Source organism: Mucilaginibacter sp. (genome assembly GCF_028288225.1).
In the GTDB taxonomy this organism is placed as follows: Bacteria; Bacteroidota; Bacteroidia; order Sphingobacteriales; family Sphingobacteriaceae; genus Mucilaginibacter.
The window spans coordinates 1-57,671 of record NZ_JAQBOC010000020.1 but is presented as its reverse complement, the minus strand read 5'-3'; the positions used below and the strand labels follow the sequence as shown (position 1 = coordinate 57,671).

52 protein-coding genes (1 of these 52 running past the window's edge) are annotated in these 57,671 nt (G+C 39.5%); 23 read left to right on the top strand and 29 right to left on the bottom strand.

The features are described 5' to 3' along the window. From JWQ54_RS06460 to JWQ54_RS06435, 6 genes are all read right to left on the bottom strand, one after another. A protein-coding gene (locus JWQ54_RS06460; protein ID WP_299581844.1) for a tetratricopeptide repeat protein crosses the window boundary here: on the bottom strand, nt 1-528 show its 5' portion. Its footprint begins 225 nt before the window's first position; the window shows 528 of its 753 coding nt (coding positions 1-528); the start codon lies at nt 526-528; the stop codon falls past the left edge of the window. Further along, nucleotides 525-1,565, bottom strand: a complete 1,041-nt coding sequence (locus JWQ54_RS06455) for a VWA domain-containing protein (protein WP_299581840.1) — start codon at nt 1,563-1,565, stop codon at nt 525-527. The genes JWQ54_RS06460 and JWQ54_RS06455 overlap by 4 nt, the downstream gene beginning before the upstream one ends. A 1-nt stretch (nt 1,566) precedes the next feature. Then, nucleotides 1,567-2,571: a VWA domain-containing protein gene (locus JWQ54_RS06450; RefSeq protein ID WP_299581837.1), complete on the bottom strand. Its 1,005-nt coding sequence runs from the start codon at nt 2,569-2,571 to the stop codon at nt 1,567-1,569. Beyond that, nucleotides 2,558-3,532 (bottom strand): BatD family protein, encoded by a 975-nt coding sequence (locus JWQ54_RS06445; RefSeq protein ID WP_299581834.1) that lies wholly within the window; start codon nt 3,530-3,532, stop codon nt 2,558-2,560. Before JWQ54_RS06445 ends, JWQ54_RS06450 begins: the two co-directional genes overlap by 14 nt. Further along, complete coding sequence (locus JWQ54_RS06440; protein WP_299581831.1) at nt 3,532-4,413, bottom strand: DUF58 domain-containing protein; 882 nt, start codon at nt 4,411-4,413, stop codon at nt 3,532-3,534. The genes JWQ54_RS06445 and JWQ54_RS06440 overlap by 1 nt, the downstream gene beginning before the upstream one ends. Nucleotides 4,414-4,569: 156 nt before the next feature. Continuing rightward, nucleotides 4,570-5,493, bottom strand: coding sequence for an AAA family ATPase (locus JWQ54_RS06435; RefSeq protein ID WP_367187089.1), 924 nt, complete (start codon nt 5,491-5,493; stop codon nt 4,570-4,572). Between the two features lie 1,196 nt (nt 5,494-6,689). On the opposite strand from JWQ54_RS06435, the gene JWQ54_RS06430 reads away from it, so the two are divergent. Together JWQ54_RS06430 and JWQ54_RS06425 are read left to right on the top strand one after the other, a co-directional pair. Beyond that, nucleotides 6,690-7,964: a TIM barrel protein gene (locus JWQ54_RS06430; protein ID WP_299581826.1), complete on the top strand. Its 1,275-nt coding sequence runs from the start codon at nt 6,690-6,692 to the stop codon at nt 7,962-7,964. Nucleotides 7,965-7,976: 12 nt separating this feature from the next. Continuing rightward, nucleotides 7,977-9,362 (top strand): FGGY family carbohydrate kinase, encoded by a 1,386-nt coding sequence (locus tag JWQ54_RS06425; RefSeq protein WP_299581823.1) that lies wholly within the window; start codon nt 7,977-7,979, stop codon nt 9,360-9,362. 153 nt (nt 9,363-9,515) lie between these two features. Here the strand turns inward: JWQ54_RS06425 and JWQ54_RS06420 are convergent, their stop codons facing one another. Genes JWQ54_RS06420 through JWQ54_RS06410 form a run of 3 tightly spaced genes read right to left on the bottom strand, consistent with a single transcriptional unit; the run spans nt 9,516 to nt 13,834 of the window. Continuing rightward, nucleotides 9,516-10,442: a ChbG/HpnK family deacetylase gene (locus tag JWQ54_RS06420; RefSeq protein ID WP_299581820.1), complete on the bottom strand. Its 927-nt coding sequence runs from the start codon at nt 10,440-10,442 to the stop codon at nt 9,516-9,518. Between the two features lie 38 nt (nt 10,443-10,480). Beyond that, complete coding sequence (gene ppk1, locus JWQ54_RS06415; RefSeq protein WP_299581817.1) at nt 10,481-12,523, bottom strand: polyphosphate kinase 1; 2,043 nt, start codon at nt 12,521-12,523, stop codon at nt 10,481-10,483. Next, nucleotides 12,524-13,834 carry a Pycsar system effector family protein gene (locus tag JWQ54_RS06410; protein ID WP_299581814.1) on the bottom strand — a complete coding sequence of 437 codons (1,311 nt, stop codon included), beginning with the start codon at nt 13,832-13,834 and terminating at the stop codon, nt 12,524-12,526. It lies immediately after the preceding gene. A gap of 240 nt (nt 13,835-14,074) precedes the next feature. Between JWQ54_RS06410 and JWQ54_RS06405 the strand changes: the two genes are divergently transcribed. Both JWQ54_RS06405 and JWQ54_RS06400 read left to right on the top strand, forming a co-directional pair. Then, nucleotides 14,075-14,566: a phosphatase PAP2 family protein gene (locus JWQ54_RS06405; protein WP_299581811.1), complete on the top strand. Its 492-nt coding sequence runs from the start codon at nt 14,075-14,077 to the stop codon at nt 14,564-14,566. 138 nt (nt 14,567-14,704) lie between these two features. Further along, the gene (locus JWQ54_RS06400; RefSeq protein WP_299581808.1) at nt 14,705-17,089 is read left to right on the top strand and encodes a GAF domain-containing protein; all 2,385 of its coding nucleotides are present in this window, start codon (nt 14,705-14,707) and stop codon (nt 17,087-17,089) included. A gap of 199 nt (nt 17,090-17,288) precedes the next feature. On the opposite strand, the gene JWQ54_RS06395 is transcribed toward JWQ54_RS06400, so the two are convergent. Both JWQ54_RS06395 and JWQ54_RS06390 read right to left on the bottom strand, forming a co-directional pair. Then, nucleotides 17,289-19,892 carry a BamA/TamA family outer membrane protein gene (locus JWQ54_RS06395; RefSeq protein WP_299581805.1) on the bottom strand — a complete coding sequence of 868 codons (2,604 nt, stop codon included), beginning with the start codon at nt 19,890-19,892 and terminating at the stop codon, nt 17,289-17,291. A 457-nt stretch (nt 19,893-20,349) separates the two neighbouring features. Next, entirely contained in the window at nt 20,350-22,176 is a 1,827-nt protein-coding gene (locus JWQ54_RS06390; protein ID WP_299581802.1) for a M61 family metallopeptidase, read from the bottom strand. A 262-nt stretch (nt 22,177-22,438) separates the two neighbouring features. Between JWQ54_RS06390 and JWQ54_RS06385 the strand changes: the two genes are divergently transcribed. The 5 genes from JWQ54_RS06385 (at nt 22,439) to JWQ54_RS06365 (ending at nt 27,855) form a co-directional block, all read left to right on the top strand. Then, a complete protein-coding gene (locus tag JWQ54_RS06385; RefSeq protein WP_299581799.1) occupies nt 22,439-24,031 on the top strand; it encodes a flavin monoamine oxidase family protein in 1,593 nt (530 codons plus the stop codon). A gap of 34 nt (nt 24,032-24,065) precedes the next feature. Next, the gene (locus JWQ54_RS06380) at nt 24,066-25,238 is read left to right on the top strand and encodes a histidinol-phosphate transaminase (RefSeq protein WP_299581796.1); all 1,173 of its coding nucleotides are present in this window, start codon (nt 24,066-24,068) and stop codon (nt 25,236-25,238) included. Nucleotides 25,239-25,311: 73 nt separating this feature from the next. Then, complete coding sequence (locus JWQ54_RS06375) at nt 25,312-26,310, top strand: Hint domain-containing protein (RefSeq protein ID WP_299581793.1); 999 nt, start codon at nt 25,312-25,314, stop codon at nt 26,308-26,310. 238 nt (nt 26,311-26,548) lie between these two features. Then, nucleotides 26,549-27,274 carry an SdiA-regulated domain-containing protein gene (locus tag JWQ54_RS06370; RefSeq protein ID WP_299581790.1) on the top strand — a complete coding sequence of 242 codons (726 nt, stop codon included), beginning with the start codon at nt 26,549-26,551 and terminating at the stop codon, nt 27,272-27,274. 62 nt (nt 27,275-27,336) lie between these two features. Beyond that, nucleotides 27,337-27,855 carry a hypothetical protein gene (locus tag JWQ54_RS06365; protein ID WP_299581787.1) on the top strand — a complete coding sequence of 173 codons (519 nt, stop codon included), beginning with the start codon at nt 27,337-27,339 and terminating at the stop codon, nt 27,853-27,855. Between the two features lie 66 nt (nt 27,856-27,921). On the opposite strand, the gene JWQ54_RS06360 is transcribed toward JWQ54_RS06365, so the two are convergent. Both JWQ54_RS06360 and JWQ54_RS06355 read right to left on the bottom strand, forming a co-directional pair. Further along, the gene (locus JWQ54_RS06360) at nt 27,922-28,173 is read right to left on the bottom strand and encodes a hypothetical protein (RefSeq protein WP_299581784.1); all 252 of its coding nucleotides are present in this window, start codon (nt 28,171-28,173) and stop codon (nt 27,922-27,924) included. Nucleotides 28,174-28,262: 89 nt separating this feature from the next. After that, nucleotides 28,263-29,174: an alpha/beta hydrolase gene (locus tag JWQ54_RS06355; protein WP_299581781.1), complete on the bottom strand. Its 912-nt coding sequence runs from the start codon at nt 29,172-29,174 to the stop codon at nt 28,263-28,265. A 104-nt stretch (nt 29,175-29,278) separates the two neighbouring features. Here JWQ54_RS06355 and JWQ54_RS06350 point away from each other — a divergent pair, with 104 nt between their 5' ends. The 9 genes from JWQ54_RS06350 (at nt 29,279) to JWQ54_RS06310 (ending at nt 38,213) form a co-directional block, all read left to right on the top strand. Further along, nucleotides 29,279-30,571, top strand: a complete 1,293-nt coding sequence (locus tag JWQ54_RS06350) for a phenylacetate--CoA ligase family protein (RefSeq protein WP_299581778.1) — start codon at nt 29,279-29,281, stop codon at nt 30,569-30,571. A gap of 281 nt (nt 30,572-30,852) precedes the next feature. Next, on the top strand, nt 30,853-32,403 hold the full coding sequence (gene hutH / locus JWQ54_RS06345) for a histidine ammonia-lyase (RefSeq protein ID WP_299581775.1): 1,551 nt from the start codon (nt 30,853-30,855) through the stop codon (nt 32,401-32,403). Beyond that, complete coding sequence (fabG, locus tag JWQ54_RS06340; RefSeq protein WP_299581772.1) at nt 32,400-33,125, top strand: 3-oxoacyl-ACP reductase FabG; 726 nt, start codon at nt 32,400-32,402, stop codon at nt 33,123-33,125. The genes hutH and fabG overlap by 4 nt, the downstream gene beginning before the upstream one ends. Nucleotides 33,126-33,128: 3 nt before the next feature. Beyond that, entirely contained in the window at nt 33,129-33,551 is a 423-nt protein-coding gene (locus JWQ54_RS06335) for a 3-hydroxyacyl-ACP dehydratase (RefSeq protein ID WP_299581769.1), read from the top strand. Nucleotides 33,552-33,563: 12 nt separating this feature from the next. Next, complete coding sequence (locus JWQ54_RS06330; RefSeq protein WP_299581766.1) at nt 33,564-34,706, top strand: beta-ketoacyl synthase N-terminal-like domain-containing protein; 1,143 nt, start codon at nt 33,564-33,566, stop codon at nt 34,704-34,706. 161 nt (nt 34,707-34,867) lie between these two features. Then, nucleotides 34,868-35,491, top strand: a complete 624-nt coding sequence (locus JWQ54_RS06325; protein ID WP_299581763.1) for a hypothetical protein — start codon at nt 34,868-34,870, stop codon at nt 35,489-35,491. 63 nt (nt 35,492-35,554) lie between these two features. Then, a complete protein-coding gene (locus JWQ54_RS06320; RefSeq protein WP_299581761.1) occupies nt 35,555-36,754 on the top strand; it encodes a beta-ketoacyl-[acyl-carrier-protein] synthase family protein in 1,200 nt (399 codons plus the stop codon). A 1-nt stretch (nt 36,755) separates the two neighbouring features. Next, the gene (locus tag JWQ54_RS06315; protein WP_299581758.1) at nt 36,756-37,820 is read left to right on the top strand and encodes a beta-ketoacyl synthase chain length factor; all 1,065 of its coding nucleotides are present in this window, start codon (nt 36,756-36,758) and stop codon (nt 37,818-37,820) included. Nucleotides 37,821-37,829: 9 nt separating this feature from the next. Next, nucleotides 37,830-38,213, top strand: a complete 384-nt coding sequence (locus JWQ54_RS06310) for a hypothetical protein (protein WP_299581755.1) — start codon at nt 37,830-37,832, stop codon at nt 38,211-38,213. Nucleotides 38,214-38,244: 31 nt separating this feature from the next. On the opposite strand, the gene JWQ54_RS06305 is transcribed toward JWQ54_RS06310, so the two are convergent. Genes JWQ54_RS06305 through JWQ54_RS06265 form a run of 9 tightly spaced genes read right to left on the bottom strand, consistent with a single transcriptional unit; the run spans nt 38,245 to nt 44,819 of the window. Further along, nucleotides 38,245-38,463 carry a hypothetical protein gene (locus tag JWQ54_RS06305; protein ID WP_299581752.1) on the bottom strand — a complete coding sequence of 73 codons (219 nt, stop codon included), beginning with the start codon at nt 38,461-38,463 and terminating at the stop codon, nt 38,245-38,247. A gap of 1 nt (nt 38,464) precedes the next feature. After that, nucleotides 38,465-38,728 (bottom strand): phosphopantetheine-binding protein, encoded by a 264-nt coding sequence (locus JWQ54_RS06300; RefSeq protein WP_299581749.1) that lies wholly within the window; start codon nt 38,726-38,728, stop codon nt 38,465-38,467. Nucleotides 38,729-38,736: 8 nt separating this feature from the next. Beyond that, nucleotides 38,737-40,020 carry an ABC transporter permease gene (locus tag JWQ54_RS06295; protein ID WP_299581746.1) on the bottom strand — a complete coding sequence of 428 codons (1,284 nt, stop codon included), beginning with the start codon at nt 40,018-40,020 and terminating at the stop codon, nt 38,737-38,739. Further along, nucleotides 40,010-40,771, bottom strand: a complete 762-nt coding sequence (locus JWQ54_RS06290) for an ABC transporter ATP-binding protein (protein ID WP_299581743.1) — start codon at nt 40,769-40,771, stop codon at nt 40,010-40,012. The genes JWQ54_RS06295 and JWQ54_RS06290 overlap by 11 nt, the downstream gene beginning before the upstream one ends. Further along, nucleotides 40,762-41,775, bottom strand: coding sequence for a BtrH N-terminal domain-containing protein (locus JWQ54_RS06285; RefSeq protein ID WP_299581740.1), 1,014 nt, complete (start codon nt 41,773-41,775; stop codon nt 40,762-40,764). The genes JWQ54_RS06290 and JWQ54_RS06285 overlap by 10 nt, the downstream gene beginning before the upstream one ends. Then, nucleotides 41,765-42,172 (bottom strand): hypothetical protein, encoded by a 408-nt coding sequence (locus JWQ54_RS06280; RefSeq protein ID WP_299581737.1) that lies wholly within the window; start codon nt 42,170-42,172, stop codon nt 41,765-41,767. Before JWQ54_RS06280 ends, JWQ54_RS06285 begins: the two co-directional genes overlap by 11 nt. A 54-nt stretch (nt 42,173-42,226) precedes the next feature. Continuing rightward, entirely contained in the window at nt 42,227-43,375 is a 1,149-nt protein-coding gene (locus JWQ54_RS06275; protein ID WP_299581734.1) for a beta-ketoacyl-ACP synthase III, read from the bottom strand. A 10-nt stretch (nt 43,376-43,385) separates the two neighbouring features. Beyond that, entirely contained in the window at nt 43,386-44,288 is a 903-nt protein-coding gene (locus JWQ54_RS06270; RefSeq protein ID WP_299581731.1) for a hypothetical protein, read from the bottom strand. Between the two features lie 36 nt (nt 44,289-44,324). Next, on the bottom strand, nt 44,325-44,819 hold the full coding sequence (locus tag JWQ54_RS06265; RefSeq protein ID WP_299581728.1) for a hypothetical protein: 495 nt from the start codon (nt 44,817-44,819) through the stop codon (nt 44,325-44,327). 256 nt (nt 44,820-45,075) lie between these two features. Here JWQ54_RS06265 and JWQ54_RS06260 point away from each other — a divergent pair, with 256 nt between their 5' ends. From JWQ54_RS06260 to JWQ54_RS06240, 5 genes are read left to right on the top strand one after another with little or no spacing between them, the layout of a single operon-like run. Beyond that, nucleotides 45,076-45,891, top strand: a complete 816-nt coding sequence (locus tag JWQ54_RS06260) for an SDR family oxidoreductase (RefSeq protein ID WP_299581725.1) — start codon at nt 45,076-45,078, stop codon at nt 45,889-45,891. Nucleotides 45,892-45,909: 18 nt separating this feature from the next. Next, nucleotides 45,910-46,371, top strand: coding sequence for a hydroxymyristoyl-ACP dehydratase (locus JWQ54_RS06255; protein ID WP_299581722.1), 462 nt, complete (start codon nt 45,910-45,912; stop codon nt 46,369-46,371). Further along, nucleotides 46,368-47,639, top strand: coding sequence for a beta-ketoacyl synthase (locus JWQ54_RS06250; RefSeq protein ID WP_299581719.1), 1,272 nt, complete (start codon nt 46,368-46,370; stop codon nt 47,637-47,639). The genes JWQ54_RS06255 and JWQ54_RS06250 overlap by 4 nt, the downstream gene beginning before the upstream one ends. 1 nt (nt 47,640) lies before the next feature. Then, nucleotides 47,641-47,898 (top strand): acyl carrier protein, encoded by a 258-nt coding sequence (locus JWQ54_RS06245; RefSeq protein ID WP_299581716.1) that lies wholly within the window; start codon nt 47,641-47,643, stop codon nt 47,896-47,898. Next, nucleotides 47,895-48,566: a 4'-phosphopantetheinyl transferase superfamily protein gene (locus JWQ54_RS06240; RefSeq protein ID WP_299581713.1), complete on the top strand. Its 672-nt coding sequence runs from the start codon at nt 47,895-47,897 to the stop codon at nt 48,564-48,566. The genes JWQ54_RS06245 and JWQ54_RS06240 overlap by 4 nt, the downstream gene beginning before the upstream one ends. Nucleotides 48,567-48,590: 24 nt before the next feature. Here JWQ54_RS06240 and JWQ54_RS06235 read toward each other — a convergent pair whose 3' ends face one another. The 7 genes from JWQ54_RS06235 to JWQ54_RS29150 form a co-directional block, all read right to left on the bottom strand. After that, on the bottom strand, nt 48,591-50,942 hold the full coding sequence (locus tag JWQ54_RS06235) for a PAS domain S-box protein (protein ID WP_299581710.1): 2,352 nt from the start codon (nt 50,940-50,942) through the stop codon (nt 48,591-48,593). Nucleotides 50,943-50,972: 30 nt separating this feature from the next. Continuing rightward, the gene (locus JWQ54_RS06230) at nt 50,973-51,419 is read right to left on the bottom strand and encodes a response regulator (protein WP_299581707.1); all 447 of its coding nucleotides are present in this window, start codon (nt 51,417-51,419) and stop codon (nt 50,973-50,975) included. Beyond that, entirely contained in the window at nt 51,409-53,382 is a 1,974-nt protein-coding gene (locus JWQ54_RS06225; protein ID WP_299581704.1) for a PAS domain-containing sensor histidine kinase, read from the bottom strand. The genes JWQ54_RS06230 and JWQ54_RS06225 overlap by 11 nt, the downstream gene beginning before the upstream one ends. A gap of 275 nt (nt 53,383-53,657) precedes the next feature. Next, entirely contained in the window at nt 53,658-54,878 is a 1,221-nt protein-coding gene (locus JWQ54_RS06220; protein ID WP_299581701.1) for a DUF1015 family protein, read from the bottom strand. 33 nt (nt 54,879-54,911) lie between these two features. Further along, nucleotides 54,912-55,955 carry a class 1 fructose-bisphosphatase gene (gene fbp / locus JWQ54_RS06215; RefSeq protein WP_299581699.1) on the bottom strand — a complete coding sequence of 348 codons (1,044 nt, stop codon included), beginning with the start codon at nt 55,953-55,955 and terminating at the stop codon, nt 54,912-54,914. 607 nt (nt 55,956-56,562) lie between these two features. Continuing rightward, a complete protein-coding gene (locus JWQ54_RS06210) occupies nt 56,563-57,477 on the bottom strand; it encodes a PorP/SprF family type IX secretion system membrane protein (protein WP_299581696.1) in 915 nt (304 codons plus the stop codon). 34 nt (nt 57,478-57,511) lie between these two features. Next, nucleotides 57,512-57,671 (bottom strand): gliding motility-associated C-terminal domain-containing protein (locus JWQ54_RS29150; RefSeq protein ID WP_367187088.1); only part of this gene is annotated, 160 nt, incomplete at its 5' end.

Genomic DNA, 57,671 nt, shown 5'->3' with positions numbered 1-57,671 from the left:
CTTGTTCTTATCGTCCTGATTTTTTTTGTCCTGGTTCTTTTTATCTTGATTCTTGTTGTCTTTATTCTTATTATCTTTATTCTGCTTGTCTTTCTTTTGCTGTTCTTTTAGCTTTTCCTGTGCATAGGCAAGATTATAACGGGTTTCATCATCTTTAGGATTATTTATCAGCGCCTTTTTATAGGCATCTATACTTTCTTCCAGCTTTTCATTTTCCAATAGTGAGTTACCTAAATTATGATAGGCTTTGGCGGCAACAGCTTTGTTATTTGATTCCCCGGCAAGCTGATTAAATTGTTCTCCGGCTTCAGCAAATTTCTTTTGTTTAAATAATGCATCGCCAAGGTTAAAGTTACCTTCCACGTTCTTACTCTTTTTCTCAACAGATTTACGGTAATTAGCCTCGGCTTCTGTATATTTTTTTTGCTGATAAAGCTCATTACCCTTATGTACGTAACTTTTCTCCTGTTGCGCAAAAAGCCACGAACCCTGCAGTAAAAATAATATGATGATAATTAGCTGCTTCATGTTTTTTTCACTTCAAATAATTTCAAATTGCTCAACCGTTGGCTTTTTCTATTGGAGATAAAGAACTCAACCACTAGCAATAAAAATGCAAACCCAAGGGAAAACTGGAACCTGTCTTCAAAATCCTTAAAATTCTTGCTGTCAACGGTTTTCCGCTGGATCTTTTCAATCTGATCCATTACTATTCCCAACCCGCTGTTGGCATTGGTTGCCCTTACATAGGCGCCGTTGCCTGCCGCAGCAATTTCTTTACACATATCTTCATTCAGCTTGCTTACAACAGTTTTGCCGGCACTATCTGTATGGAAGCCGGTTTGTTTACCGTTTTGATAAATAGGGATTGGAGCACCTTCAGGTGAGCCTACACCAATAACGTGCACGGTAACATCCTTATCTGTAGCATTTTTGGCAGCAGCAACTGCATCATCCTCGTGGTTTTCGCCATCGGTTATAATGATCATGGCCTTGCCTGTTCCGTTTTTAAAATCGAAAGATTTCATTCCAAGATCAATAGCCGAACCAATAGCAGTACCCTGCGTAGGCACCATATTGGTGTTTATGGTATTTAAAAACAACTTGGCCGCAGAGTAATCTGTGGTGACCGGTAACTGCACATAAGCCTCGCCTGCAAAAACAATAATCCCAATGCGGTCGCTGTGCAGGTTATCAATCAACTGGGCTATGGCGCGCTTGGCATTTTCAAGGCGGTTAGGCGCCAGGTCCTGCGAGAGCATGCTGTTTGATACATCCAGCAAGATCATCAAATCGGCTCCTTTACGTTTTTCCTCTTCCATTTTTGAGCCTATCTGCGGATCGGCAGCGCCTATCAGCAAAAAAGCAAATGCTACAGCAAACAAAATAAACTTTAGCCATGGCCTTGAAAATGACACATCAGGAATCATCATGTTTACAACATTCCTGTCCCCTAATGATTTTACAGCCTTGCTTTTCCACCGGCTTACAACAATAAAAAGCAGGATGAAAACCGGGATCAGTAACAGTCCCCATAAAAAATCTATATGTGCAAAACGTAGCATATTATGTTATAGCCCCCTTAAATACTGTATTCTTTAATCCAAACTCAAGCAATAAAAGCAATAAAGCAATCAGTGCAAAAGGCAAAAACATTTCTGTTTTTTTATTATACTGGGTAACATCTATTTTAGCCTTCTCCAGTTTATCTATCTGTTCATAAATACTTTTCAGCGTTTCGTTATTGGTAGCCCTAAAATACTTGCCGCCTGTAATATTGGCGATTTTTGTCAGGGTGCCTTCATCAACATCAACCGGCATGCGCTGGTATTGTACGCCCATAGGTGTTTGAACAGGGTAGGGCGCAAAACCTTTGGTGCCCAAACCCACCGTGTAAACCCTTACATTAAACTGTTTGGCAATCTCGGCAGCAGTAACCGGCGGTATCGATCCGGCATTGTTTGATCCATCGGTAAGTAAGATGATCACTTTACTTTTTGCTTCGCTTTCCTTAAGCCGGTTAACGGCTGTGGCAAGACCCATTCCTATAGCGGTCCCATCATCAATCATTCCGTTCTTTATATCCTTAAAAAGATTTATCAATACATTGTGATCAATTGTCAGCGGGCATTGCGTAAAGCTTTCACCGCTGAATATTACCAACCCTATCCGGTCATTAGGGCGGTTCTTTATAAAATCTATGGCAATGTTCTTACCGGCTTCCATCCTGTTGGGCTGAAAGTCTTCGGCAAGCATACTTCCTGAAATATCCGAAGCAATCATTATATCAATCCCTTCAGTAGTGCTGTTTTGCCAGCTTAAGGATGATTGCGGCCGGGCAAGTGCAATAATCAAAGCGGCCAAAGCCAAAACCCTTAAAACAATCCCCAGATGACGCAATTTCGGAATGATACTTTTTGAAGGCACCGAAAAGCCCCTTACTGCCGATACGCTTAAATAGCCATACAATTTCCGCTCACGCCAAACATACCATCCAATTATTACCGGGATAAGAATTAACAACCAGAAAAACCCCGGGTGCGCAAATTCAATTCCTTTAAACACGCTCACTTCCTCCCTCTGTATTTATCAATATTTCCACTGCCTCCTGCGTTTTTAATACAAAAGCCAATGCATTTTCCATGCTCAGCTCGTTATCAACAGGTAATGGCTTTTCTTTTGCAAACTTTACCAAATCTGCCAAAATCAAAACCTGGCTTAGCTTAACCCGGTACTCATTGGCAATATCCATATATTTTAAAGATGCAAAAATTTCATCTGTAGTTCTTTCCTGCGTTTTTATCACATACCGTTTTTCAAGGTATTCGCGGAGGATATCGCTCAACTCACTATGGTATTGTTTAACGGCATCCTGCTGCCATAGCTTTTTATCGCGCAGTTGCTGCAGTTTACCCAAAGCAATAATATGCGCCGGTACATCTGGTTTCACTTCTTTTACTACTTTTTCAACTTTTGGCCGCTTTTTCAAATACCATAATACACCGCCGATAGTAGCAATAATAGCTAAGCCAAGTACAACCCATCCCCAATGATCTTTTAACCAATCCCAAAACGTATAGGATACTGCAAGCGGCTGTTTAATATCATAAATAGCTTTGGTAGTATCAACCGGTACGGTTTGCACCATCAGGGTAAGCTCATTGGTTTTTAAAACACCGGCAGCAGAGCCTATCGAATAAGGCGGGATAGTATAAGTGCCCTGGTCAAATGAAGTGATTGTATAGCTTTGGGTTACCGTTGCCAGGCTATGGTTGTTTTGGTCAATAACAGTATCAAGCTTGCTGCTAACTATCTGTACTTTGCCAATTAGGGTATCGGCCAGCTTTGGAAAATTGACCTTTTCTTTTACAGGCTGATGAACTATCAAACGCAGAGTGGTTTGATCGCCTATGCGGATAGTCGGCTGATCAAGCTTAGCTTCAACACTTACGTTTTGCGCACCGGCATTTAAAACAAAACCACATGAAAGCAATATTAAAACCAGGAAATTATAAAAACAGTTCTTCATCATTACCTTTTCTTCTCCCGCTTTTTAAACAATGTCATTAAAGGTTTAACGTACGATTCATGGGTACCAATATCAGTTGCGTCCACACCACTCCGGCTAAAAACCTCTTTTAAAGCTGCATTCCTTCTTAAAGCATCTGCTTTAAAAGCGATCCGCACTTTCGGGTCGCCGGTATTTACCCAGGTCAGCAGTCCGGTTTCTTCATCCTTTACGGGGATCAGTCCCAGGTTGGGAAACTCTTCCTCATGCTTGTCGTAAAGCCTAAGGGCAATTATGTCGTGTTTTTTATTGGCTATTTTAAGCTCATTCTCAAAAGCAGGGCTCATAAAGTCGGACATAATGAAAGCCGTGCATTTCTTTTTTATTACGCTGGTAAAGTACCTCAAGGCTTCTGCCACGTTGGTACCTTTATTCTCGGGTGTAAAATCAATCAGCTCACGTATGATCATTAAAATATGGCTCCTGCCTTTTTTTGGCGGGATGAACTTCTCTATCTTATCACTAAAAAATATCACCCCCACCTTGTCATTGTTCTGAATAGCCGAAAAAGCAAGCACGGCACACAGCTCAGTAGCCAGATCCTGCTTTTGTTGTGAGAGCGTGCCAAAATTTTCAGATCCGCTTACATCCATCAGCAGCATTACCGTAAGTTCCCTTTCCTCATCAAATACCTTAACATAAGGGTGATTAAAGCGGGCCGTAACGTTCCAGTCAATAGTTCTGATCTCATCGCCAACCTGGTACTCGCGCACCTCGCTAAAGGCCATACCCCGCCCCTTAAAGGCAGAGTGATATTCACCCGAAAACAGGTGATTGCTCAGCCCCCGGGTTTTTATCTCTATCTTTCTTACTTTTTTAAGCAGTTCTTTAGTGTCCTTCGCCATAATTTCAGATACAAGAATCAAGAAGTCAAGAATCAAGATAAGACAGCAGTGTTTGCTACAACTCTTACTTTGGTTTTTGACTTCCGCTTCCTGAAGCTTCTCCTTATTATTTTAAATCTTGTCTCTTGACTTCTTGACTCCTGATTCTCTTCTTCCTCACGGTACTTCTACCGCATTCAGGATCCCGGTAATAATATCTTCCGATGTCATATTCTCGGCTTCCGCTTCATAGCTCAGTCCAATCCTGTGCCTTAAAACATCATGGCAAATAGCCCGTACATCCTCAGGGATAACATATCCTCTGCGTTTTATAAATGCATAAGCTTTTGAAGCCAGTGCCAGGTTAATGCTCGCTCTTGGCGATGCACCAAAGCTGATCAGATTTTTATAGTTAGCCAGTTTATATTGTTCAGGATAACGGGTTGCAAAAACAATATCAATAATGTATTGCTCTATCTTCTCATCCATATAAACTTCCCTTACTACCTTGCGCGCTTTGATGATATCATCAGGACGGATGATCGGATTTGGTTTTAACATCCCTTGTGGTGCGATATTGGCACGTACAATTTTTTTCTCATCTTCCTTATTCGGATAGCCGATAACCACTTTCAGCATAAAACGGTCAACCTGCGCTTCTGGCAGCGGGTAGGTTCCTTCCTGTTCAATCGGGTTTTGAGTAGCAAGCACCAAAAATGGGGTTGGCAACGGGAATGTAGTATCACCAATAGTAACCTGTCTTTCCTGCATGGCTTCAAGCAAAGCACTTTGTACCTTTGCAGGGGCACGGTTTATCTCATCAGCCAGTATAAAATTGGAGAACAAGGGGCCTTTCCGTACAATAAACTCCTCTTTTTTCTGGTTGTAGATCATCGTGCCCAACAAATCGGCAGGCAACAGATCCGGTGTAAACTGAATGCGGCTAAAATCGGCCTGGATAGCTTTCGACAGCGTATTAATTGCCAATGTTTTTGCCAGGCCGGGAACACCTTCCAACAGGATATGGCCATCAGCCAGCAAACCTATCAGTAAGCGGTCCACCATATATTTCTGCCCTACAATAACCTTATCCATCTCCATTTTCAGAAGATCGATAAAAGCGCTCTCCTTCTGGATCATTTCATTCAACGCCCTTATATCTGTTGAATACGATGAATTTCCAGCCACAGCGTCAGGCAAAAGATGCCCGGTATTACTATTTATTTCTTCCATTAAACGATTATTATTTTTTGGTAGGCAAACTTAAACAGATGATCAAATTTTTGCCAAAAAAAAGTGAGGTATAAATGTTAAATTTTGTTAAAATTAACAATAATTCAGTTTTAAGCCTCAAAATTCCAATGAAAGAAGGATTTTAAGTGGAAATAATAATCGTTGTATTAAATCGGGTGAACCGGGATAAATATTATCCGCTTTTATTTATCAATGCCAATTGCAGGGACGGGAATTATAAATTGGGGATATTTATGCGGGGTATGTTTTATAAGCGAGGAAAAAAAACACCATGTCGCAACTGGTTAATAACAGTACGTGGCCAAAATTAATATATGGATAAGTATCAAATGCAAGATAACCGAGAAACCCTAATCCAACAAAGGCAATAAACAAATAATGAAATCTAAATCTTGTACTCATAATAATATCTTTTATTAAACATTTACAACAGAGCGCCTATTTTTTGAATTCCTTTTTATAATAAGCAATGGTTTAATAAAAAACCGAGTCGGTTTATAATATAGAATAAGTTCTAAAATCATACCATATTACGTTATCATAATGATTATTCCACTTTTTAAGCTAACATCATACAATCCGCCATCTTTCAATTCATCCTTATTTACCTTGTAAAACACATTTGGCCTTCAAATTTATTTCCGCAGTATTTTCCGTTGTTTTTGTTTTGCAAAATTCCTGCATATCTACCAGAAAAAAAATACCATATATGTGTGATATTTCTCCCCATCGTTTTACGCCTGATATTTATACTTTATAAAATTTTAGCTACAAAGTCAAACCATATAAGCAATAATTAATATTTGGCTTGGCTTAATATATATAAGGACGGACTCACCTTTATAGGTGATGATTCAAAATATTAAATTCCGTTTAGCATTATTAATGGCCTGCCGGGCACTGGATTTATAAAAAAAATTAAAAACATGCCATTTACAACCCTATATTAGAGGTTTCCAAAAACGACTGTTAACTATACATTTAATATTGCATAGCTGCTGCTTTTGCAAATGAATTTATAAACCTGTTAAAACTTTTTATTTATGAATATTGATCAGTTTAAGATTGATGAATTGAACCATAACGAGCTAACTGACCATAAGCGCAAGCTTGAATTTGTAAGCGCTGATATCCCTGGGCTTAATGATGTGATGAGTAAGTTGCAGGCATTTAATATAGCTATTCCGAGTTGGGCGTTGGGAACAGGCGGCACCCGCTTTGGAAGATTTTCGGGTGGCGGCGAACCGCGAAGCCTTGAAGAGAAGATTGAGGATGTTGGTGTTATCAACGCGCTAAACAAATCGAGCAATTCAATTTCTTTACATATCCCGTGGGATATTCCTGACAACGCAACGGCCATAAAAGCATTGGCCGCACAACGGGGCCTGCATTTTGATGCCGTAAACTCAAACACCTTCCAGGATCAGGCAGATCAAAAACTGAGCTATAAATATGGCTCGTTGCACCATGTTGATAAAGAGGTACGCAAACAGGCAATTCAGCATAATATCGAAGTAATTAAGTATGGCGTTCAGCTAAATTCAAAAGCTTTATCTGTTTGGCTATCCGACGGATCAAATTTTCCCGGACAGTTAAATTTCCGCAAGGCATTTCAAAATACATTGGAGAGTTTACAGGAAATCTACAGCGCTTTGCCCGATGACTGGAAAGTATGGATTGAGTACAAACCTTTTGAGCCAAACTTTTATTCAACTACCATAGGCGATTGGGGACAATCACTTTTACTGGCAAATAAATTAGGCAAAAAAGCTTCAACGCTGGTTGACCTTGGGCATCATTTGCCAAATACAAATATCGAGCAGATAGTTTCCTTGTTGCTAATGGAAGGCAAACTGGCCGGTTTTCATTTTAACGATTCAAAATATGGTGATGATGACCTTACGGTAGGCAGCATAAACCCATACCAGTTGTTCCTGATATTTAATGAACTTGTTGAAGGAATGGATGCCCGCGACATGACTCACGCTACCGATATTGGCTGGATGATTGATGCATCCCATAATGTAAAAGACCCTATTGAAGACCTGTTACAATCAGTACAAGCTATAAAAATAGCCTATGCACAAGCTTTAATTGTTGATAAAGCGGCATTAACTGCGGCACAGCAAAACAATGATGTAACCCTTGCGCAGGAGATCTTGCAGGAGGCTTATCGTACAGATGTACGGCCACTGGTTGCCGAAGCAAGCTTGCTGTCGGGCGGGGCATTAAACCCGGTAGGCGCTTACAGAAAACTGCAGGTTAGGGATAATTTAATAAAAGAACGTGGATCAAAAACCGTTGCTACCGGCTTGTAGCCAATACCCCATATGAGTCCAAAACCGGTAATAGTTGTATTTGATGTTGGCAAAACCAATAAAAAACTATTCTTATTTGATGAGAATTACCAGATAGTTTTTGAAAAATCGGCACGTTTTATTGAAACGGTCGACGAGGACGGATTTCCGTGCGAAAATCTTGAAAGTCTCAGGCTATCTGTTTTTGATTCATTGAGCGAGGTTTTCAGGCTTAAAGAGTTTAATATAAAGGCAATAAACTTTTCATCGTATGGCGCAAGCTTTGTTTATGTGGGTGAAGATGGCAAACCTGTTGCCCCTTTGTATAATTACCTTAAGCCCTATCCGGAGGAATTAAGCCAAAAATTTTATACCAAATATGGCGGGGAGGAAAAGTTCAGCATTCAAACAGCTTCACCTGTTTTGGGCAGTCTTAATTCCGGTCTGCAATTATACAGACTAAAAAAAGAAAAACCAGATGTGTTTAAACAGGTGAAATTCGCTCTGCATTTACCGCAATACCTTAGCTTTTTGCTAACCGGCGCCCATTATTCTGATCTTACAAGTATTGGCTGCCACACCGGCATGTGGGATTTTGAAAAAAACAGGTATCATGAATGGATCCAGCATGAGGGAGTGGCCTTGAAATTGCCGCCTATTGTGCCGGCAAACAAAGTTTCAGCACCGCTATTTCCGGGAACAAACTATAAGGTAGGTGCCGGCTTACACGATAGCTCAGCTGCACTTATTCCCTACCTGGTAAACTTTCACGAACCTTTTATATTAATATCAACAGGTACATGGTCTATTAGCCTGAATCCTTTTAACCAGCTTACATTAACGGTTGAAGAGCTTAAAAACGATTGTTTAAGCTTTTTGCAATACAAGGGGCAGCCGGTAAAAGCTTCCAGGTTATTCTCGGGCAATGAATATGAGCAGCAAATAAAGCGGATTGCCGCACATTTTAACGTAGATGCTATTAAGTACCGGAATATTACCTACAATCCCGAGATCATCAAAAAGCTCAAAAAAAATCATTCACAGGTTTTTTACGAGGATAACTTCAAAAAGGAATCGATATTTGGCTCAAGGGAGCTGGCTGATTTTAAGAATGATACTGAAGCCTATCACCAGCTAATGCTCGACCTGGTAAATCTGCAGTTTGCATCAACACAATTAATACTTAAAGGCACACCCGTGAAAAGGATTTTTGTTGATGGCGGGTTCAGTAAAAACAGCGTTTTTATGCACTTGCTTGCTGCCGAATTTAAAGGACTGGAAGTATTTGCCGCTTCAATGGCACAGGCATCAGCCGTTGGCGCAGCTTTAACCATTCACCAGGCCTGGAATACCAAGCCAATTGCAAATGATATTATCCAGTTGAAATATTATTCGGCAGGCCAAACGGTTGCGATATAATTTTGAACCGTACCATAATCCCAATTTTGCAGGGGCGTATCGCATACGCCCTGTGGATGCGAATAAGGCGTATGCGATACGCCCCTACGGCAAAATGTACCCCATTGATATCAAAAATCAGCAAAACCCTATCAATCAGCCAACATCGGGGGTTCATGCACCATTCACCGCTTTTAACACACTAATATCCTTATGCTCCAATAATTGCTGGTAGTTCATTAACTCAAACTTTTTACCAACAAGATCTCTAAACTCCGGCGAAAGCAGCATATTCAGCTCTGTTTGCCTGTGCTTGCTGGTTAATGGCTTCCCGTCTTTATCATTCATCATTTTGCTGTTCATATCTACCAACACATCCATCTCCGGACTTGGAGTAGCGGTATGGATTACAACAAGATTTGGTTTATCAGCCTTAAGCTTATTGTTAACATAATTTAAAAAGGCTGATTTTTTTGTAGCTATCGGTTCTCCCCACATTTCCATATAGGTTTCTCCAAAATACGATACGCTGCTCAATGGCGAAATAGCCAGCTTGTATTTGCGCGCAAGTTTTTCTGTTAATGCGCGTAATTCAGGTGTTGATAGCGCAATCCCCATATGCGGATCTATATAAATTATTTTTAAACCAGACTTTAAAGCCCGCTCAATTTGTGCTGATAATTCTGTTTCTACCTCATCCAACTTATAACCGCTTTGTGAGAATGCCCTGGTTGATTGCGGAAAATAGCCAACCGTATCAACCAAACTTGGTACAGCAGTACGTCCGGTAACCGGTCCCCAGCGGTAGTTTTTCCATTCGGATGTCAGTGTTAAATGCACCCCTACCGTTACCTGCGGGTTCTTCTTCAAAATTTCAACGGCCTCCTGGTACCATGGACAGGCAAATTGCACCGAGGCCGAAAAAGGCATCCCGGTTTCCGCCATTTTTTGCATCGCCATATTTACTGAATGGTTCATGCCAATATCATCAAGCCTTATCAATAATTTTGGCAGCTTGCTGCTTGTTTGCTGTGCTGATGCAGGGTTAATTTGACTGCATATCAACAGAACAAAAAAACAAATGAGGTTTATCTTTTTCATAAATGATATAATTGGATTGATGGTAATTTACAAATATTTCAATTTCCCGACAGTAACCTATAAATCTCCCGCTGCGCCTGTGTAGCAAGCCCCCCAACAGCCACAGGAACATTTCTAAGTTCCTGATCAAGCATCACGGCCTGTACATTGTCCTTCAATTGCAGATCAACAATTTGCATTATCTCATTTTTCACTGCTTCATCGCACACCGGGAAACAAACTTCTATCCGGTGGTATATATTTCTGTTCATCCAGTCGGCAGAGCCTAAAAACACTTCTTTGTTCCCGTCATTGTTAAAAATAAAGACCCGGCCATGTTCCAGGTAACGGTCAACAATACGCCTTACTGTAATGTTTTCGCTCATACCGGCAACGCCAGGTATTAAACAGCAAATACTGCGTACAATCATTGAAATTTTTACCCCCGCCTGTGATGCTTCGTACAATTTATCGATCAGCACCCGTTCTTCAAGGTTGTTCATTTTTATGATGATGCTTGCCGGCTTTCCCGATTTTGCAAACTGTATTTCCCGGTTTATCAGTTCAATAAATTTACTTTGAAGGTTAAACTGGGCTATAAGTAAGTGCTTAAAATTAATTTGATTATGTGCAGAAGGTTTTTCCCGCTTGCTCAGAAACAAAAACACCAGCTCCATCTCGCGCAACAGATCTGGATTTGAGGTAAACAGGATATGATCGGTATAAAACTTAGCTGTAGATTCATTAAAATTACCCGTAGCCAGCAAACCAGAATAAACTATGCGGTGATCTTTCCTTGTTTTTACAATAGCTATTTTAGCATGTACCTTTAGCGCCGTTACACTATAAACAATTTTAACGCCGGCATTCTTCATCTTTTTAGCCCACTTCAAATTATTGGCTTCATCAAACCGGGCCTTAAGCTCAACCATTACCAGTACATGTTTGCCGTTTTTTGCGGCACTTATAAGCGCATTAACTATCCTTGAATTGCTTGCAACCCTGTAAAGCGTAACACAAATTTCTTCAACATCAGGGTTAATGGCTGCTTCGTTAAAAAATCGTAGCACAGAATGGTAACTTTGATAAGGCGTATGAATGATCATGTCCCTATCAGCAATAAGAGATGAAATAGAAGCGGCTTCATCTAATCCGGGGGTATTAACGGCGGGCCATTCTTCATACGATGTTCCGGGCGATTTTACCGGCAAGGAGAAAAAATCTTTAAGGTTATGATACATACCTCCCTCGGTTGTACAGGCCTTTTGCAGATCGAGTTGACGCGTTACCAACTGCATTGTACGCAATGGAATACCTGATTGGTGCAAAAAGCGGGTTGCCAACCCAAAATCTCTTTTAGTTAACTGTTTTTCAATCTCATCCGAAAGATCTCCTGAATATTCATCCTGCAGATCAAGTTCGGCATCGCGGGTTATTTTAATGCTGTAGCATCCTTTTATTTCCACATCCTTAAATACCTTATCAAGGTTGTTTCTTATTATATCATCCAAAAATGCTATATAAGTTATGCTTTCAGCTTTAACGGTAAAAAATCGCGGCAGCTCATCAGATGGGATATTGAGCATAATTATTTTCTCAGTCCCGCTGGTTTCCAGCAAATTCACAATAAAATACAGCTTATTATTTTCCGGAAAAAATTTATTACGCTCATCTAAAATCACTGGCTGTAAAAAAGCCAGTACTTCAGATAAAAAATATTCACCAACTGCCTTCTTTACCACACCCGGGAAAACTTCATTATACAGCAGGTGAATATTATAACTCTTAAGCAGTGGGATCAGCTGATCTTTTAGTATTGCCCCAAAACGTTCCTGCTGGGCATTTATCATATCCAGCGCTTGTTTTAAAATCCCTTTTTGTTCATCAGCGCTTATCCTATTTTCGTCCTTTTCACCTATCTTTTGTAATGCGCGTAATACCGGCATCCGCACCCGGTGAAACTCATCCAGGTTTGACGAAAAAATACTAAGGAACTTTATCCGCTCTAAAAGAGGTATCTTTTCATTAGCGGCTTCTTCCATTACACGTTCGTTAAAAGAAAGCCAGCTTAAATCGCGGTTGAAATAACGGCGTTGTTCCATTTATTTAACAGGGCTTGGGGTGCTAAAAAGTGCGAAAGCTAAAATAAAAGCAAGCACCGATATAATCAGGCCAAACATAAATATATTATAGGCGATGCGGAGTAAACGGTATTTTTTTCCAAGCACCACGCCCTGTGCATACACATCCTTTATCAGGCTGCCATATAAAAAGTCTTTATCCTCCATCATTTTTTGCATCCCGTAATTATAATCTTCCAGGTTGACTTTATAAAAGTTGCCAAAAAACAGCAGGTTAACCTTTTTGTTGTCTACATCAGCCCTTGTAAAAATACCTGGTGGTATTGATGGCCGGGTTGACAGTATAGAAAACGTCATGGCAAGCAAACTAACTGACAGTAAAATAAATGTTGGCATAACAAAGTATTCGTACTCAGTTAACCTGCGCAATAATAAACTGATGATGGCCGATAAAATAATGGAGTTAACAGTTATCATTATATGTGCCTTATTATCGGCCATATCGCTTAAGCGCTGGTGATTGCTTGAGCTGATCCGAAACATGGTTTCAATTCCTTTTTCAGGCCTCTCAATATCATCATCTTTCTTCTTTTTGCGTTCGGGCTTCTGTTCCAAAGCCTGTAAAGAACGTGCATTATCCTCAACAATTGTTGCATCAAATTTTATTTCCCCATTTTTTAATCTCTTTTCTTCTTTCTCCTGCTGCTTCTCTTCATCTTTTTTTTGCTCTTTCTCCTCTTTATTCCACTTCTTTTTTAAGTCTTCCAGGTTTTTTTCTTTTGTGTTGTTAAGCAATACCTTGCAGTAATCTGTATGATAGCTGTAAGCTTCCAAAAACTTAATCGACTTTTCCCGCCATTGTTGTTTGCTCAGATCAGTATGGTGCAGCAGGTTAATTTCTTTTAATAACAGCCTATCCTTTTCTTTAAAATCATCAGTCCCCAGGTGAAACAGGTCTGCATCGCAAACAATTTCCTCAAGTAATGTTTTTGGTGACTGTGGCATTTTGGTTGCCTTTATGCAGTTTATTATCAGGTCGATATGTTTTTTATTAACATGATGTTCTTCAAAAAATGCTGCGGCAAGTTCAGCACCCTTTTCCTCGTGATTGGCAACATCAACCATATAACCCAGGTCGTGAAACCATACTGCGGCTAAGACAATAAAAAAGTCATCATCATTAAGCTGGTAATGGTTGGCTATTTTAATCGCAGCAGCAACAACTTCCTGCGTGTGCTGTAAGTTGTGATAAAGCAGTTTGGGGTCGTCGTGGTTTTTATAATAAGCCAACACATATTCCTGTGCCTGTTCAAGTAATTGCTGATAGTTCATAGTGCCGGATATTTGAGAGGCAAATTAGCTTTTATTTGTTGTTGATTTAAATAGTGGTAACTTGCTTCTAACTGTAAAAGTAAGGAATCAATCTGCAAAATTTTATAATTCCCCCGTTACATGCCTATAATTTTAAATAAAAACATAACACTGACAATATTCATACAACTGTTAATATTGTGCGTTTGTTTAAATAAGACTTTTGCCCAATCACCCATACAGCAATTTGACGACCGCGTGATGATAGACATTCAAAATACACGCACACCCGAACAAACCGGGGTGTTTTTATTTTTGTCTAAAACCTATCGTTATGGTGATATCGGCGTTCCGGCTGTTATGCTTGCGAGCGGCATAATCGGGCACAACGAGGCCTTGCGTCAAAATTCGTTATATGTGGCAAGCAGTACTGTTATATCATATGGGCTTACTGAACTTATTAAACATTTTGTTAATCGCCGGCGCCCTTTTATTCAAAATATAAATATTGTTCCTGTTTATCGTGCAAACAGCACTTCATTCCCATCAGGCCACGCTTCCAGTACCATTGCAACTGCTACAGCGCTGTCAATTGCTTACCCTAAATGGTATGTAATTGCTCCTGCATTTTTATGGGCCGGATCTGTTAGTTATTCAAGAATGTATTTGGGTGTGCATTATCCAACCGATGTGGCCGCTGGGGCTTTCATGGGGGTAGGTTCTGCAGCGTCACTGGTTTTTATAAAAAACTAAAACTAAAGAGCTGAACATTAAGTTAATTTTAAATGAGAGTCGATTTAATTCAATAACAGCTCTATTTGCTTCTAATCATTTTCTCAGTTAATTAACGTCGAATTTTAGTAAATTTGTAAGGATAATCATTATCAAACTATGTTATTTCCGCAATTTTCAGATAATCCATTCCAAATAAAACTTTCATTTCATAAAATAATTGAAAGGCTGGAAGAGACTGCGGTAAACGAAACGGGGGCCAATGCCGAAAAAGCCAATTCATTACTGGCAGAAATAAAACCATTTCCTGAATTAAGAGAAGGAATTGAAAGCATTAACCAGATTGCAGATAATGAAACCATAATTTCCCGCTTGCTTGACGACTTATTTCCGGCAATACTTTCTAAAAATGAAATAAAGGCGGTGAGTATCCCATACCTGGGCTTAACATTTAATTATACCGAACGGTTTAAGAATATTTTAAAGGCTGCCGGTAAACACTTTGATTTTAGCATCCGCGATTTTGATGAGCACCAATTTTATGTAATGAGCTGTTGCATAATACTCAACCAGTTTTATGGAACACATTTAGATTTTGGAAAGCCTCTTTTTTACGATATCCCAAATGCCGACGGCATTATTAAGCACTACCGTATTTTATACAATGCTGATTTTTTGGAGATCCTGCCAACCGAAAAATCGAAGATGCTGACCAATGATGATATTGATCTTTTAATGGACAATTATGACGACCTGGCCTTATGGAAAGAAAAATTCCCCCCAAACAGCTGGATCTTGAAGGGCTTCGGCATAATGACATTATTTGATGCTACCGTTGAAAACGCTGTATCAAGTTTAAAAGGTAACTTATTGGGCAATGCAGATCCATCTGAGCTTCAGAAAAGCCTTGAAACGATATTCAGATCGATATTCAGGATTCCTGACCTCCATATTGGGTTTACGTCATTCGATAAGGAAAATGACAAATTCACCAAGACTGCTACCGGCCAATATGTTAAAAGCTACATGCTTGAAGGAAAAGTTGATGGCGACTGTCAAAAGATGCTCCGGTCTGACTCTTACCAAAACCTGGTTAAAAAGCATACCCCAATAGCAGTTACTGATTTGCCGGCGTTTGCCGCACAAAATCCGGATAGCAAACTCTCTCAGCACTTTACAGCACAAAATATCCGCAGCTTTATTTTGGCCCCGGTTGTTAAGAACGGAACGCTACTGGGTATTTTAGAATTAGTTTCAAAAAGAACAAGGGATTTGAACAGCGTTAACGCCCAAAAGCTTGAAATTGTAATGCCATTTATAGTGGATACCATTTACCGCAAAGTAACTGAATTGCAAACTCAGATCCAGGCTGTAATACAAAAAAACTACACCAAATTACATCCAAGTGTAAACTGGAAATTCAGGGAAGAAGCAATAAAATACATCCAGGGCAAAAATTCAGGCAAACACTATACGCCACAAGAGATAGTTTTTCATGACGTTTACCCTTTATACGGGCAAATTGATATAAAAGACTCATCTATTACCCGCAATTTAAGTGTTACCAATGATTTAAGCTACCAATTGGACAAACTAATTTTGTTGATTGAGCAAATGCAGCAGTCAGGTGATATTGTTAATGCAGAACAAAAATTGCTTGATTTGAAAGCTTTTGTTGATGACCTGGTTACAGGGATAAAAGCAGATACAGAGCAACACATTCAAAATTACCTGGAGATAAACATCCATCCTTTATTAAATAAAAATAAAAAATTCAGTAAGGAAATTTCAGAGCAGGTTAAAGATTATTTTAAACATACCGATAAATTAACCGGTGATTTTTACAATAACAGGCGCAAGTATGAAACTACATTAGCTTTAATTAATGAAAAGCTGATTAGCATACTTGATAACAGGCAAACTGATGCACAGGGATATTTTCCTCACTATTTTGAAAGATTTAAAACAGACGGTGTTGAACATAATTTATACGCCGGCGCCTCTATAACGCCAAATCAAACATTTCACCTGGGCCATCTCGAGCATTTACGTTTTTGGCAGCTGCTGGTGTTGTGCGAAATGGAGATTGAACAATTTTATCTTAAAAAATCATTACCTTATCAATTAAGTGTTACTTCATTGGTATTGGTCTTCAGCGCACCAATCTCTATCCGTTTCAGGATGGATGAAAAGCATTTCGACATTGATGGCGCTTACAATATAAGATACGAGGTTATAAAAAAACGCATTGATAAAGCTTACATAAAAGGAACCAGGGAACGCATTACCCAGCAGAACAAAATAACCATCATTTTTTCAAAAGTGGAGGAGCAACTGGATTATATGAAATATATAAACATCCTGCAGGATAAAGGAATTTTAGCTTCCAAAATTGAAGAATTTGAAGTAGAAGACCTGCAGGGAGTTTCGGGCCTGAAAGCATTAAGGGTTACCGTATTGCATAACCAGAACCAGCCCATTGAAGAGACATTTGAGTACGAAGAATTGTATAAGCAGTTAAATGCCGATCCGGTAGAGAATTAGAGTTAATGTGCGGATTTCGGATGTGCAGATGTGCGGATGAAAAAATAAAATCCACACATTTATATTTACACACCTTATATTACTTCTTCTTTTGCACACCTGCACATTCGCACATCATTTTTCTCATCCGCACATTTGCATATCTGCACATTTGCACATTGTTTTCCTCATCCGCACATTTGCACATTTGCACATCAACCTAAAACCTAAACCCTGCCGATATATACGGATAAGCTCCATCCTTTGAAAAACCAACCACTGCCTGTACAAGCACCAGTTGTGCCGGGATAAGATAAAACCCGCCGCCGTAACCATCATGCCATTGGCCTGATGATTCGCCGGGTATCCAAACCCTTCCGATATCATTAAAGCCAACCAGCCCGAAAGTGCCAGGTAATATGTATGAGGCATAATCAAACAACTTCAGGCGCACTGTTAAATTATCATAAGCCATAGTTTTGCCGGTAAATCTGCCGCTGTAAAAGCCCCTTAAGTTTTGAATCCCTCCCAACTGTAATTGCTGATAAAATGAGGCGTTGCCAATAGTTGTACCGCCGCCAATGCGGTTGCCAATAACAAATATTGAATCCCTACCCGGGCTTACAAAAAAGCTAAAGTCAGTTGTCACCTGGCCATAACTATGCGAATCAGAATTAAGGCCTTTTAAGCCAGATATGGTTGTGTTCCACAATATTCCGTTATGAGGTATTATACCTTTATCGCGCGTATCCAGAACAAGGCCTGCAATAAGCCCTGCATTAGCTTGCGATGTAAATACCTTTTGATCCGGGTGCAAAAGGTTGTAATCAGTTAAAAAACGATTATGGTTACTGTCTTTATCGCCATTATAATATTGGGCTACAATACCTGCACTTGCAGTCCATTTACCATAGGTATGTCTTAATCTTACATCAGCATTCAAAAAATTATAAACATTACGATAATATCTCCTGCTCTTATCACCCCCATTTATGTATTGAGTTTGGTTACCAAGCCCAAAAAAGTAACTTTGATAATTAGGCCCTTTTGATAAAATGTTGACTACCAGGTCGTTCTTACCTATAGATTGTTTAAATTCACCAGTGTAATCTAACAGTAGGGAGCTTGCTCCAAATCCATAGTTAACCACCAAACTTTGCCTGAAAGCATAAGGATCTTTCCTGAAACCCTGTTTTTGGAAAATAAATTCAGTCATCAGCTGCAAGCCATAATCACTGCTATAGCTGCCTAATATTAATGGCTGAAGAAAATTATATTTATAAGCTAATGCGTGATAGCTGTTAACCCCCGTATCAGTTGAAGCGCGCAGGTGGGCTTTTGAAGATGCCGGCAGGCTATTATTTTTGTCAGAACGATCATAAACATACCTGTTTCCCTTGCCCGTAATATTACTATCTATCAAAAAAGTATCCTCATCTTTGCTCCCTATCATCCTCACAGTTATGGATGAATGCTCGTTGCCGTGTACCGCAAATACATCTTTACCACCAATACCGTAAAGCCTTATTTCGTTGGTAACGGCGGGATCAAATATGCGCTGGTATGTTGTCCCTTCAACCCGGCCATCTTTTTTAAGCCTGTTAATCTTAACAGATACCTGTCCATCCGGCTGATTAGTTATATCAAAATGCTCACGGCTCCCTGATGCAGGGATCTCTACAGTTGCCGAAAGGAAGCGATAGTACTTTAAAGCCTGTTGTTTCAGCACATTCCTGCGGGCAATAAGTTTGCTTGTAATTTCTGCACCGCTGAGCTTATAAATATTTGCCGGCATTTCTTTAACCGCATCAGCTATAACTTTGTCTGTAAGCTTACTTTGCACATAAGCAATTTGAGTCTCCCAGTCCTGTTGGTTTAAGCCGTTTAAAAAATAGCGGTCAAAATTGCGGGCATTCAAGTTCCAGCGGTTTATGGAGCGGATATGATCGCCATAGTTTTGAAACTTAGCCATAAATATATGCCGTGAACCTAACCATGGAAATACACCATAGGAGTTATTGTAAACCTGGTCCCTGTCGCGCGGAACAGGTATATAAAAAGTACCAATGCTATCTTTTATCCGCTCAAAACGCCACTGATCTTCATGCCGGTCCCAATCACCAAGCAAAAAATCAAGCAATCGTGCTCTCAAAACAAGTTGCTGATCAACCCGGTTTTCATTATCCTCCTGTACCTTGCTTTGTACTTTGCCTACATTATCGGTTTTATCAACATCTAATGGCTCGCGCTCTTCAAATAAAAAAACCTGGTTGGCATAATCTTTCCTGTATTTACCCAATGCCGGATCGTCAGGAACATAAACTATCTGCGGGTGTGCGTGAGGGATCCCGAGCGCCTGGGCCAAAGGGGGAACTGTTAATGAGGCAAAAGGATGTTCTGCCGAGATCTGGTCCTGTACAATATCTTTTGCTATAGTTTCCCTAAGGTTTGGGGGCAATATTTTTTCAGGATACTTTTGTATGGTGCGTAATACCCATTCCTGCCCGTTGGAATCCTGTAACCTCAGCGATTTAGTTTGCATTCCGCCGCCTGGCTGCAAAATTTTCAATCCCCCTTTTTCCCGGGTTATATGAAATACTTTTAGTGTAACCTTTGTCGACCATAATTTCCTGTAATTTTCTCCTAAAAGAAAACGGTGGGTTTTGGTTACCTTATCATACTCAGGCGCAATAGCTACTTTTATACTATCGGCATTTAATATGGATTGAGAAACCCCTTTATAGCTAATACCACAGAGCATAATAATGAATAAGAATTTCAAAATTATTAAGCGTTTGCCCGGTATATTAACAGATGGCTTCATAGGATATTTGTAAAAGTAGATTGCATGCTTAATTGTAATTGATAACAAAATACGCAAAAGCAGTGATTGGTTTAATACAAAAATTAAAATATGATTACATTTAATCAATTCTCTACCAAATATCCCACTCATCGGCAGTTTCTTTTTCAGGAATGGCAATAAGATAACCAATTACCAATAAACAGGCTATCAGAATTACTCTTGTAAAAAAATATATGAAATCTCCCATGGCTAAATAATTTAAACATTGTTTAATTACAATGACGATTGAAGAGATCAATAATGCTACCAATATTATAAATATTTGATTAACAGTAAATTATAGATTATTTAATTGTAAAAACCCAACGATATTTCGTTATTTAACGGTAATTATTACGATATGGCAATACTTGAATCAAAAAACGACCAACTGTAATGAACAATTTGGGCGTTTTGAACAATTAAATATTTAAGCTTATTGCCCGCCCTCAAATATGCTTTTATAAATAGCCGATTGTAAAGCATCAGGGTTAGCAACAAGTTTAATTTCAAAGCTGCGCGAGTTTTCGGTACCAAGGATGATCTTGATCTGCTCTGTCTTTCCGTTTTTCAAGATCTCTATGTCAACAGCATCACCCGCTTTTTTATTGACAGATAATGCCTGTAATAAAGCTAACGTAGCGGGCTGTCCGTCAATGCTCACTATTTTGCATTTAACCCGTACCCCACTTTCCCAGGCTGGTGATTTGTATTCAACAGCAGTTACAAATAAAGAGTCCTTTTGGGTTTTCGCCGTAATGCCCGACCATGCGCCGGGCTGTTTTTTCCAGGCATCATCAATATCCAAACCTGCGTATGCAAAATATGGATGATAATTAACTTCTTTCACGGTCGACGCATATTCAAACAGTTCATCCAGTGGAACACCGGCTGTATCCTCGCACACTTTCCTGAACTCCTGCGGAGTAAAGCCGCGTTTTAACTTTTTAAAATAGGTGTAGTAAAGCGTCCGCATCACATCATCCAGACTTTTACGGTTTTGGGTTTCGTGCCTTATTTTCAGATCGAGCATTAACCCCAATACAGGCCCTTTATCATAATAAGAGATGGTTTTGTTAAATTCGTCAGCTACTCTGCCATTTGGCCCGTCGCTCCATGTTTCGATACTTGCCTGTGTGGCAGACTGGAAGAGGTGGCCGGGTTTCTTTTCATAGTTTAACAGGTTGTTGCGTAACTGACCTATCATTTCCTGCGCATTGGTAAGTCCGGCCCTGCGGATTATCACATATTCATAGTAGACAGTAAACCCTTCCGATACCCAGAGCATTTCGGTACGGTTCCCTTTTTCATAATCAAAAGGACCAAGCTCTATCGGCCGGATCCGTTTTACATTGTAGGTGTGAAAATATTCGTGAGCCAAAAAACTATATAATCTCATACGGCCGCCCTGGGTATTTAACCCGTTACCAACAAAAGCTACAGATGCAGAGTTCAAATGCTCAATGCCACCACCGCCGGGGCCGAGCCCTAAAAATGTATAGTGTTTGTAAGGGATCTCGCCGAGGATAGCTGAACCATTTTCGACTATCTTCTTCATATCGTCCATAAATTGCTGCTTGTCAGCAATGCCCATTTTATAACCGATAAAATCGTGCTGGATCCCGTTTACCTTAAAACCGGGCAACTTCTCCAGCTTACCCATCAATATCGGGCTGTCATATAACACATCAAAATCGGGTGCCTGAAAAATGGTCGAATCATTTCCGGCAATATCCATGCCTGTTGCTATGCGGTTCCAGCCGGGGTATTGGTTCACGGTAACTGTAACCGGTTGCAAAATATTTTTATCAGTATACATAAATAATCCCGCTGGCGAAAAATAGCCATGAGCAGTATCCAGATAATTTCCACCTACAAAATTGCGCAGGGCTTCAATATTATATTTAAGCTTAATCACTTTGTTATGTGGCACGCCAACCTTCCATGTATTTTGGTCTGTTTGTTTAAAATTGATGGCTTTCCCGCTTTCATCGGTAGCACTAAATCCTGAAAGATTTTTGGCAAAGTTCATAAACTGGTAATAGCCGGTTGTCCATGTAGGCATTTTAAAAGTAACAGTATCCGGCAACTTTCCGCTGAGCTCCAAACTTACATGTACAATTTTTGCGGGGGGATCAACAGATATGGTATAACGCCATTTTTGCTGCGCTGATGCAGGCCAAATTAATACCAGGTTTAATGAAATAGCCAAAAAACAGTTTAACGCTTTTTGTTTAGTGATAAGCGGGTAAAAATTTATCATATAAATGAGGATTTAAACGAATATAAAGGTTGAATTAACAATGAAGAATTTGAGTATTGATAAAATTACAAAACAGGATATGACAATATATACTAAATCTTATCTTACTATTACTAAAAATTACCCCATTTATTCAAAAGATTTTAAAAAAGAGTAATGAATAAATTACAAAATCAAAAATTTCTCAACAAAATTGGGTTTCTGTTAAAAATAACATAAATTTAAGGCTATAATAATAACTATATACTATCACTATTTAACATTGAAAACAATAACCAGGAGGGATTTTTTAAGCAAAGGTGCTATGCTGGCCGGAGGAGCTTATCCTGCAATGATGGCCCTGGGCATGCTCCGCCCGGCTCCTGCACATGCTTTTAATTTGCAAGGTAGCGGAAGTGGTAAAAAAATTATCATTTTGGGTGGCGGCCTCGCCGGTATGACCTGCGCTTATGAGCTCAATAAATTAGGCTATACCTGTACCATATTAGAAGCCCGTAATCGTGCCGGTGGCCGATGTTGGAGTATAAGAAATGGAAGTACAAATACCGAAATTGATAAACCCGCAATAACCGCCCGTTTTGATGAAGGCCAGTATTTTAATGCCGGCCCGTCACGCATCCCACACAACCACCAGCTTACCCTGCACTACTGCAAGGAATTAGGCATCCCGCTGCAAGTTTATAATAATGTTAACGAAGGCTCTTATTACTTTGCCGAAGGCAAGGGCCCGCTATCCAATAAAAAGATCAGGGTACGCGAGGTTCACAATGACATCCGGGGGTATATGACAGAATTGCTTGCAAAAAGTATAGATCATGGCAGCCTTGATACCGGGTTAACCAAAGAGGATTCAGAAAAAGTTATTGAATACCTGATGGCTGAAGGAGGCCTCGACCCGGATAAGCTCTACAAGGCATCTGCAAGGCGTGGTTATATTGAATCGCCGGGAGCTGGTGACAGGCCCGGGAAAATTGCAGATCCGCATAAGTTGTCCGAACTAATTCAATCGGGATTAATGGACCCCGATTTTTATAACGTAGCCGAATATACCTACGAGCTGCAAATGACCATGTTCCAGGCTATTGGCGGTATGGACCAGATAGCAAAATCACTACAGAAAAAGGTAGAGCCGAATTTAAAATTAGGCGCCGAAGTAACAAATATTATCAATATTGATAACGGCGTAAAAGTAACTTATAAAGATGCGCTGGGTGAGCACATGATTCAGGGCGATCTTTGTGTTTGTACCCTACCATTGCCTGTGCTGAGCAATATCAGCAATAATTTTTCGGGCGATGTTAGCCGGGCCATTGATTATATTAGCTATATACAAACCGGCAAGATCGGGCTACAGTTTAAAAGGCGTTTTTGGGAAGAAGACGAACACATTTATGGCGGCATTACCCACACTAATAACGATCTGACCCAGATTTTTTACCCATCGTATGATTACCTTGGTAAAAAGGGCATTTTATTAGGCTATTATAACTTCAATGAGAAGGCCCTGCGAACGGGTGAATTAAGCTATGCCGACCGTGAAAAACTGGCATTGCAAAAAGGCAGGCTGATCCATCCGCAATATGATACCGAATTTGAAAGCTCATTTTCGGTAAGCTGGCACAAAACCAAATATAATTTAGGCGGATGGGCCGTTTACAGCAATGAAACCCGTAAAAACCAATACCCGGTATTATTAAAGCCCGATAAGCAGGTATATTTTGCCGGCGAACATTTAACCTATTTAAACGCCTGGATGGCCGGTGCATTTGAATCGGCACGGAGCGTGGTAACCGCTGTACACGGGCGCGTAACAGAGCAGAGGGTAAAATACCCCGCAGAAACAACAAAAGGATAAACTGACTGACTTACTCATAAAAAATTCAAACATCATGAAAAACTCAATTAACCGCAGAAACTGGATAAAATCCAGCGCTTTACTGGCCGGAGGACTCGCCCTTGCATCGGGAGCAATAAATAAATTAGCAGCAATGCCTGTAATGCGAAAAATCGGCTTCGCCGTGAAACCGGTTACCGACCAAACTGTGATAATGGAAGCCCCACCGGTTTTAAAAGCCCGGCTGTTTGCCAACGAAAATCCCTTTGGCCCATCGGATGCTGCTAAAAAGGCTATCCAGGATTCATTGGGGACCAGCTACCAATACGCGTTTATGCAAATGTCGGCACTATCAGGTAAAATTGCCGCTTACGAAGGGATCCAGCAAAGCAATATCATGATGGATGCCGGGTCTTCAGCTTTATTACTGGCTGCGGCTATGCATTACAGCAAAGGCGGAAAGAACATCATAACCGGCGACCCATCTTATGACGATCTGCCTACCCATGCCAAACTGCATGGCGGGCAATGGGTAAAAGTTCCCTTAACAAAGGATTATAAGCTCGACCTGGATGCAATGGAAGCCAAAGTAGATGATAACACCGGCCTGGTTTATATCTGCAATCCTAACAACCCTACTGCAACTGTGGTTGATACCGACAAGTTAAAAGCATTTTGTGAGCGGGTATCGAAAAAAACGATGGTATTTGTTGACGAGGCCTATATTGATTACCTGCCTGACCCGCAAGGCACTACTTTAATAGGCGGCGTAAAAGCAGGGCAAAATATTATTGTAGCCCGCACTTTCTCTAAACTTTATGGTTTTGCAGGTTTACGTTGCGGATATATTGTAGCTCAGCCGGCAACCATTCATACGCTTGCCATTTATACAGGCGGGGCTTTCAATCTTTCCGCAACCACTATTGCCGCCGCAACTGCCGCCTACAGGGAAACTGATTACCTGCAAGACGCCCTTAAAAAGACTTTAGCCTCAAAGGATTACCTTTATTCAGTATTAAAAAAAGAAGGCTATGAGTACATCCCTTCATCAGCTAATTTTGTAATGTTCCCGCTAAAGATGGATGGTCAAAAATTTGTTGGTGAAATGATGAAACGGGGTGTGGGGATCCGCAATTGGAAATTGAATGGCGCCGACTGGTGCCGCGTAAGCATTGGCCGGATGGACGAAATGGAAGCGTTTGCCGAAGCGTTTAAACAATTATCGTAAAATAAATTTACTGATTTTAATTACAGCGATGGATTTATAACCCAGCGCTGTATTGACTATAATACAACCAATCATGCGTAACTTATTACTAACCCTTGCTGTATTCATATTTGCCCTAACTTCAAAAGCTCAGCAAGCAGCCGTTAATCCCCGGCCGCTTACTTTGGATGAATACAATAAAGCTTTAACTTATACCATTGCCGACCTTGATAAAGATACCTACGTAAAATTCGACAATGTGTATGTACTGGATAGGTATGAAAACCGTAAGCCTTATTTTATTACCGGGGCTGATGGCCTTAAAAAACGGGTAGACCTTTATAAACTGGTTGCCAAAGCTGGCATGCAGGAAATTGGTCTGATGGTTTTTTATACCACCGAAACCGGCAAAAAATACCAGGCCCTGGTACCTGATTTTACTGCCGATGCAAAAGTATGGGCCAAATATTTCCAGGATATTGATGATATTAATAAAGTTGAGAAAAACTTTATTCTGAAATTATCCTATGTACTATCCAAAGAAATGAGCTTTCAGGAATACAAAGTTTTGAATAATGGAAAAGACATGAAAGAAGAAGCTGCAACCTATGGCAACGACATTTGCTTTCCGGGTGATGAAGAGGTTACCATGAGCAATGGCGCTAAAAAACTGATAAAAAATGTAAAAAGCGGGGATGAGGTAATTACTGTTGATCCGGCTACAAATAAATCATCAATTATAAAAGTTAAGGAGCTTACTGTACATGCTGCAAAAAACTATGCTATTACTGAGTTGGTTTTGATCTCCGCAAAAGAAAAACGTACGACAAATGGCTTAAATATTAATTTAAACACCAAAATACTTAAAGCCACGCCAAACCACCCTATGTTAACCAAACAGGGTAATTTTAAAATTGGCGATATAGCTATCGGTCAGCAGGTTTTGTGTCTTAATGATAAAAAAGGCAAGTATGAAACTTACACCGTGTTAAGGAAGACAGAGCATGCAGGCGGCGTACAAAACGTTTACAATATTGAAGCAGATGGTGGCAGCACCTTGCTACTGAATGGTGTTATGGTAATGCAGAAATAAAAAGCTTAACTAAAAATTGCAAAAGGCCCTTTTAACTAAGGGCCTTTTCTATTTAAACAAATTTGCAAATTAGAGGTATATATAGATTCAAGTTATTTTACCCGATATGAAAAACCCTTTAAAGCCGATATCACTCTGTTTTATATTAATTACCTGTTTATTATTTATCAAATGTACCGGCCAGCAAAAAATCCGAAGCCCAAAAGGATATGATTTAAATAAGCCCGTGAAATATAATATGCCTGACAACCTTACCGAAATATCAGGAATAGCATTTAATAAAGGCAACCCCGATACAATATTTGCCGAACAGGATGAAGAGGGTGAGCTTTTTTATTTCAAACCCGGAAGTAAAAATATTAAGCGTATAAAATTCGGTAAAAGTGGTGACTATGAGGATGTAGCTATCAGCAATAACCAGGCTATAATGCTGCGTAGTGACGGTGTGTTGTTTACCTTTCCGCTAGGTGTGAAAAACGCAGAAATAACCGATACTAAAGAGTGGAACAATGTATTGCCGCAAGGCGAATATGAAGGGCTGTATGCCGATGAAAGTGATCAATCTGTTTACGTACTATGCAAACATTGCAGCATCGAAAAAAGCAGTAAGATGAGCACCGTATTTAGGTTAAAGCTATTTGTTGATGGCTCGTTAAAAAACGCCGGGGAGTTTAATATTGACGTAAAGAAAATAGAGGAGCTTACCGGGAAAAAGAAAATAGCGTTCCATCCTTCAGCATTGAGTAAAAATCTTGAAACTAATGAGTGGTATATTCTTTCATCAGTAAACAGGCTATTAGTAATCGCCGATTTAAACTGGAACGTAAAAGAAGTGTTCCCCTTAAACTCCGGCCTGTTTGGCCAGCCGGAGGGGATAGCATTTGACAAGGAAAGCAATCTTTATATTTCTAATGAAGGGGATAAGTTAAGGCCGGGTAACATTTTAAAGTTTATAAAACTTTAACCTTTTTTATTCCATATTAATTTTCTTATATTTAATCACCCTCAACATTTAAATATAAGATCATGCCGAACCACTTGTCAATCCTAGGAATTATTCATACTGCAATCAGTATTATTGCAATTATAGTTGCCCTGTACGCTTTGATCCGCGATGGGCAGATCAACCCTAAAAATGGCAGCGGAAAGCTGTATATCCTTTTAACAATTATTACTTGTATTACAGCGCTGCCTATTATGAGAACCGGGCACCCAACCGCGGGCCATAATCTTGCTGTAATTATTTTAATAGTATTGCCGATAGCAGTATATGCGCCATCGTTTAAATTTCTTGGTAAAAGCGCCGCTTATATTCAGATCTTCCTGATGTCGTTAACCTTATTTTTCTCATTTATACCGGCTATTGTTGAAACATTAACCAGGGTGCCAATAAGCCGCCCCATTGCTGACGGGCCTGATTCCCCTGTTATAAAAATGGGACTTTTAATATTAGTTGTATTATTTACAGTTGGCGTTTTATACCAGTTGATAAAACTATGGTCGCGCCAAAAACGTGCAAGCGGGCAAACCGTCGATTTGGCCTAGTAAAATTTTTTAACCTATCCATTATCCAAAAAGCCCCTCAATATTGAAGGGCTTTGTTATTTATAATTATGGACGTGGTGGTGCAGGTGGCGGTGGCGGCGGTTTAGGCAAACGGATATGGATCCGGGCCCGGCGATGGTGCCTGTACCGGCGATGATGCCTTCTAAATGATGGCAATGGCGGATGAGGTGGCGGAGGTGGCGGCCTCCTAACCTGTAAAAACGTTGGTTCAACTGTTAAAGTTAAAGATTCTGCGTTGGCAAATTCCAAACTAAAGGTTAAAAACAACGTTATTAAAATAATTTTTAAATACTTCATGGTAAGCTATTAATGATTAATTGTTTTTGACAACATTAAAGTTAACATTATGTTTCAATTACAAACAGTTGTCCATTTATAATTTGATGCTATTTATTTAATTGGTGATACATAAAATCGGCGGCAAATTGCCCCGCCTCAAGCCAGCGCCGTTGTGTGTTTTCCCCTCCTGAAAAAATTGGGTTAAAATGCCTTTGTAACTCATGCGAATAACCTTCAAACACCTTTAATTCATTGGGTATTCCTAAAGCCTCCGCTTTTTTATGTATATCGTCACCACCATATAAAGGTGTATCCTGATGCGTTGGGGAAACAGTCCCGTCCTTGCTGCCGTAAATATTTACAACAGGCACCCGGTTATTTTTCAGCCAGTTCAAATCAAAGATCCCTCCCCATAAGTTAATCACACCGGCAACCTTTAACAGCTCTTTTTTATCAGAATTTGCATCGGTTATTCCTGCAAGTTTTGCCAGTTCATAATTTGAGCTGTAGGCTGCATCAAGCGCTATCATCCCTCCCGCAGAGTTTCCGGCCAGGATAATTTTATCAGGATCGATATTATATTCCTTAAAATGTTCTTTAAAGTATGTCACAGCCAGTTTAGCATCTAATACAGCATAATAACAGCTTCTTTTTAGCTCGTCAAAATTAAAGACCGGGAACTTCTTACTTAGGGTATAGCTAATAGCAGCACAAACATAGCCCCTTTGTGCAAATGTCTTACTCCATAGCTGAATGCCTTTTGCCTCCCTCGATCCAAACTTAAAACCGCCGCCATGCATCCAGATAATTAACGCCCGCCCTGCTGACTTATCGCTCGCAGGCTGGTACAGATCAAATAAATGAGCGTTCCTTTTGCCCGATGAATCATTTGGAGAATAGCTCAGGTCCTTTGTTTTGGTTATATCATTAAATACGATGTCTTTATATTTAACTGCTTGAGCTTTAGTAAACAATGACACGCTTAATAATCCTACAATTAATATTGATTGTTTAAACATAATAACTTATATACGTTACAAATATATCAGACGGTTGTTTGACGCACAATTTGTATGGGCGAATTGCATTCGCCCTAATCTCACATTTTTATTAGATTTGAAGCATGATACCTACAGAGAAAAGCTATCAGCAGGCACACGAAGTAACATTAATGCAGGAACAAAAGCTGCGGGATCTGCTGGCGTATCTTAATCAACATTCTCCGTTTTACAAAGAGCTGTTTGCAAAGCATCAGATAAACATACATGAAATAAAAACTATTGCTGATCTATCATCAGTCCCCACCACAACAAAGGACGATCTGCAGCAACGGAACGATGATTTTTTATGTGTACCGCGCAGTAAAATAATAGAATACACTTCAACGTCAGGCACCTTAGGTCGCCCGGTAACCATAGCGCTTACTGAAAGTGATTTGGATCGCCTTGCATATAATGAATATAATTCTTTTTTATGTGCCGATGGATCAGCTGATGATACTTATCAACTAATGCTTACCCTCGACAGGCAGTTTATGGCTGGTATTGCCTATTATCTCGGCATCCGCAGGATTGGGGCAGGAATTATCCGTTTGGGCCCCGGTGTACCGGCATTGCAATGGGAAACCATCCGGCGCTTAAAGCCTACCGCTATCGTTGCTGTCCCATCTTTTATTTTAAAGCTGATCCAATTTGCAAAAGAAGCGGGTATCGATATAAACAGCACTTCAGTAAAAAAAGCCATTTGTATTGGCGAAAATATCCGCAATAACGATTTTTCACTAAACATCCTTGGCAAAAAAATAAATGAGAGCTGGGACATTAAATTATATTCCACTTATGCATCCACCGAAATGCAAACCGCGTTTACTGAATGTGGCGAAGGCAAAGGCGGACACTATCAGCCAGAATTGGTTATTGTTGAGTTATTGGATGAAAATGACCAACACGTAGAGCCAGGCACTCCCGGCGAAGTTACCATTACTACTTTAGGTGTTGAGGGGATGCCATTGTTACGTTATAAAACGGGCGATATGTGCATGTATTTCGATGAACCTTGCGCCTGTGGCCGTATCAGCTTGCGCTTATCATCCATAATGGGGCGCAAAAAGCAGATGATAAAATTTAAGGGAACAACCCTTTATCCGCCCGCTTTATTTGATTTACTAAATGAGCGCGAAGAGATCCTGGATTTTGTGATAGAAGTTTATTCTAATGATATTGATATGGACCAGGTGTTACTTTACCTTGTGCCTGCTGATGACAGCGAAGAATGCGACCACCGGATCAGGGCATATTTACAGGCCCGTTTGCGTGTTAGTCCGCATATTAAATACGTAACAATTGAGGAGATCCAGAAGATCCAGTTTAGTGAAGCCAGCAGGAAGGCTATAAAATTTATTGATAAAAGGGCCTAGAATTGCTATATATAAGACATGTCATGCTGAATTTATTTCAGCACCCCACTTGCTAAGTCTACACCATGCATGCGGGGATGTCCCGTTGGGTACCGAGATAAATTTGGCATGACGTAAAGAGTGAGTAACATTAGAATTTCCGTTTTTTAACCCTATCGACATATTCAAATAACACAATTACCCATTCCCTGTGTTATTACAGTTTATACCCTCCCTTTTATATATATTTTATACTTTAGCGGATTATTATTCACCCTGATAAAACAAATATTTTTTTGCCCATGATACATGTTGGACAAAGTGCGCTTTCTTTAAATGATTTTTCTGAACTGATATTTAAACAAAACGAAGTTGCTTTAGATGCAGCTGCTTTAACTAAGATAAATACCAACTTTGAATTTCTTAAACAATTCTCGTCAAACAAGCTCATTTATGGCATAAACACCGGTTTTGGGCCAATGGCGCAATACAAAGTTAACGAGGAAAACATATTACAGCTTCAATATAACCTGATCCGCAGTCACTCATCAGGCAGTGGGAAGTTGATGACGGCTCAACTCTCAAAAGCATTAATGATAGCCCGTTTAAACAGCTTTATGCAGGCTTATTCAGGTGTGCATACTGATGTTGTTGAACTATTAAAAGAGCTTATAAATAAAAATATCTCCCCATGCATTTACGAGCATGGCGGTGTTGGGGCAAGCGGTGATCTGGTTCAGTTGGCGCACCTCGGTTTGGTTTTAATTGGCGAAGGAGAAGTTATTTTTGAAGATGCCGTTCATCCAACTATGGACATTTTTAACAAATTCAATATAAAGCCACTTTCTATCCATATCCGCGAGGGCCTTGCTATTTTAAATGGCACATCGGCAATGACGGGCATAGGCATGATCAATATCATCCAGGCTAAAAAACTACTTAATTGGTCTGTTTTATTTTCGGCGATGATCAATGAGATTGTTGAAGCTTTTGATGATCATTATTCGCAAGAGCTAAATGTTGTAAAACGCCATAAAGGTCAAAATGCCATAGCCGGGATGATGCGTGAGATTTTGAAGGATAGCAAAATGATCCGCGATCGCTCGGAACATTTATACAACCCGGATAACCTTGACCAGGAAATATTTGAGGATAAAGTACAGGAATATTATTCTCTGCGTTGTGTAACGCAAATTTTGGGGCCTGTTTATGATACTATTTCGCAGGTTGAAAACACGGTTGTAAATGAGTTAAACTCCGTTAATGACAACCCGGTTATCGACCATGAGAATCAGAACATTTTTCATGGTGGTAATTTCCATGGCGATTATGTTTCCCTGGAAATGGATAAGCTAAAAATTGCTATTACCCGGGTATCTATGTTAGCCGAAAGACAGCTGAACTACCTGCTGAACAGCAAACTAAACCAAAAGCTGCCTCCTTTTGTAAATTTAGGTGTGCTTGGGCTTAATTTCGGGATGCAGGGAATGCAGTTTACGGCCACTTCGACTGTTGCTGAAAATCAAACCTTATCTTTCCCGATGTATGTACATAGTATCCCTAACAATAATGACAACCAGGATATTGTAAGCATGGGCTGTAATGCCGCATTGATGACAAAAAGGGTTATAGATAACTCATTTGAAGTGCTTGGCATCCACCTGATGACCATTTTACAGGCAATTGATTATTTGGAGTGCAAAGACAGGCTTTCAACAACTTCAAGAGTATTGTATGACGAAGTAAGGCAGATCTTCCCTAAATTTATTGAGGATGCGCCTAAATATAAAGACCTGGAAAGGGTTAAGAATTTCCTTGAATCTACAGATCATATTACATCATTTTCAAAATGAAATGCGCATTAATCACTGGTGGCTCAAGAGGAATTGGCAGGGCAATCTGTATCAGGATGGCTGCCATGGGATATTATGTACTGGTAAATTATAAAAGCAACGTAGCCGAGGCAAATACAACCCTTGCCCTAATAAAGGAAAATGGCGGCAATGGTGAATTGATGCCTTTTGACGTAGCTGATAAAGAACAAATAAAACTATTAGGCAATTGGATAGAAGCTAACGGGGATAAATACATTGAAGTGCTGGTAAACAATGCCGGCATCCGCGATGACAGCCTGATGGCCTGGATGGCTGAAGATCAATGGGACAACGTTTTAAAAACCAACCTGGATAGCTTTTTTTATGTTACCCGCCTGGTGCTAAACAGCATGCTCACCCGCAAATATGGTAGAATCATCAATATAGTTTCGCTTTCTGGTTTAAAAGGCTTAGCCGGACAAACAAATTATTCAGCAGCCAAAGCTGGTGTAATCGGCGCAACAAAGGCATTGGCACAGGAAATTGCCCGGCAGGGTATTACCGTAAATGCATTAGCTCCCGGTTTTATTAAAACCGACATGACCGAAGGCCTTGACGAAAAAGAATTAAAAATGATGATCCCGGCAAGGCGCTTTGGCCTGCCTGAAGAAGTGGCAAGTGCTGCTGCATTTTTTGCATCGCCGGAAGCTGCATATATAACCGGGCAGGTACTATCCGTTAACGGGGGCTTATATTCCTGATCTATGAATTTTCCGGTTGAAGATATACTCCACCTGATTCCTCAAAAACCACCATTTGTAATGGTGAGTAAATTGCTTTATGTTGATGAAACAACTACCAAAAGCAGCTTTATTATTAACCCGGACAATTTATTTGTAAAAAAAGGGATCTTCCAGGAAGCCGGGCTGATGGAAAACATAGCCCAAACAGCAGCATTAAGATCAGGCTATATTGCAAATACTGAAAGCAAACCGGTTGAGGTTGGTTATATTGGGGCAATAAAAGATTTTGAGGTGTTTAGTTTACCAAAAGTTAATGATGAATTGATCACCGAAATAACAATAGAAAACCAGGTATTTAATGTTACCGTACTTTCAGGAAAAGTTTGGCATAACGGCAATTTATTGGCCCAATGTGAAATGAAAGTATTTATTGGCAATGAATAAAAACAAAAAGATATGAGCAGGATGAGTGAACCGGATATTTTTGTAGTTGCTGATAATATATTTTCCCCTTTCGGTAAAACCACAGCTGAAAATTTTTCGCAATTAAAAAATAATATATCAGGAGTAAAGCAACATAACGATAAGATGCTTTCCCCAACTCCATTTTTCGCTTCGTTATTTGATAAAGACGAGGTTTTTATAGATGAGGCTAATAATTATACAAAATTCGAGCAGCTGCTCATCGCTTCAATAACTGATGCACTAAAAGATAACAGCATCGATCCAAAAAACAAAAAAACGGTTTTAATTATCTCCAGTACCAAAGGAAATATCAGCCTGCTTGAAACAGAAGTAAACAGTACTGAACTGCAAAAAAGAATCTCGATGTCAACCTCTGCCAGGCTGGTTGCTGAACATTTTGGGTTCCAAAATCAACCCGTAGTTATTTCAAATGCCTGTATCTCTGGTGTAATGGCAATTATTACAGGAATGCGTATGCTTAGAATGGGGCAATATGAAAATGCAGTTATATGCGGTGCTGATGTTATTTCAAAGTTCATTGTCTCCGGTTTTCAATCCTTCCAGGCGCTTAGTAATGAGATTTGTAGACCTTTCGATAGATCACGAAACGGTTTAAATCTGGGTGAAGGCGCCGCAACAGTTATTCTATCTACCAATAAAAAATTTGAGGGGAATATAAAAGTTAAAGGCGGTTCGATAAGTAATGATGCTAACCATATCTCCGGACCATCCAGAACCGGTGAAGAGTTAGGACATGCCATAAAACAAACGATGACGGATGCAAAAGTTTCAGCAAATGAAATCGACTTTATTTCGGCTCACGGCACTGCAACCGTTTATAATGATGAAATGGAAGCTAACGCAATTGGATTAGCCGGCTTACAATCACAACCGTTAAACAGTTTAAAAGGTTATTATGGACATACATTAGGTGCGGCAGGATTGATAGAGTCTGTTATTTCCATCCAATCATTAAAAGAAAATTTGGTGATCTCAACATTGGGTTTTAAAGAATTGGGCGTTACCAGTCCTGTAAATGTGTGCACCTCCCCTATGCGCATTAATGCTGGTAATTTTCTTAAAACAGCATCAGGCTTTGGCGGCTGTAATGCGGCGTTAGTAATTGGCAAATAATTATATTTGAAAGCGTATAATTTATCATTGCGAGCGAAGCTCGGCCATCACAAACTTTACGGAGCGGGCAGAAAGATTTAGAACCTGCAAGGCATAAATGCACAGTTCGCGATTGCTTCGTACCTCGCAATGACAAGAAGGTTAAATTAAGCAGATAAGCATTGATAGAAAAAAACCATATAACAAGCAGTTGCAGCATTAGCAATGGGACTGTAAATAAAAACGGCAGCAAGGTTTACGAAAACCAGGGCATTGATCTGTCAGGCTTCCTGCTTTCTATTTACCAGCATTTCCACTTTAATTATCCGAAGTTTTATAAAATGGATAATTTAAGCAAGCTGGGCTGGCTGGCTGCTGAAATCTTGTTAAAAGATGGGTTTAAGAAAGATAATTATCAACCGGAAGAAATTGGAATAGTTCTGGCTAATTCAAATTCAAGCCTGGATAACGACCTGAAATATGCGGATACGATAAAAGAATTTCCAAGTCCGGCGGTATTTGTTTATACCTTGCCGAATATTGTTATCGGCGAAATTTGTATCCGGCATAAATTTAAAGGCGAGCATGCTTTTTTTATCCAGGATGCTTTCGATACCGCATTTATAGCGCAACAGGTAAATTACCTGCTCGATAGTGATATTTTGCAGGCCTGTATTTGCGGATGGGTAGAAGTTTTGGAGCAGGATTACCAAGCTGTTTTATTTTTGGTGGAAAAGAAAAAAACAGGACAGGCAATACAATTTTCTGTTGAAAAAATGAATGGTATTTTTGCAGATAAAATTTAAAATTTTTAAATACGACAAGATTTGACAACTTTTAAAAAGTTGTCAAATCTACTCTCAAAATATATGGATCAAACAGTTTACGTTGCAGGTGTGGGTGTAATTTCGGCGATCGGGAATAATGTGGCTGAACACCTGACTTCATTTGAACGCGGAGAAGCGGGCATGGCTGACATTACCTTGCTTGATACCATACACCGTCATAAGCTGCCTGTAGCCGAAGTTAAATTAACGGATGAGCAACTTATAGCCATAACCGGCCCAACTACCCACAACAGCCGTACAGCGCTATTAAGCCTGATTGCTGCAAGGGAAGCATTAACGGATGCAGCTATTCCAAACCTAAGCAGCCTACGTACCGGTTTTGTTTCGGCAAACACGGTGGGCGGTATGGATAAGAGTGAGGATTTTTTTATTGAGTTTTTAGCTGATAACAATAAAGGCAAATTAAAAAACGTGTTCGACCATGAGTGTGGCAGCATGACTGAGATTGTTGCGGATCAATTGGGGATAACAGATTTTATGACCACCATAAGCACTGCCTGTTCATCATCTGCAAATGCTGTTTTTTACGGCACCCGACTAATTAAAAATGATATACTTGACGTAGTTGTTGCCGGCGGAACAGATGCCTTAACTAAATTTACGCTAAATGGCTTTAACACATTAATGATACTGGATAAGGAGTTTTGCAAACCTTTTGATGAACATAGAGAAGGCCTGAACCTTGGCGAAGGCGCGGGTTATATGGTGTTAGTTTCTGATAAAGTGGCTAAGACCCTAACCAAGCCATTATACTGTAAGCTAAGCGGCTATAATAACAGTAACGACGCTTATCATCAAACAGCTTCCTCTCCCGATGGTACAGGTTCATATATGGCTATGAAGGGAGCCCTGGAAAAAAGCGGTTTAAAGCCTTCGGATATAAGTTATATCAACCTGCATGGAACCGGCACGCCAAATAATGATAGCGCCGAGGGCACAGCAGTTAAAAGACTATTTGATCCGGTATATCCCCCAATGAGCTCAACAAAATCATTTACAGGCCATACACTTGGCGCAAGCGGCGGCATTGAGGCTGTATTTTCTGCACTTGCTATAAAACACGGAATTATTTACCCTAACCTGCGGTTTGAAACGCGCATGAGCGATCTGCCTTTGGAGCCCGAAAGGAAATTTTTGAAAGGACAGAACATCAAACACGTAATGTCAAACTCATTTGGCTTTGGTGGTAATTGTACATCTTTAATATTTTCGGGGATCTGATATGAAAATATACATCCGCTCATCAGCCTGTATCTCTGCCCAGAAAACTTTTGGGCATGAAGATTTTTTAACGGATGTTGTTGAATATAACAGCACCCGTTTACAGGCTATTGAACCCGACTATAAAGAATATATCGATCCAAAACTTCTCCGCCGAATGAGCCATGTGATAAAGATGGGCGTAGCTGCAGCAAAAGAATGCTTAAAAAATGGTGATACCGAAATGCCCGGTGCAATTATTACCGGCACGGCATTTGGCTGCCTGGAAGATACTGTGACTTTTTTAACGCGTATTATTGAACAGGATGAAGAACTGCTGCCCCCTACCGCTTTTATTCAATCAACCCACAATACGGTTGCCGCACAAATAGCTTTAATGCTAAAATGTCACGCTTATAATAATACGTTTGTACATAAAGGCGTATCTTTTGAAAGCGCATTGTTTGATGCGATTATGCTTTTAAAGGAGCAGGAAGCAGACAATATATTAGTAGGCGGAACCGAAGAAATGGTTGATGCCAGTCATACTATTTTAACCCGGCTTGGCTTATATAAACGTCATCCCGTTTCAAACCTTTCGCTCTATTCATCCGAATCAAAAGGCACGGTAAGTGGCGAAGGCGCTGCATTTTTCTTATTAACAGATAAACCATCCCCAGATAACCTGGCAGAATTAATTGCGGTTAATACTTTTTATAAGCCAAAAGATACGCAGGATATTGAAAAACGGATTACAGCATTTTTAGCAGTTCATTTATTAAAACCCAGCGATATCGATCTGGTGATCACCGGCAAAAACGGAGATACAAGAAATGACGAAATTTACAAGGCATTAAGCAATTCCGTATTTAAAAACATTGCTGCTGCTAACTACAAACACCTTTGTGGCGAATACACTGTTGCATCGTCATTTGCTTTATGGCTGGCATCAAACATTGTAAAAAAAGGCATAATTCCCGATGTAATTTTGGAAAACGGATCAAATTTGCCTGCGCCTAAAAAAGTATTGATCTATAATCATTACCAAAATAAATATCATTCACTAATGCTGGTTTCAGCAATTTAATTCGTTGCGATGGGAATTGTAAATGATGAAATATTTAAGGTTGCTAAAATAGAACATACAGATAATGTAATCAAAGCTGATCTTTCTATCAATCCAAATTGCTCAATATTTAAAGGCCATTTCCCGGGACAGCCGGTAGTTCCCGGCGCTTGCATGCTGCAGATTGTAAAAGAAGTATTGGAAAGCGCTTTGGGTCAATCGTTACAGCTAAAAAAAGCAAGTCAGCTAAAGTTCATTAATATGATTGATCCGGTAAAAACAGCTTCGGTACAGTTGGAAACGTCCTACAAACTTTTTGGGGATGACATCAGCTTTACCGGCAAATTAAGTGATGGTGAAACGGTGTGTTTTAAATGCTCCGCCATTGTTGGTATTGTTACCAACAATAGATAATGAAAGACACAATTCAGATTTGTCGCACTACTTAACTCTGCTCAATCCTGTCAAGGTGTTTTATGGTTCCCGTAAGAATCAGATAGATAAAAACCGCATACAGTATGGTGTAATTTGGTTCATCGGGCAAACGATGCCTATACGGATCATCGTCAAAGAAAAGAAAAACGATCTCGTTTATCACACCGCCTGCTGCCAGACTGATAATTACCCTTACCCAAGCTTTCCGGAGAGATTTAAATCGCATCATATTACTTCTTGCTATGTTCAGCAATATAATCCGCCATTGTAGCCACATCAATCAAAACTTTACGCCCCTCTCGTGGATCCCTTATATCAATTCCATATTCCTTTTTAAGCAACACAATCAATTCAAGCGAATCAATAGAATCCAAACCCAAGCCATCACCAAATAAAGGCTCATCGTCTTTTATATCAGCAGGTGTAAGGTCGGTAAGGTTTAAAAATTTTATAATTTGATTTTTTAGTTGTTCTCTTAGTTGTATAGTGTCCATGCAGGCAATTATATTAAATTCTTTCTTTTTAACCCAATAAAGGTTACTAATTGAAATATGAGTGTAATAATAAATAAAGGTATGATATTGTTTACAACATCCTTCAATTTTCCGCCTTCAAGGAATAAAGTGTAATAAGCTTGAAGGCACCAGTGCATTGGCGATATATCAGCAGCTGATTTAAAAAAGCCCTGCATAGCAAAACTTGGCACCATTAAACCACCAATACAGGCTAATATTACGATGGATACAGCACCAAAGCCATTAGCCTGTTCCTGCGTATCGGCAAATACGCCAACGCAAATAGCATAGCTAACCGCACACCAACCACAAATTATGGTAACAATAACCAGGGCTAAAATATCAGCCGGTAAATTAAGCGCAGGTAAACCAAAAAACGGAAACAGCCAGATGCCTATTGAAAATATAACAGCAGCTTGCAGCATGGTAACCACCAAATAGGTGATCTGCTTGGATAACAAACCCACCATATAATTTGTCGGTAATGTTTTAAGCCTGATAAAACTTCCGCTTACCTTTTCCCTTACAACGCTGCCACCTAAGGACATGATAATAAAAAACATAGCGAAAATCGTCCATGCCGGCACATTGTGCTGTGTAGCGTTCGGTGTGCTTCGGGTACCATCTTTTGAGACCGGGATCTCATTTATTGCTGTTTTATTATTCAGCATTTCATTCTCCAGCTTCTCGGGCAGTTGCTTTTCATTGATGGAGAAGTAAAGACTTCTTAATGTTTCGCGGCTTTCAACCAATTGTAAGGCGCTGCGAATAGCGCCCTGAACAGACAATCTTATTGATTCCTGTAAAATTGGATTATAATAAATAGTGAGCGGGTCAATATCACCGGCCTCATGCTTAACCGAATCGCCTTCCAGGCCAAAGCTCTTTAAAGCCTTGCCCGCTATGCTTTTTGATTTTGCTGTAACCTTCACCGAAAAGTTAGCCGGAATAATTACTCCCAGCATTGCATCCTTTTGGTGCATGGCATCCGTCATCAGCTTTTCGCTTTGATCACCGGATACCTGAGATACCTTAAACATGCCAATTTTGTTAATCGCCGTTATCAGTTGTTTGCTGGCCTGTCCTGTATCATTATTATTTATGATGATAGGCAGCCGGTTTTTATTTACCAGCTGAAAAGTACTGTTCTGAATACTGGTTACTACAACAACCAAAATAATAGGCATCACAAACATCAGCGAAATGCCCACCTTATCGCGCAGCAAGATCCTTATATCTTTTATTATGGTGGCCTTCAGCTTAAACATCATTCCTGATATCCTTTCCGGTTAAGTCCAAAAACATCTGTTCAAGGCTATCTTGTTTATGATCTTTCAATAGTTTACCCAAGCTATCCTGCGCTATAATTTTGCCATCATCAATCAATGCCACCTGTTCACATAAGCCCTCGGCTTCGCTTAACTGGTGTGAAGTATATACCAGTGTGGTACCGTTCTTATTCAGATCCTTCAGATAATCGATAATGGCAAGTCTTGTTTGTACGTCAACGCCAACGGTAGGTTCATCCAAAAATAGTACTGAAGGTTTATGGATCACACCAATGGCCAGGTTTACCCTGCGCTTCATCCCTCCCGAAAATTTTTCAACCCGTTTATTGCGCACATCATCCAGGCCCAGGATCCCCAGCAATTCATCTGTCCTGGTTTTAATGGTTTTTTTATCCAATCCGCTCCAGGCGCCAAAAAATTCAAGGTTTTCAACCGGGCTTAGTTCCTGGTAAAAAGAAAAATCCTGCGGAACAAATCCAAATAGTCTATTGACCGTACTATTTGGTTTCCCGACCTCCTGACCTAAAAGCTTAATATGCCCTTCATCTGCTAAAAGCAAGCCCGTCATCAAACTTATCAGTGTGGTTTTGCCTGCTCCATTAGGCCCGAATAATCCAAAACGCGCGCCTTTGGCAATCTTTAAGCTAAGTTTTGAGAATGATACCTCCGGATTGCCGGGATACCGGAATCCTATATCCTCAACATCAATAGCAAATGGACCGGTTACTGCCATTTTATTTTCTTTAACGTTTCAAAAGCGGCTTTTTCCACAGCGGCAATTTCAAGCAAGTAATCGCCCATTATATTAAAATCTTCCTGGCTGCCAATCCTTCCCTTGTAAATTCCGGCAGCATGTACTGCAGCCGTACGCCACATATCTCCCGCTTTAGTAAATATACTACTGATCTCAGTCAATTGGTTGCCCGGCAAGTAAACGTCCGCTTCCTGCAAAAAAGCACCATAAATATACCGGAAGCCACCGCCGCCGGTGCCTATCTCCTCCTGCATCCGCACCATTTGCGCCAAATAAAGTCCGGCTTTTTCAAGACCAAGCTTATCCCGCCACTTTTTTATTTTAAAACCGGTGTTCTTAATACCGCTTATACCGGCGAAATTTCCGGGTATATGCAGCATATTATTTACATTTTTTTTGATGCCGCTTTTAATGGCCTGTTTTATCTGCTCATCAGTAATAGCTGTTACCTGTTTAGGGTAATAAATATGCCCCCTGGGCGAAAGCGCTCCTTTTGCAAAACGCACCCTTTCCAGCTGGTAGCTATCTAAAACGTTAGTGCCTTCCATAATCGGATCGCTCACCAAATAGTTATCCCCTTCCTTACCATAAACTATTAAGTTATGCGCATTAAAGTGGAAACGGTATTCTTTTGGGAAATAGGGCAGATAATAAACCCCAACCTGGCAACCCACCGCGTGCCCATTAGCTAAACACTCGTCCAAAAATATTTGCGCCTTCTCTTTCGAGCTGAATTTCTTCCTTGCAACCGGGATATTTAATGATTTGCAGGTACGGTTAAATATATGGCCCGGCATTGTCCGGAATGCAATTGCCGGACCGTTGTTTATTTTTATAATAGGAATATAGGCAAAAAACAGCCCTGCTCCAATGCCAAAGGCAAGAGGCTCGGTTATTTTACCGCCTGATGCATTCCATAATAAATTACTGGTTACGCCCGATTCACAATGTGCAGCCTGACGATGTTCAAAATCAATCTTCATGCACAGTCATAGTTTTAAGGTCTTCCACCTTTATATTAAACGCCTCAGCGTATTTTTGTAGTTTTTTTTCTGACAAATTATTAAATACTTCAGGCTTTAAATGCCGTTTTATCTGCCATTTCCAAAAACCGGCATAACCGGCTAAAATGCCAATATCCATCAATCTATATTCAATAAAAAACAAAAGCGGGCTTGCTTTTCCTTCAAGCACCTGTTGTTTTGCTGCTGCAATTCGTTTTTCAATATCCCCCCAGGCGATGTCAAGCGCTTTTATCTTTACGTCCCAGCCACTACTAAGCTCTGTAACATATTTGCCGTTACTGTCTGTTGCATAGCAAACCTCTTTGGTTATTTTACCAAGTGAGCTTAGGTCCTGTGGAACATCATCCTTTTTCATTAGATTAATTTGCTTTTAAAAGGCAATGAAGCTATCATGAGCCTGATTTATTAATTAGCAAACGGTAAGCATTGCATACATGTATGAGAATCGCGCACTTTCCGGCACAAGTAATAGTATCTTTTCGCCCTTTTTCAACCTGCCGCTTTTAAACAGCTCATCTATCATCAGGTAAACCGATGCTGCACCAACATTACCTACGGTATAAAGGTTAATAAACCATTTTTCGTAAGGGATGCCGCCGCCGTATTCTTCAATCATATCATAGATCTTGCTTTTGAAGAAGTTGCTGCTGATATGCGGTAAAAAGTAATCGATATCATCAACCCCCAGCCCTTTCTTCTCAAAGATCTCTTTTATCTTCTTGCCACCCAGCGGAACAATATTATCGCTTAATAAAGTAATATCCTGTTTTACACTGAAGATAGATTTTGTCATGATCTCTTCGGGTGTATAATCCATGAACCCTTTCAATGAGCCGTCTTCCTGCTTTTCACCGCCCATATACATGCAGGTGTCCATCTCATTGGCATATGATACACCTTCTATCCACTCAACCCTTAATGACAACCCTTCTTCATTTGGCTTATCAGTCATTAAAAATGCTGATGCACCGTCTGATAACATCCAACGTAAAAAGTCCTTCTGAAAAGCGATGAATGGGTTTTCTTCCATATCTTTTAGCTTCTGTGCTTCTTCTTCAAAAACTTCTGAAACAAGCAAGCCCGAAAATCGTTCAGAACCTGTGGCAACAGCCCTTGTAACCTCGCCGGCCTTGATGGCCAGGTAAGCATATTTAAGCGCATGCATTCCAGCGCAGCAAACGCCCGATGGCGACACCACTTCTATCCCACCTACTTCAGGGATCCAGCCATGTGTCATAACACCATGGCTCGGCATCATCTGGTCAGGAGATGAAGTACCGCAGGACAATAATTCTATCCCTTTCATCTTTTCCGGATCATTATCAAATAAAGCCCTAACTGCTTCGGCAGTCATTTGAGCATTGGTATGGGTTGATTTACGATCCTTTGTAAGCGCATAATACCTGTTGATGATCCCATTATTACGGAGTACTATTTTTTTTGATTTTGATGGCCTATTATCAATATACCCAAGGTATTGCTCCATTTCATCATTTGAAACAGGCTCATTAGGGAAAAACGCTGAGGTATGATTGATATAAACTTTAGTATCAGACATATTAGGGTTATTAGTTTATAACTTGTAAGTATTTTAATTTATTTCTTTTAATTCGTTTTGATGAAAAAGGCTTTAAAAATATAGCATCGAGCGTAAGTAAAACCGGCGCCCCTAAAAATAATGCAATAAAAAGATAATATTTAAACGCAGCAAGCCATGGGGTTCTATTTTTGCGTTTGGCAATAAACTTTGCCCATACTGCAAATATTGGTTTTGCTCTTGCTTCAATAAACATAAGCTTATAACTAATTTCAACTGCCTTTTGTTCTATTAGCTCGTTTTGCAAAGTATCCCACTCACTATTTTCCAGGTAGCGGGCTACTGTCTGCCCGTATTCTGCGGTAGCCGCTATATCATTTTCTGAAACCCCGGGCTTTGGGAAAATATTTAAATATCTGTCTTTTTTCCCTGTTAGCATCCAGTAAAAAATGGTTACAAAGCTTACGGGGTTTGGATGTTTATCGAGCAGCGCTATATTCCCTACTAACCTGGCGCCTGCATCTTTAATCATATTTCGTACACGCACATATGAATTTATCCACATATTGCGTCCGGCGCTTATTGTTATAACGGGTGTATCCTTTATTATTGTTTTAAACTCTGCACTCTGTAATAATGAATTACTCGGAATACTTGGCGATAAAAACCACGGCTGATACCCCAAAATTACCAGGTCGTATTTTGATTCCTTTAAATTTAATGGCTCCAATGGTTCAGGAATCCCTAAAACACATGACGGCATCACTGAAAAAAAGCGCTGACCTGTCCACGGAAAATCATAATTATTAACAAGTTTTATCTGCGACTTTTCAACAGATGCGCCTGCTTCAATTAATGGTGCCGTAAATGTATCAATGATCTCTCCCATCTGGCCCGATTGGGTATAATAAATAGCCAGGATTTTTTTTTTCATTCTGCTGCAAAGTTAAAAACTATCTCCTGTGTGAAGTTAAAAATCTTCTGCACGCAGAACTTTTGATTTTTTACAGTAGTCAATAATAGCATGCTGTACCGATTTAGGCAGGCCCTTAAAATTCTTCCGGATAATTAGTTTATCTTTTTCAATATCATTATGATACTTAACAATTTTCGGTGCGTGTTCCTCAATAGCAAGGCGAAGAAAATGAAATTCAGTATTATCACTATCGGCAAGCAGCGCTGTTTCCAGCTTTATGCGCCCTGCCTTAAAATATTTTAGTTTTTTGCCCGCGGTTGACATTTTATCAGCTTTTCGCATTAATAAAGCTCCCTCATAGCCCTCTTTATTGTTCGATGAAGATGCCTGAACTATCTCTATCTGGTTATTTATGGCATCCAAATCTCCCGAATCCATAACGGTATAAAAGGCAGCTTTTTCAAATTTCTCCTGCGCAGCGCTTATTTTTATAAACCCAACCGTTAACAGGAAAACCAGAAGCATTTTCCACTTGTAAATCATTTTCATAGCTATCAAACATAATTAAATATCAACATCCGGCAACCAAATTATCTGCAAAACTGAACATTTGCCAAAATACATCTTAACTGCAACCCGCCATTCAACACAAAATACTAACAATTGTTATAATATATGTGATGGATACATTAAATTTAAGGTATTTTCACTTACTTTGAGGTTGCAATTAGGGGGCAATCCGTTTATACGTTAACAATAATATTAACAAGACAGGTTAAAACTGCAAAGGTTTAAAGGAGTTTTAATGGATAAAAATCTACAATTTAAAGGTTTATGGGCGGTTATATTGGGCGGATCAAGCGGATTTGGGTATGCCACTGTGGAAAAACTTGCCAAACATGGCATGAACGTAGCTGTTCTTTACCGTGAAAATAAAGCCGCGGATAAACTACTTAAAAAAAATCTTACCCAGATAGCTGAAGCCAATTCAACAAACGTTTTAGCTTATAACATAAATGCCCTGGACGCTGATTCCAGGGAATCTTTCACAAAAGAATTTGCTGATATTGCTGAAAAACACAGCGTAAAACTATTACTCCATAGCATTGCACGTGGTAATTTAAAACCACTTACCATAAACAATAATAAAGAAGACGAGGCTTATAATACCTTATCAATTGATGACATTCAATTAACTGCTTATGCCATGTCAACCAGTCTGCTCGACTGGACAAGATCACTTCTGAATGCTGATCTTTTCCACAGCGACGGACGCATAATTGGTTTAACCAGCGAAGGTGCCCATAAATATTGGGAAGGCTATGCAGCTGTATCAATTGCCAAGGCATCATTAGAGAGTTTGGCAAAATATATGGCGGTTGAATTTAGCGCTTATGGCCTAAAAACCAATGTAATACAGGCGGGAGTAACCGAAACAGCCTCGCTAAAAAGAATCCCCGGCAGCGAGAAATTGCTTGAGATGGGAATAAAAAGAAACCCCTTAGGAAGAATGACAAAACCAGATGACGTTGCCGGTGTTATCTACCTGCTATGTACAGATGAGTCGTTTTGGATAAATGGCTCAATTATTCATGTAGATGGCGGAGAACATTGCCGGTAATATTATTTTTACAAGTCTATGAATAATCATATATTAAACCATTTGCCATATAAATCGTCTTTCCGTTTTGTAGATAACATCTCATTGCTTAATGAAAATGAAGTTAGAGGGGAGTACACATTAAAGCAGGATTCCTTTTTTTATGAAGATCATTTTGCGGGGAACCCGGTAACACCCGGTGTTATTATTACCGAAATAATGGCACAGATAGGCTTGGTGGTTTTAGGAATATTTTTGATTTTAAAGGAAACTGATTTAAATTTTAATGACGACGATTCATTGTTTCCCTTACTTACATCAACAGATGTTTCCTTTTTTAAAATGGTTTTACCGGGCCAAAAAGTTACTGTAATTTCTAAAAAACAATATTTTCGCTTCGGAAAATTGAAGTGTTATGTTGAGATGCTGGATAGTGAGAACGAAGTTGTAGCAAAAGGGATGTTTTCGGGCATCATAAAAAATATCGATATCAAAAAATGAGTAAGCGTGTTGTAGTTACGGGAATGGGCGTTGTATCGCCAAATGGCATAGGCATCCCGGCTTTTTTACATGCTATACAAAATGGCACATCAGGCATAAAATTTATGCCGCGTTACCAGGAGCTTAATTTGGGCTGCCAGGTAGCAGGTATGCCCGCTTTTGAGTGGGAAAGCTTAAAAAATTATATATCAGAGGTTACCTTTCATGGCTTAAAGGGTACAAATATTGGTTTTGGGGTAGCTGCGGCCCTTGATGCATGGGCAGATTCGGGTATAGAATATGATACAGATAGCCCGCGCTGGGAAACCGGGTGTGTATTCGGTAACAGCATTGCCGATACCGAAGCTATGAAAAATGTAATTATTAAGGTTGATAACAAAGAAGCAAGAAAATTAGGCTCACGCGTTGTAGAGCAAGCCATGAATAGCGGCGTTACTTCTTATATATCGGGCAGGCTGGGATTCGGCAATAAAATTGTCACCAATTCGTCTGCTTGTGCCACAGGCACACAAGCTATTTTAATGGGCTATGAATATATTAAAGATGGCTACGCAAAACGCATGCTTGTTGGCAGCTCCGAACATGTTGATACTTATGTTTACGGTGCTTTTGATTCTATGCGTGTGTTATCGCGTAAATTTAATGACAATCCTGAAAAAGCATCAAGGCCAATGAGCATAACTGCCGGCGGCTTTGTACCCGGCTCAGGCGCTGGTGCGCTAGTTTTGGAGGATCTGGATTTTGCATTGGAACGCGGTGCACATATTCATGCCGAGATTTTAGGCGGATCAAGCAATTCAGGCGGGCAACGCCTGGGCGGCACCATGACGGCGGCTAACTCTACAGGAGTTATCAGGTGTATAAGTGAAGCCATGATAAGCTCCGGCATAAATGGAGAACAAATTGATCTGATAAGCGGACATTTAACCGCAACAAATGCCGACAGGCAGGAAATTCAGAACTGGAGCCAGGTATTAAACCGGGCCGGGGATAATTTTCCGCTAACCAATTCATTAAAGTCAATGATAGGCCATTGTCTTAGCGCGGCCGGTTCAATTGAAACTGTGGCATCCATATTGCAGATAGTACATGGGTTTGTACATCCAAACATAAATTTGGAAGATCCGAGCCCCGAAATAACAAATTTGGTAAGTTTAGATAAACTGCCCGTTAAAATGATAAAAAAAGAAATTAACATTGTAGCTAAAGCTAATTTTGGTTTTGGGGATGTTAACTCCTGTTTAATACTAAGTAAATACAAAAAATAAAATGACAAGACAAGAAATTTTAAGTGAGCTCAAAAAGGTTATTGCACCCTATACTACGAATAAAGAAATGCTGGCTGGCATTGATGACCAAACTGATCTCATAAAAGATTTAAAAATCAATTCAGCAAATCTTGTAGATATAATTATAGATGCAGAAGCTAAATATGATATCGAGATTGATTATGATTCTGCAGATAAAATGGTTAACGTTGGTACATGCATTGATGTTATAAGTGAAAAACTTAGCGAAAAAATATGATCAGTACCGGTAACGATATTGTATCATTAAATGCAATAAACATTACCCGTACCAAACAGTATGAATTTTACTCCAAAATACTTTCTGACTCAGAAAATCCCCTGTATAAAGAGTTTGGTTTAGCCGGAATACCTTTTGAAAATTTCATCTGGCTATTGTGGTCAATAAAAGAATCGACCTATAAATTCCTGCAAAGAAATGATCCGGATCTGATCTTCACGCCCGTAAAATTTGTGATTAAAAGCCTTTATTTGCCTTCAGCTTATACCGTATCAGGTTTTAGTGCATCAAAAGCTCAAGGAACGGATTTTGATGACCAGGCCTGCATAAAGGGGACAATTACCTTTGGGTCATATACTTTATACTCCCGTTCACTAATACATCATGAATTTATTCTTTCTGTTGTGAATCATAATAATAGCTTTAATAAAACCTGCTGGGGAATGAAATTGATTGATAGTTCTGATCATGACAAGCAATCAAAGGAAGTAAGATCGTTTTTATTGGAAAGATTAGCGCAACTTTATGGAGCTAATGATTTTACGATAAGCAAAAATTCCAATGGCTGCCCAATCCTGTTAAATGGAACAGGGGAATCTGCAATTCCTGTTTCTTTATCACACCACCAACAATTTGTAGCCTATTCTTTTCAAATAGCGACACCTTAAAATTATCTTCTTACCCCGCTCCTATTAGTTAAATTTTTTCTCCACCATTACTTGTTTATTAGCTCTTGTTTCTTTACTCTCAATTGCTATTTGCCCTTTTCCTACAAAAAGTTCTATTGTAAATTCAGTGCCCTTATTTATTTCGCTTTTAACGCTTATTGTCCCGCCTATGCTTTCAACCTGCATTTTAACCATAAATAACCCCATCCCTTTTCCTTCTACCGTATGATCAAAGCGTTTATATAAGCCAAACAATTGAACGCCATGCTTTGCTAAATCAATACCTTTTCCATTATCATTAAAATAGATGATCACCTTATCGCCATTCAATTTGGAGGTAATATTAATTATAGGGTCTGTTTCAACTTTTCTATATTTTATACTGTTTATTATCAAATTTTGAAAAACACTGTACAGGTAGCCTTTAAGAATAAACAATTCACTGATCTGGCTGAAATCGCAATTTAAAGTAGCGTTATTATTAAGGAAGGTTGACTGCAGTTCTGAGCGTATTTCTTCACAAATTACAGGTAATGATACCCATTCGTTTTTGTCATTAACCTGGTTACCTGTTTGCAAAATCTGGTTAAGGTCAATAATAACTTTATCAAGGCTGTTTACAGAATGTGAAAGTGCTCCCAAAGTTCCTATACATTCTTCATCCGCATATTCATAGCAATTAAGCAGATTTGATAACCCCTTAATATTGGCAACATGTGATCGCAGGTTGTGTGAAATAATATAGGTAAATTGCTCAAGGTCCAGGTTACGTCTAATTAACTCAGCAGTGATCTTTTCACGTTCCATATCCGCATTTTTCTTTTCGGTAATATTCCTTAATGTTAAAATTATACCGGTGTTTTCCATTTTCTTATTAACCACACTTACCCATTTAACATCAAACCATTCCTCGCTTTCATCATTTGTTACATAAACAGTTTCATAACAAACCGTCTCTTTATTTTTAACCTTTTTAACAATATCTTCAATAAACGATTTGCGTTCCTTTTTAAAATAGTTGAATACAGAGTTGCCTGTTTTTAATTTTTTGCTGGACCTTTTGGCAGATAAATCAAGCGCATTACTGTTAAATGAAACCATTTTAAGGTCGTTATCAAACAATACCACGCAAAGATCTGTGTTTTCAAAAACTGATCGCAGATTATCCTCTGACTGAACAAGGGATAATTCAGCCTGTTTACGATCGGTTATATCGATATGCAAAACTACAACCCCTTTTAAGGCACTATCCGTTAAAGGGGCTACAATAACCTGGAACCATTTTTTTTCAGTGATTGAATGACAAAGATATTCCAGCGAAAACTCTGTCTTTTTTCTCAGGGTAACATCTTTAATTCCTTTTGCAATTTTAGCAACCTGCACTTTATCAACCCCTAGTGCTTTTTCTGAAATGGCCAAATAATTATACCCTATGCCGTAATTAGGCAAACCCAGGTTATTTGAAATTGTAATTTTTTTCCACGATTCATTGATTGCGATGATCTTGCCCTTTTCGTTAAGCAATGCAATATTTGGAGGCAAAGCATTTAATATAGCTGCCTGCGTTGCCGATGCCTCCAGCAATTGCTGGTGGTTACGTTCTATCAACTCTTCGGAGTCTTTACGTTCCGTAATATCCCTTGCTACTCCATAAATTTTGAAAAGAGTCCCGTTGTCGCTTCGCGCCGGAATTATTTTGCTTTCTATCCATCGTATTTGCTGATCTTTACGGGTTATCCGGTATTGGCAAATTACGGTTTCACCATTATTAAGTTTTTCATAGCTTTCTTCCCAAATGTGTCTGTCTTCAAAGTATATCATCTGACTCCATATACCCGGATTGATCAACAATTCAGACGGATAATATCCAAGTATCTTTTCGCATGCAGGAGATATCTGTACCAGTTTTGAATTTACCATGTCCCTCGAAAAAAACACTTCGTCAATGGTATTGAATAACAGGCTTAACTCATTGTATGCACGCTCAGTTTCGGCCTGTAATTGAAATTTTTCTATCGAATTTAAAACCGCACTTGGCAAGCGTTGTATCCTGTCTTTAAATATATAGTCCGCAGCCCCCGCTTTCATTATATCTACAGCAAACTCTTCAGATGTGGTCCCTGTAACAAGTATGAAAGGAATATTTAAGCCACTTTCTTTCAAAATATTCAGGGCTTCCAAAGAATTGAATGACGGCAGCGTATGATCGGATAAAATAACATCAGGTACAAATTCACTAATTGCATTTATATAATCCTGCTTAATATCAACTACAAGCTTGTCAAACATGATATTAGCCCTTTTAAGCGCCACACTTACCAGTTCAGCATCTGTGGCAACATCTTCAAGGTGTAAGATCTTTAAAGTTCGGTTCATAATGAATAATATAAGTCAAGTTTCAAATATTTACTGTATTTGCTGATTGGTTATCAACCAGTACAATCCGAGTTCGCAAACGGCTTTTACAAAACCTTCAAACTCTACAGGCTTTACTACATAACTATTTACCCCCAAATTATAGCTTGATATAATATCCTGTTCTTCTTTAGAAGATGTCATCATTACAACCGGGATAGTTTTGGTTGCCTCGTTTAATTTAATCTGCCTTAAAACCTCAATTCCATCAATTTTAGGCATTTTTATATCTAATAAAATAAGCTTTGGTCTGCTTCCCATATTCCGGCCGGCAAAATCACCTTTAGCAAATATGAAATCAAGTGCCTCAGCGCCATCTTTTACATGGAATAACTTATTTGCCAGGTTAACTTTTTTTAAAGAGCGAATGGTCAGTTCAGCATCGTGAACATTATCTTCAACAAGTAATACTTCAATTTCAATTTCGTTATTGTTCATCTTTTGTATTTTCAAGTAAATTGTTTTTTTTACCAGGAAGGCTAAAGTAAAATGTGGCGCCTTTATTTAGGTGCGCTTCTACCCATATTTCGCCTCCATGCTTATCAATTATCCTTTTCACCAATGCCAGACCAACCCCTGTTCCTTCAAATTGGTCATTACTATGCAGGCGCTGGAACACGCCAAATAGCTTACCGCTATATTGCATATCAAAACCAACCCCATTATCTTTTACATAATAAATATCCCTTTTTTGATCGCGCTTAAATCCTATTTCAATTTTAGGAAGGTCTTGTTTAGAGCTGTATTTGATCGCATTACCTATTAAGTTCATCCAAACCTGCTTTAGCATGCTACCATCAGCCTGGCATTGAGGCAATTCCCGCACTTTGACCTGGTATTTTTTACCTTCATTTAAAAGCAGCTCTTTTATACACATTTTAACCATCTCATTAATGTCAACATTTTGGGATTTTATTTCCTTACGTCCAAGGCGTGAAAAAGTAAGCAGATCATCAATTAGCTGCCCCATACGCCTGGCATTATCCATAATTATATTTATTACACGATCGCCTTCAGCACCCAGTTTTGATCCAAAATCTTCTTTAAGCATCATGGCATAGCCATTTACTGCACGTAATGGCGTTCGCAGGTCATGCGATACAGAGTAGGAAAATGATTCAAGCTCTTTATTTGCTGCCTCAAGCTGTAACGTGCGCTCTATAACTTTCTTCTCTAAATTTTCATTAAAAAGCAGTATTTCCTTTTCAGCTTTTTTACGTTCAGATATATCCCTTACAAAAACAGAAAGCCCGCCTGCCGAGGGGTAGATATGGTTTTCCTGCCACAAGCTTGAAGGTGCATAATAATCCTCATGACAAACATACTTCTGTTCGGCAAATGCCTTATTAAAAGCTTTATATGTTTCAGATCCAATAGCTTCTGGAAATTGATCCCATACATATTTACCAATAATAGTTTCAGCCGAATATCCTATCATTTCACTAATCCTTTTGTTAGCATACCTAATGCAAAAATTGCTATCCATAGCTATAAACCCATCTGTAATGCTTTCAAGTATATCCTCAATCTGCTCTGTCTTTTTTCTTATTTCCTCCTCTGCATTTTTCCTGTCCGTTACATCCCTGAAATTGCATACTATAGCACTAATGTTTTTATCGCCAAGCATATTGTTGTAAAGACACTCAACCCATATATAATGCCCCTGCCTGTGCCTGGTACGAAACTCCGAGACTATGGGCATACCCGGCCTGGCAAGCAAATCTGCAAACAATCTGTTAACTAAGGTTTTGTCATCCGGATGAGCAAGTTCAGTAATTTCACCTTCCTCCATAAAGGCATTGCTCCAACCATTTATTCTCTCTGATGAAATGCTTCTGAAAATTACATGCAGGTTCTTATCTAATAATGAAATACCTTCATAACTTTGTTCGATCAGTTTGCGGAACTTCAGCTCATTAGTAATTATTTTCTTTTTATTTTCCTTATCTCTTCTTTCAAGTTCAGCGTTTATTACTTCCTTTTTATCTTCATTCTGTTTACGTTCTGTTATATCTCGGGTAATTTTGGCAAGTCCTACAAGGTGACCTTCATCATTATAAAGTGTTGTAAAAACAACGTTTGCCCAAAATATGGAGCCATCCTTTCTTACACGCCAGCCTTCATTTTCATAAGAGCCATGCTTAAGTGCTTCATTTAAATTATATCTTGATTCGTTTTTGTCATTGTCATCAGCCGTATAAAAAACAGAAATGTGCTTACCAATAATTTCCTCTTCACTGTAACCTTTAATATGTGCTGCACCCTGGTTCCAGCTCATAACATAACCATTAGGGTCTATCATAAATATGGCATAGCCTTTTACGGTTGCAATAAGCAAACGAAAAAGTTTTTCGTCAGCATTTTGATTTATTATAGGCTGGTCTGAATTGTAGGATTGCAAATTTCTTTAGTTTAGGTATTACTTATTTACACCATCTAATTTAAAATAGATAATGTAAACTAACAAGCGTGCACTAATTTATTTAAGATATTTGTGTTATATAAATAGTATACTATTAATTAACATCCTAATTAACAGCGGTTATTTTTAATTAGTTAAAAGTAAAGTAAATTAAAACAGGGTGCAACAGGTGAAAACACGGTATTTAAATGGGTTTAAAAACGGTTTAAAACTGGTTAAATAACGGTGCATCGGAGGGTTAAATAACGGCAAAGCTAATAATGGCGGTGCATCAGTAACCCATATGGTACTTTTGGATCTATCCAGGTAGATTTTGGCGGTAATATTTCACCTGCATCTGCTACCTCAATTAATTGATTAACTGTGAGTGGGCAAAGTGTAAAGGCAATAGCATCGGGGTGTATTTCCAGCAGGGCCTGCAGTTCTTCCATTGCCTTTTCACCGCCAATGCATTTTAAGTTTAAATCAGTTGCAGCATCAGCAATACCGAATACCGGTGCCAATAGCTGATCCTGCAAAACAGAAACATCAAGGGCTGCAGCAATCCCATTGAAAGGTATTTCTTTTGGCTCCAGGTTAAACCATTTGCCATCTATATACATACCTATCATATGTTTTTCCCGGGTTTGTACCGGCCGGTTACCCCGCGCTTTCTGCACAAAAAAACCTTTTGAAATTTTATCTAACAGTATTTCCCTTTCAATTGGCTTAGCGGGCAATACAATACGGTCATATTCCTGCATACGCAATTGGTCGCTGGCAATATATAGGGACGAAATGGTATCATAGACCACTAAGCCGGCGGCTTGTTGTTCTGCAGCCAGCCTATCGGCAGATTCCAGCCGGTGGTGACCATCAGCAAGATAAACGGTACCGACCTGAGAAAATGCTTCGGTAAGCTTTTTTATAATACCCTCATCTTCAATCTTCCAAAGCCGGTGAAAGCCCTCCCTGTTACCTAAGCTTGTCCTTTTTCTACTGGTGCGCGTTTCTGCTATTATACGGTTAATTACCAGGTGCGGTGGGTAAGTTAACAATACCGGGCTGCCTTCCAGCCCGGTATGCTGCCGGTAATTCTTTAGCCTGCGTACACTATCGGCAAATGTCAGCTCGTGTGTTCTTATTGTTCCGTTAGTATAGTCAGACAGTTTGGTCAGCGCCCAGATTCCAGCCTGGCGATAATTTTTAGTAACTATTTCATAAACATATATACAGGTTCTTTCTTCATGCCACAATCTGTCATTTTCAAGCAGGCTTTTCAGCGTATTGTTAACCTCCTCATAAGCATTAATTTGTCCCTCAGGTGTTTCTGGCCTTTGCCTTGCAATGGTTTCCAGTAAGGTCTTCAATGGTGGTAATGACTCACTTTTACTCAGATCGCCCGAAACTGATTCAGCATGCATTGTTGTAAATACCAGTTGATCAGCATATGCAGAATTAGGCCTGATAGCACGAAATGGTTTAATATTTGCCATACATCGTTAATTAGTAACAGATTTAGTTTGGTGTTAAAACGTACTTGCTGTTTCTACTTCTTTAATACCAGGCAATAATTCTGCAGCCATAAAGCTTTCTGCCTGCTTTACCATTTGTTCTGAGCCGATGAAAATAGGCGAGCGCTGGTGCAACTCTGTTACTTCAATATCAAGGATCCGCGAGGTGCCATTCGTAGCTCTTCCGCCTGCCTGTTCTATCAAAAAGGCCATAGGGTTACATTCATAAACTAATCTTAGTTTTCCATTTGGCGCCGAGGCGGTAATTGGGTAAATAAATATCCCGCCTTTAATCAGGTTGCGGTGTACATCGGCTACCATTGAGCCTATGTACCGGGATGAATACGGGCGGTTTGTGACCAGGTCCTCAACCTGGCAATACTTTATGTATCGCTTTACCCCTTGCGGAAAATGCACATAGTTACCCTCGTTTATGGAATAAATAAACCCATTTTTTGGGATCTGCATCTCAGGGTGCGACAGACAAAATTCGCCAATCGAGGGGTCAAGTGTAAAGCCATTTACCCCTTTGCCTGTTGTATATACCAGCATGGTTGATGAGCCATAAATAACATAACCTGCAGCTACCTGTTCGGTCCCGGTTTGTAACACGTCAGCAATAGTTGCGGGGCCTTTAGTTGATTGTCTTCGATAAATAGAAAAAATGGTACCAATCGGAACATTTACATCAATGTTAGATGAACCATCCAGCGGATCAATAGCTACTATGTATTTGGCGTTTTTTGAAACATCAGTATCCAGCCGGATAATCTCCTCATTTTCTTCAGATGCCACAATGCAGCATTCTCCCCCGCTTTTTAGTGCCGATATAAACTGTTCGTTGGCGTAAACATCAAGCTTTTGTTGATTTTCTCCCTGGATGTTGGTACTGCCTGCATTTCCTAAAATATCCATTAGGCCGGCTTTATTCACCTCCCGGTTAACAATTTTGGCTGCAATACCTATATCACGCAGCAAACGGGAAAGTTCGCCCTTGGCATACGGAAAATCGGCTTGTCTTTCAATAATAAATTGCCCTAAAGTTTTAAAGTTAGTCATAGGCTTAGTGTAAATAATACGTAAGTAATTAATATAATTGGTGGAGCAAATTAAGTAGATAATATGCTAAAAAACGAAAAATAAGGCAAAAAATATTTAACAAGTGACTAATAAAGGCGTGTTAAATAAACACTAAGTGTATTGAGATAGTCACAAAAAACATACTTTAAATCAATTAAAAGCATATTAGCATACTAAAGGCTATATATTTACCCGGCATCTGTTTTATTTTAATATTTTACAATGTTATAAGGTGCTTTTAAGATGTGCCCGCCTATTTTTAAAAAAGCCGTCCGTTTAATTTATTAAGGCGTTTATTAAAATTATTGACCATTCTCCGCTTTGGATTGTAATTTGTTTGCTGCTTATTGAAACAAAGACACCTTTGGCGTAAATGCCTTTCAAATAGAATATCAATTTGATGATTACCTGCCCAGCGAAAGAGGAACAATTACCGAGTGTGAAGTATTGCATTTTTAAAAACGGTAACGAACAGGGCTTTTTATAGGTTAATATAAACGGCGTAGGTCATAATAGTCCACAAAACTAAAAATGCAGCTTTCCGGTTAAGAAAGCTGCATTTTTGCATTGATTGAAATATTATTTTTTATAACAATTTTCTCTTAGTTATACCTTTGCCAAAACGATAGCTAAGGGTAACCTCGTGGGTAGCCAAATTAAAGCCACCCAGGTTATTTGATGAAGTGCCAAACTGGTAGCTGTAGCCCACATGTACCTGGTCCAGATTTAGAGTTATTAAACCGGCGGCCAGGCTATTGTTAACGCGGTAGCTTGCACCAAGCCCCAGTGTTTCTTTCATATAAAAAATGCCCGAAATATCTGTCACCAGCGGAACGTCCTTAGCATATGAGATCAATACCGACGGCTTCAACTTAAAATCTTCAGCCAGATCTGCCAGCAATGCGCCGGTAAAATAATAATGACTTCTAAAGTTGTAGGTACTTTGCACCGATGCGGTTCCCAGGCTGGTTATAGTCAGTTCAGGGGCCGATATCCCTAAATAGTACCAATCGGTAAAATACATTACCCCAAATCCTATATTCGGCCTTGTTTGACGAACATCATTAGCAAAGGTAGGATCCTCTGGACCTACGGTCGAATAATTGGCCACATAATTCCTTATCCCTGCATTTAGTGATACGGCCAGGTAATCACTTTGCCCCAACTGGATCGCCTTTGAAAAATAGGCGTTCACCTCCGTTAGGTGCTCTACAGCAATCTGATCATTAAACACAATAAGGCCTGCAGCCCCGTTTATCGACTCAATGGGAATATTGCCATTGAGCAGTAAAGTAGTCGGCGCTCCATCTATTCCTACAAATTGCTTCTTGGCCATCGTATTTACTGAATAGGCCTGGTCAAGCACCGAATAAGCCGGGTTAAACGGTGTCAGGTTATCCATATACTGTGTAAAGCTGAACGATTGATTTTGCGCCTTCACATGTTCTCTTGTCCCCAATATAAATAAAACTAACAGCATTACTACAGCTTTTATACGCATATATATTTTTATGTGGCTAAATTTAGTTTTTTTTTTAATATTTCAATACCAGGTAGCCCGTTTTGTATTTGGTTTCAGCACCTGCCTTATATGTCAGTGAGTAAAAATAAGTACCAGCCTGCTGCAACTTGCCATTTGTGCTTGCGTGCCCGTCAAATACTTTTGTTGCATTGTCATACCCTTTTGCTTCATAT

Bases quoted from the DNA above. Each gene is read 5' to 3' on its own strand.
- JWQ54_RS06280 (WP_299581737.1), bottom strand. From the start codon at position 42,172: ATGAAAAAGGATGATGTTCCACAGGACCTAAGCTCACTTGGTAAAATA.
- JWQ54_RS06240 (WP_299581713.1), top strand. From the start codon at position 47,895: ATGATCAGTACCGGTAACGATATTGTATCATTAAATGCAATAAACATT.
- JWQ54_RS06315 (WP_299581758.1), top strand. From the start codon at position 36,756: ATGAAAATATACATCCGCTCATCAGCCTGTATCTCTGCCCAGAAAACT.
- JWQ54_RS06255 (WP_299581722.1), top strand. From the start codon at position 45,910: ATGAATAATCATATATTAAACCATTTGCCATATAAATCGTCTTTCCGT.
- JWQ54_RS06320 (WP_299581761.1), top strand. From the start codon at position 35,555: ATGGATCAAACAGTTTACGTTGCAGGTGTGGGTGTAATTTCGGCGATC.
- JWQ54_RS06300 (WP_299581749.1), bottom strand. From the start codon at position 38,728: ATGGACACTATACAACTAAGAGAACAACTAAAAAATCAAATTATAAAA.
- JWQ54_RS06260 (WP_299581725.1), top strand. From the start codon at position 45,076: ATGGATAAAAATCTACAATTTAAAGGTTTATGGGCGGTTATATTGGGC.
- JWQ54_RS06455 (WP_299581840.1), bottom strand. From the start codon at position 1,565: ATGCTACGTTTTGCACATATAGATTTTTTATGGGGACTGTTACTGATC.
- JWQ54_RS06220 (WP_299581701.1), bottom strand. From the start codon at position 54,878: ATGGCAAATATTAAACCATTTCGTGCTATCAGGCCTAATTCTGCATAT.
- fabG (WP_299581772.1), top strand. From the start codon at position 32,400: ATGAAATGCGCATTAATCACTGGTGGCTCAAGAGGAATTGGCAGGGCA.
- JWQ54_RS06335 (WP_299581769.1), top strand. From the start codon at position 33,129: ATGAATTTTCCGGTTGAAGATATACTCCACCTGATTCCTCAAAAACCA.
- JWQ54_RS06330 (WP_299581766.1), top strand. From the start codon at position 33,564: ATGAGCAGGATGAGTGAACCGGATATTTTTGTAGTTGCTGATAATATA.
- JWQ54_RS06390 (WP_299581802.1), bottom strand. From the start codon at position 22,176: ATGATAAATTTTTACCCGCTTATCACTAAACAAAAAGCGTTAAACTGT.
- JWQ54_RS06365 (WP_299581787.1), top strand. From the start codon at position 27,337: ATGCCGAACCACTTGTCAATCCTAGGAATTATTCATACTGCAATCAGT.
- JWQ54_RS06440 (WP_299581831.1), bottom strand. From the start codon at position 4,413: ATGGCGAAGGACACTAAAGAACTGCTTAAAAAAGTAAGAAAGATAGAG.
- JWQ54_RS06355 (WP_299581781.1), bottom strand. From the start codon at position 29,174: ATGTTTAAACAATCAATATTAATTGTAGGATTATTAAGCGTGTCATTG.
- JWQ54_RS06270 (WP_299581731.1), bottom strand. From the start codon at position 44,288: ATGAAAAAAAAAATCCTGGCTATTTATTATACCCAATCGGGCCAGATG.
- JWQ54_RS06375 (WP_299581793.1), top strand. From the start codon at position 25,312: ATGCGTAACTTATTACTAACCCTTGCTGTATTCATATTTGCCCTAACT.
- JWQ54_RS06425 (WP_299581823.1), top strand. From the start codon at position 7,977: ATGAGTCCAAAACCGGTAATAGTTGTATTTGATGTTGGCAAAACCAAT.
- ppk1 (WP_299581817.1), bottom strand. From the start codon at position 12,523: ATGGAACAACGCCGTTATTTCAACCGCGATTTAAGCTGGCTTTCTTTT.
- JWQ54_RS06435 (WP_367187089.1), bottom strand. From the start codon at position 5,493: ATGGAGATGGATAAGGTTATTGTAGGGCAGAAATATATGGTGGACCGC.
- JWQ54_RS06420 (WP_299581820.1), bottom strand. From the start codon at position 10,442: ATGAAAAAGATAAACCTCATTTGTTTTTTTGTTCTGTTGATATGCAGT.
- JWQ54_RS06445 (WP_299581834.1), bottom strand. From the start codon at position 3,532: ATGATGAAGAACTGTTTTTATAATTTCCTGGTTTTAATATTGCTTTCA.
- JWQ54_RS06430 (WP_299581826.1), top strand. From the start codon at position 6,690: ATGAATATTGATCAGTTTAAGATTGATGAATTGAACCATAACGAGCTA.
- JWQ54_RS06275 (WP_299581734.1), bottom strand. From the start codon at position 43,375: ATGTCTGATACTAAAGTTTATATCAATCATACCTCAGCGTTTTTCCCT.
- JWQ54_RS06400 (WP_299581808.1), top strand. From the start codon at position 14,705: ATGTTATTTCCGCAATTTTCAGATAATCCATTCCAAATAAAACTTTCA.
- JWQ54_RS06405 (WP_299581811.1), top strand. From the start codon at position 14,075: ATGATAGACATTCAAAATACACGCACACCCGAACAAACCGGGGTGTTT.
- JWQ54_RS06370 (WP_299581790.1), top strand. From the start codon at position 26,549: ATGCCTGACAACCTTACCGAAATATCAGGAATAGCATTTAATAAAGGC.
- JWQ54_RS06360 (WP_299581784.1), bottom strand. From the start codon at position 28,173: ATGAAGTATTTAAAAATTATTTTAATAACGTTGTTTTTAACCTTTAGT.
- JWQ54_RS06305 (WP_299581752.1), bottom strand. From the start codon at position 38,463: ATGATGCGATTTAAATCTCTCCGGAAAGCTTGGGTAAGGGTAATTATC.
- JWQ54_RS06265 (WP_299581728.1), bottom strand. From the start codon at position 44,819: ATGAAAATGATTTACAAGTGGAAAATGCTTCTGGTTTTCCTGTTAACG.
- JWQ54_RS06350 (WP_299581778.1), top strand. From the start codon at position 29,279: ATGATACCTACAGAGAAAAGCTATCAGCAGGCACACGAAGTAACATTA.
- JWQ54_RS06235 (WP_299581710.1), bottom strand. From the start codon at position 50,942: ATGAACCGAACTTTAAAGATCTTACACCTTGAAGATGTTGCCACAGAT.
- JWQ54_RS06410 (WP_299581814.1), bottom strand. From the start codon at position 13,834: ATGAACTATCAGCAATTACTTGAACAGGCACAGGAATATGTGTTGGCT.
- hutH (WP_299581775.1), top strand. From the start codon at position 30,853: ATGATACATGTTGGACAAAGTGCGCTTTCTTTAAATGATTTTTCTGAA.
- JWQ54_RS06285 (WP_299581740.1), bottom strand. From the start codon at position 41,775: ATGAAGATTGATTTTGAACATCGTCAGGCTGCACATTGTGAATCGGGC.
- JWQ54_RS06245 (WP_299581716.1), top strand. From the start codon at position 47,641: ATGACAAGACAAGAAATTTTAAGTGAGCTCAAAAAGGTTATTGCACCC.
- JWQ54_RS06290 (WP_299581743.1), bottom strand. From the start codon at position 40,771: ATGGCAGTAACCGGTCCATTTGCTATTGATGTTGAGGATATAGGATTC.
- JWQ54_RS06310 (WP_299581755.1), top strand. From the start codon at position 37,830: ATGGGAATTGTAAATGATGAAATATTTAAGGTTGCTAAAATAGAACAT.
- JWQ54_RS06295 (WP_299581746.1), bottom strand. From the start codon at position 40,020: ATGATGTTTAAGCTGAAGGCCACCATAATAAAAGATATAAGGATCTTG.
- JWQ54_RS06210 (WP_299581696.1), bottom strand. From the start codon at position 57,477: ATGCGTATAAAAGCTGTAGTAATGCTGTTAGTTTTATTTATATTGGGG.
- JWQ54_RS06250 (WP_299581719.1), top strand. From the start codon at position 46,368: ATGAGTAAGCGTGTTGTAGTTACGGGAATGGGCGTTGTATCGCCAAAT.
- JWQ54_RS06380 (WP_299581796.1), top strand. From the start codon at position 24,066: ATGAAAAACTCAATTAACCGCAGAAACTGGATAAAATCCAGCGCTTTA.
- JWQ54_RS06230 (WP_299581707.1), bottom strand. From the start codon at position 51,419: ATGAACAATAACGAAATTGAAATTGAAGTATTACTTGTTGAAGATAAT.
- fbp (WP_299581699.1), bottom strand. From the start codon at position 55,955: ATGACTAACTTTAAAACTTTAGGGCAATTTATTATTGAAAGACAAGCC.
- JWQ54_RS06395 (WP_299581805.1), bottom strand. From the start codon at position 19,892: ATGAAGCCATCTGTTAATATACCGGGCAAACGCTTAATAATTTTGAAA.